This window comes from Longitalea arenae (assembly GCF_016924755.1).
In the GTDB taxonomy this organism is placed as follows: domain Bacteria; phylum Bacteroidota; class Bacteroidia; order Chitinophagales; family Chitinophagaceae; genus Niastella; species Niastella arenae.
In genome coordinates, this window is record NZ_JAFFJX010000003.1 from 461,371 (window position 1) to 519,041 (window position 57,671).

The 57,671-nt window shown below is 47.6% G+C and carries 48 protein-coding genes (2 of these 48 only partly in view); 19 read left to right on the plus strand and 29 right to left on the minus strand.

The features are described from left to right. On the minus strand, window positions 1–131 hold the beginning of the coding sequence (locus JT717_RS10520; protein WP_205510162.1) for an alpha/beta hydrolase family protein. The gene continues 2,308 nt to the left of window position 1, outside the view; the window shows 131 of its 2,439 coding nt (coding positions 1–131); it begins with the start codon at window positions 129–131; its stop codon lies beyond the left edge, outside the window. Between the two features lie 178 nt (window positions 132–309). Between JT717_RS10520 and JT717_RS10525 the strand changes: the two genes are divergently transcribed. The 6 genes from JT717_RS10525 (at window position 310) to JT717_RS10550 (ending at window position 7,320) form a co-directional block, all read left to right on the plus strand. Continuing rightward, entirely contained in the window at window positions 310–861 is a 552-nt protein-coding gene (locus JT717_RS10525; RefSeq protein WP_205510163.1) for an RNA polymerase sigma-70 factor, read from the plus strand. 85 nt (window positions 862–946) lie between these two features. After that, the gene (locus JT717_RS10530; protein WP_205510164.1) at window positions 947–1,369 is read left to right on the plus strand and encodes a lipocalin family protein; all 423 of its coding nucleotides are present in this window, start codon (window positions 947–949) and stop codon (window positions 1,367–1,369) included. Between the two features lie 69 nt (window positions 1,370–1,438). After that, entirely contained in the window at window positions 1,439–2,395 is a 957-nt protein-coding gene (locus JT717_RS10535; RefSeq protein ID WP_205510165.1) for a FecR family protein, read from the plus strand. A gap of 63 nt (window positions 2,396–2,458) precedes the next feature. Then, window positions 2,459–5,038 (plus strand): TonB-dependent receptor, encoded by a 2,580-nt coding sequence (locus tag JT717_RS10540; protein ID WP_205510166.1) that lies wholly within the window; start codon window positions 2,459–2,461, stop codon window positions 5,036–5,038. A 3-nt stretch (window positions 5,039–5,041) separates the two neighbouring features. Further along, a complete protein-coding gene (locus JT717_RS10545; protein WP_205510167.1) occupies window positions 5,042–5,932 on the plus strand; it encodes a DUF4249 family protein in 891 nt (296 codons plus the stop codon). Window positions 5,933–6,009: 77 nt separating this feature from the next. Continuing rightward, a complete protein-coding gene (locus JT717_RS10550; protein WP_205510168.1) occupies window positions 6,010–7,320 on the plus strand; it encodes a M23 family metallopeptidase in 1,311 nt (436 codons plus the stop codon). A gap of 1,022 nt (window positions 7,321–8,342) precedes the next feature. Here JT717_RS10550 and JT717_RS10555 read toward each other — a convergent pair. Then, window positions 8,343–10,094 (minus strand): alpha-amylase family protein, encoded by a 1,752-nt coding sequence (locus tag JT717_RS10555; RefSeq protein WP_205510169.1) that lies wholly within the window; start codon window positions 10,092–10,094, stop codon window positions 8,343–8,345. Between the two features lie 84 nt (window positions 10,095–10,178). Between JT717_RS10555 and JT717_RS10560 the strand changes: the two genes are divergently transcribed. Next, a complete protein-coding gene (locus JT717_RS10560) occupies window positions 10,179–10,784 on the plus strand; it encodes an alpha-ketoglutarate-dependent dioxygenase AlkB (protein ID WP_205510170.1) in 606 nt (201 codons plus the stop codon). 43 nt (window positions 10,785–10,827) lie between these two features. Continuing rightward, window positions 10,828–11,544 (plus strand): tellurite resistance TerB family protein, encoded by a 717-nt coding sequence (locus JT717_RS10565; RefSeq protein WP_205510171.1) that lies wholly within the window; start codon window positions 10,828–10,830, stop codon window positions 11,542–11,544. A 347-nt stretch (window positions 11,545–11,891) separates the two neighbouring features. On the opposite strand, the gene JT717_RS10570 is transcribed toward JT717_RS10565, so the two are convergent. Both JT717_RS10570 and JT717_RS10575 read right to left on the minus strand, forming a co-directional pair. Then, a complete protein-coding gene (locus tag JT717_RS10570) occupies window positions 11,892–12,629 on the minus strand; it encodes a hypothetical protein (protein ID WP_205510172.1) in 738 nt (245 codons plus the stop codon). A gap of 150 nt (window positions 12,630–12,779) precedes the next feature. Beyond that, complete coding sequence (locus tag JT717_RS10575; protein WP_205510173.1) at window positions 12,780–13,142, minus strand: winged helix-turn-helix transcriptional regulator; 363 nt, start codon at window positions 13,140–13,142, stop codon at window positions 12,780–12,782. Window positions 13,143–13,237: 95 nt separating this feature from the next. Here JT717_RS10575 and JT717_RS10580 point away from each other — a divergent pair, with 95 nt between their 5' ends. The 3 genes from JT717_RS10580 (at window position 13,238) to JT717_RS10590 (ending at window position 14,587) form a co-directional block, all read left to right on the plus strand. Further along, the gene (locus JT717_RS10580; RefSeq protein ID WP_205510174.1) at window positions 13,238–13,768 is read left to right on the plus strand and encodes an NAD(P)H-dependent oxidoreductase; all 531 of its coding nucleotides are present in this window, start codon (window positions 13,238–13,240) and stop codon (window positions 13,766–13,768) included. A gap of 244 nt (window positions 13,769–14,012) precedes the next feature. Continuing rightward, window positions 14,013–14,372 carry a hypothetical protein gene (locus JT717_RS10585; RefSeq protein ID WP_205510175.1) on the plus strand — a complete coding sequence of 120 codons (360 nt, stop codon included), beginning with the start codon at window positions 14,013–14,015 and terminating at the stop codon, window positions 14,370–14,372. Then, window positions 14,369–14,587, plus strand: coding sequence for a hypothetical protein (locus tag JT717_RS10590; RefSeq protein WP_205510176.1), 219 nt, complete (start codon window positions 14,369–14,371; stop codon window positions 14,585–14,587). The genes JT717_RS10585 and JT717_RS10590 overlap by 4 nt, the downstream gene beginning before the upstream one ends. Here the strand turns inward: JT717_RS10590 and JT717_RS10595 are convergent, their stop codons facing one another. The 4 genes from JT717_RS10595 to JT717_RS10610 form a co-directional block, all read right to left on the minus strand. Further along, window positions 14,588–16,987, minus strand: a complete 2,400-nt coding sequence (locus JT717_RS10595; protein WP_205510177.1) for a TonB-dependent receptor — start codon at window positions 16,985–16,987, stop codon at window positions 14,588–14,590. It lies immediately after the preceding gene. A 1-nt stretch (window position 16,988) separates the two neighbouring features. Next, the gene (locus tag JT717_RS10600) at window positions 16,989–18,374 is read right to left on the minus strand and encodes an HTTM domain-containing protein (RefSeq protein WP_205510178.1); all 1,386 of its coding nucleotides are present in this window, start codon (window positions 18,372–18,374) and stop codon (window positions 16,989–16,991) included. Beyond that, on the minus strand, window positions 18,319–19,443 hold the full coding sequence (locus JT717_RS10605; protein WP_205510179.1) for an imelysin family protein: 1,125 nt from the start codon (window positions 19,441–19,443) through the stop codon (window positions 18,319–18,321). Before JT717_RS10605 ends, JT717_RS10600 begins: the two co-directional genes overlap by 56 nt. Before the next feature lie 82 nt (window positions 19,444–19,525). Next, window positions 19,526–20,629 (minus strand): DUF4856 domain-containing protein, encoded by a 1,104-nt coding sequence (locus tag JT717_RS10610; protein WP_205510180.1) that lies wholly within the window; start codon window positions 20,627–20,629, stop codon window positions 19,526–19,528. Between the two features lie 244 nt (window positions 20,630–20,873). Between JT717_RS10610 and JT717_RS10615 the strand changes: the two genes are divergently transcribed. Next, complete coding sequence (locus tag JT717_RS10615; RefSeq protein WP_205510181.1) at window positions 20,874–21,860, plus strand: SDR family oxidoreductase; 987 nt, start codon at window positions 20,874–20,876, stop codon at window positions 21,858–21,860. A gap of 17 nt (window positions 21,861–21,877) precedes the next feature. On the opposite strand, the gene JT717_RS10620 is transcribed toward JT717_RS10615, so the two are convergent. From JT717_RS10620 to JT717_RS10670, 11 genes are all read right to left on the minus strand, one after another. Beyond that, window positions 21,878–22,138: a hypothetical protein gene (locus JT717_RS10620; protein WP_205510182.1), complete on the minus strand. Its 261-nt coding sequence runs from the start codon at window positions 22,136–22,138 to the stop codon at window positions 21,878–21,880. 95 nt (window positions 22,139–22,233) lie between these two features. After that, complete coding sequence (locus JT717_RS10625; protein ID WP_205510183.1) at window positions 22,234–23,742, minus strand: RagB/SusD family nutrient uptake outer membrane protein; 1,509 nt, start codon at window positions 23,740–23,742, stop codon at window positions 22,234–22,236. Window positions 23,743–23,765: 23 nt separating this feature from the next. After that, complete coding sequence (locus JT717_RS10630) at window positions 23,766–26,885, minus strand: SusC/RagA family TonB-linked outer membrane protein (protein ID WP_205510184.1); 3,120 nt, start codon at window positions 26,883–26,885, stop codon at window positions 23,766–23,768. A 489-nt stretch (window positions 26,886–27,374) separates the two neighbouring features. After that, a complete protein-coding gene (gene ytxJ / locus JT717_RS10635) occupies window positions 27,375–27,713 on the minus strand; it encodes a bacillithiol system redox-active protein YtxJ (protein ID WP_205510185.1) in 339 nt (112 codons plus the stop codon). A gap of 137 nt (window positions 27,714–27,850) precedes the next feature. Continuing rightward, the gene (locus tag JT717_RS10640; protein WP_205510186.1) at window positions 27,851–29,989 is read right to left on the minus strand and encodes a type IA DNA topoisomerase; all 2,139 of its coding nucleotides are present in this window, start codon (window positions 29,987–29,989) and stop codon (window positions 27,851–27,853) included. A gap of 70 nt (window positions 29,990–30,059) precedes the next feature. Beyond that, the gene (locus JT717_RS10645; RefSeq protein ID WP_205510187.1) at window positions 30,060–30,512 is read right to left on the minus strand and encodes a hypothetical protein; all 453 of its coding nucleotides are present in this window, start codon (window positions 30,510–30,512) and stop codon (window positions 30,060–30,062) included. 110 nt (window positions 30,513–30,622) lie between these two features. Next, window positions 30,623–30,832: a hypothetical protein gene (locus JT717_RS10650; RefSeq protein WP_205510188.1), complete on the minus strand. Its 210-nt coding sequence runs from the start codon at window positions 30,830–30,832 to the stop codon at window positions 30,623–30,625. 45 nt (window positions 30,833–30,877) lie between these two features. Then, window positions 30,878–32,539 carry a S8 family serine peptidase gene (locus tag JT717_RS10655; protein WP_205510189.1) on the minus strand — a complete coding sequence of 554 codons (1,662 nt, stop codon included), beginning with the start codon at window positions 32,537–32,539 and terminating at the stop codon, window positions 30,878–30,880. A 6-nt stretch (window positions 32,540–32,545) separates the two neighbouring features. Further along, window positions 32,546–33,034, minus strand: coding sequence for a hypothetical protein (locus JT717_RS10660; protein ID WP_205510190.1), 489 nt, complete (start codon window positions 33,032–33,034; stop codon window positions 32,546–32,548). 54 nt (window positions 33,035–33,088) lie between these two features. Beyond that, window positions 33,089–34,618, minus strand: coding sequence for a hypothetical protein (locus JT717_RS10665; RefSeq protein ID WP_205510191.1), 1,530 nt, complete (start codon window positions 34,616–34,618; stop codon window positions 33,089–33,091). A 179-nt stretch (window positions 34,619–34,797) separates the two neighbouring features. Next, on the minus strand, window positions 34,798–35,727 hold the full coding sequence (locus JT717_RS10670) for an ADP-ribosylglycohydrolase family protein (RefSeq protein ID WP_205510192.1): 930 nt from the start codon (window positions 35,725–35,727) through the stop codon (window positions 34,798–34,800). 139 nt (window positions 35,728–35,866) lie between these two features. On the opposite strand from JT717_RS10670, the gene JT717_RS10675 reads away from it, so the two are divergent. After that, complete coding sequence (locus tag JT717_RS10675; protein ID WP_240347971.1) at window positions 35,867–36,634, plus strand: hypothetical protein; 768 nt, start codon at window positions 35,867–35,869, stop codon at window positions 36,632–36,634. 89 nt (window positions 36,635–36,723) lie between these two features. Here JT717_RS10675 and JT717_RS10680 read toward each other — a convergent pair whose 3' ends face one another. The 5 genes from JT717_RS10680 to JT717_RS10700 form a co-directional block, all read right to left on the minus strand. Further along, window positions 36,724–38,112 (minus strand): Gfo/Idh/MocA family protein, encoded by a 1,389-nt coding sequence (locus JT717_RS10680; protein WP_205510193.1) that lies wholly within the window; start codon window positions 38,110–38,112, stop codon window positions 36,724–36,726. Between the two features lie 29 nt (window positions 38,113–38,141). After that, window positions 38,142–39,734, minus strand: a complete 1,593-nt coding sequence (locus JT717_RS10685; RefSeq protein WP_205510194.1) for a RagB/SusD family nutrient uptake outer membrane protein — start codon at window positions 39,732–39,734, stop codon at window positions 38,142–38,144. Between the two features lie 11 nt (window positions 39,735–39,745). Further along, on the minus strand, window positions 39,746–43,003 hold the full coding sequence (locus JT717_RS10690) for a TonB-dependent receptor (RefSeq protein WP_205510195.1): 3,258 nt from the start codon (window positions 43,001–43,003) through the stop codon (window positions 39,746–39,748). A 34-nt stretch (window positions 43,004–43,037) separates the two neighbouring features. Next, window positions 43,038–44,240: a FecR family protein gene (locus JT717_RS10695; protein WP_205510197.1), complete on the minus strand. Its 1,203-nt coding sequence runs from the start codon at window positions 44,238–44,240 to the stop codon at window positions 43,038–43,040. A 102-nt stretch (window positions 44,241–44,342) separates the two neighbouring features. After that, window positions 44,343–44,936, minus strand: coding sequence for an RNA polymerase sigma factor (locus JT717_RS10700; RefSeq protein ID WP_205510198.1), 594 nt, complete (start codon window positions 44,934–44,936; stop codon window positions 44,343–44,345). 243 nt (window positions 44,937–45,179) lie between these two features. On the opposite strand from JT717_RS10700, the gene JT717_RS10705 reads away from it, so the two are divergent. The 3 genes from JT717_RS10705 (at window position 45,180) to JT717_RS10715 (ending at window position 47,721) form a co-directional block, all read left to right on the plus strand. Further along, the gene (locus tag JT717_RS10705) at window positions 45,180–45,518 is read left to right on the plus strand and encodes a hypothetical protein (protein ID WP_240347973.1); all 339 of its coding nucleotides are present in this window, start codon (window positions 45,180–45,182) and stop codon (window positions 45,516–45,518) included. 251 nt (window positions 45,519–45,769) lie between these two features. Further along, complete coding sequence (locus tag JT717_RS10710; RefSeq protein ID WP_205510199.1) at window positions 45,770–46,567, plus strand: carboxypeptidase-like regulatory domain-containing protein; 798 nt, start codon at window positions 45,770–45,772, stop codon at window positions 46,565–46,567. Between the two features lie 77 nt (window positions 46,568–46,644). Continuing rightward, window positions 46,645–47,721 carry a putative phage abortive infection protein gene (locus tag JT717_RS10715; RefSeq protein ID WP_205510200.1) on the plus strand — a complete coding sequence of 359 codons (1,077 nt, stop codon included), beginning with the start codon at window positions 46,645–46,647 and terminating at the stop codon, window positions 47,719–47,721. A gap of 71 nt (window positions 47,722–47,792) precedes the next feature. On the opposite strand, the gene JT717_RS10720 is transcribed toward JT717_RS10715, so the two are convergent. Continuing rightward, window positions 47,793–49,283, minus strand: coding sequence for a calcineurin-like phosphoesterase C-terminal domain-containing protein (locus JT717_RS10720; RefSeq protein WP_205510201.1), 1,491 nt, complete (start codon window positions 49,281–49,283; stop codon window positions 47,793–47,795). Window positions 49,284–49,473: 190 nt separating this feature from the next. Here JT717_RS10720 and JT717_RS10725 point away from each other — a divergent pair, with 190 nt between their 5' ends. Beyond that, window positions 49,474–50,826, plus strand: coding sequence for a TolB-like translocation protein (locus tag JT717_RS10725; protein ID WP_205510202.1), 1,353 nt, complete (start codon window positions 49,474–49,476; stop codon window positions 50,824–50,826). A 27-nt stretch (window positions 50,827–50,853) separates the two neighbouring features. Here the strand turns inward: JT717_RS10725 and JT717_RS10730 are convergent, their stop codons facing one another. Both JT717_RS10730 and JT717_RS10735 read right to left on the minus strand, forming a co-directional pair. Continuing rightward, window positions 50,854–51,813, minus strand: a complete 960-nt coding sequence (locus tag JT717_RS10730; RefSeq protein ID WP_205510203.1) for a TIGR03885 family FMN-dependent LLM class oxidoreductase — start codon at window positions 51,811–51,813, stop codon at window positions 50,854–50,856. A 9-nt stretch (window positions 51,814–51,822) separates the two neighbouring features. Then, window positions 51,823–53,433 (minus strand): alpha-amylase family protein, encoded by a 1,611-nt coding sequence (locus JT717_RS10735; RefSeq protein ID WP_205510204.1) that lies wholly within the window; start codon window positions 53,431–53,433, stop codon window positions 51,823–51,825. A gap of 136 nt (window positions 53,434–53,569) precedes the next feature. Between JT717_RS10735 and JT717_RS10740 the strand changes: the two genes are divergently transcribed. Further along, a complete protein-coding gene (locus JT717_RS10740; protein ID WP_205510206.1) occupies window positions 53,570–54,502 on the plus strand; it encodes an alpha/beta fold hydrolase in 933 nt (310 codons plus the stop codon). Here JT717_RS10740 and JT717_RS10745 read toward each other — a convergent pair. Next, window positions 54,480–54,722 (minus strand): hypothetical protein, encoded by a 243-nt coding sequence (locus JT717_RS10745; protein WP_205510207.1) that lies wholly within the window; start codon window positions 54,720–54,722, stop codon window positions 54,480–54,482. The two genes, JT717_RS10740 and JT717_RS10745, sit on opposite strands and share 23 nt — an antisense overlap. A 155-nt stretch (window positions 54,723–54,877) precedes the next feature. Here JT717_RS10745 and JT717_RS10750 point away from each other — a divergent pair, with 155 nt between their 5' ends. Continuing rightward, window positions 54,878–55,099, plus strand: a complete 222-nt coding sequence (locus tag JT717_RS10750; protein ID WP_205510209.1) for a hypothetical protein — start codon at window positions 54,878–54,880, stop codon at window positions 55,097–55,099. Between the two features lie 20 nt (window positions 55,100–55,119). Here the strand turns inward: JT717_RS10750 and ppsA are convergent, their stop codons facing one another. Further along, on the minus strand, window positions 55,120–57,671 hold the 3' portion of the coding sequence (gene ppsA, locus JT717_RS10755; RefSeq protein WP_240347974.1) for a phosphoenolpyruvate synthase. The gene runs 79 nt beyond the window's last position; 2,552 of the gene's 2,631 nt are visible here — the last part of the coding sequence; the start codon falls outside the window, past its right edge; it ends in the stop codon at window positions 55,120–55,122.

Genomic DNA, 57,671 nt, shown 5'->3' on the forward strand with positions numbered 1-57,671 from the left:
TCTACACTTACTGCAGGGGTGGGTTTGGCCAGCAGCAATTCGGCCATTTCCTTAGGTGGTTTTTTATACCCTTCCTGCGCAAAACAAAAATTTACTACAAAGTAGCTAACCAGTAGCAGCAATTTTCTCATGTATGAACTTTTTAAAATAAAATATATGAATCTGACGGCAAAACGCCGGCAATCATGCACGACCCAACCGCAAAATGTAAAGTAAAGAAAAAAGGGTGAGCCCTGCCGAAAGGTTGGACGCTGCAATAGGAAAAAGACCGTATTTTAGTTCAAATAATCTACCTGCGAATCTGCCTTGATGTATATTGACCATCCTTCATATGAAAGATTTGAACAGCTTTTCAGGGCGCATTATAATGCATTGGCCAACTATGCGTATTCTTTCCTAAAGAATAAAGAAGACGCAGAAGATGTGGCGCAGGAAGTTTTTATTAAACTATGGAAGAAGAAACCGGCGGTCATGTTTACCGACCAGGTTAAATTCTATTTGCTCACAGCTACCAAAAACGGCTGTATTTCCTTATTGCGCAAACAGGCGGGCAAATATATGGTTGAACCGGAAGGGGCGCAGCTGGCGGCCACTCCTGACCCGCAAGCCACCACGGAGGCCGACATCAACAAGATCATCAGCAAGGCCCTGGCGCTCCTGCCGCCACAATGCCTGGTCATCTTCAAGCTCAGCCGCTTTGGGCAGCTCAGCTACCAGCAGATCGCCGATGAACTGGGACTTTCCGTAAAAACCGTCGAAAACCAGATGGGCAAGGCATTGCGTATTTTACGGGATTATGCCAAACAAAATAACGTACCCTATATCGTGCTCTTTTATCTGGTGAGCCATTATTTAAAATAAAGTCGGGTGCCGGATAGGGGTTTTAAAAAAACGCTGCGTTTCTCCCCAAACAACAGTAGTTATTTAATAACCCAAAGGTACAGTTATGAAAAAGATCTGTGTTATTGCATTATGTATTTCAATACTTATTACAGGGGGTTGCAACCGGAACGATGACCTGCAGCAATTTGCAGCCACCAGGGCCATGTTGCTGGGCAAATGGCAGCTCGATAAAAGCATAGAGGAATATTACAAACCGGTACCTGTTCTACAGGAACGCGAAGAAACAAGCGGCACCACCGGCGACACAGTGATCTTTAAAAACGACAATCTGGTGTATGCCTACAGAACCCTGTCAACAGGTGTTGAAGAAGAAATATTCGAATATACGCTGGTAAACGACAGCACGGTGATCATCGACGACGAAGCATGGCGCATAAGGCAACTGACCGCACATGAGCTGACCCTATACCAGGAAGAAACCGAAAACGATGAAAGGGACATAAGAGTCGGTTATTTTATAAGATAACCGTCCGGTTATCTTTGCAGGGACCTTCGTCTTCAAGGTGTTTGTTTACCGGCCATTAAATATACAGGTATGAGTGAAGACATCTACAATCTGCTGGCCAAACATTTTACCGGCCAAACCAGCGAAGCGGAAGCAGCTGATATCCGGCAATGGTTAAACGCCAGCGCGCAGAACGAGGCTGATTACCGCTTGCTGGAAAAGTTATGGCATCAGTCAGCCGAACAGGAGCCCATCGACTTTGATACCGAACTGGCATTACAAACAGTTTCTGCACAACTGCAGCCCGCAAAAACCGGCTGGATCATTACCCTCGGCAGGGCCGCCGCCATAGCGGCCGCTCTTCTGATAGGCTTGCTGATCTGGGAGCTGTTTAATGCAAACAGGATGCGCATCGTTGCAGCCGATACCGCCGTAAAAGAAGTGAAACTCGAAGATGGCAGCCGGGTTTACCTGCGCCAGGGGGCTGCCTTGCATTACCCCGCTCATTTTACGAACAGCAAACGCGCGGTGGCATTGACGGGCGAAGCATTTTTCAGTGTAGTGCGTAATACCGCTTCGCCTTTTATCGTGAACGCCGGCCCCGCGCATGTAACGGTACTGGGCACCAGCTTTTCGGTCATCAATGCAAACGACTCTGTGCAGCTGATCGTAAAAACGGGGCTGGTAAAATTCAATGCAGCGCATGATACGGCCAGCAAGCTGCTCGTATCAGCCGGGGAAAAAGCGGTATATGGGCAGAACCGATTGCAGAAGGCCATGAATACCGACGTGAACTTCAACGCCTGGCAGTCGAAGCAGCTGGTGTTTAAGAATACCCCATTGCAGCAGGTAATGGCTACCCTCAGCAATTATTACCAGGTAAATATGATACTCAACAGGCAGGATTCAGCTCAACTGGCAGGCACTACCATAACGGTTACCTTTAATGACCAGCCATTGACGAAAGTGCTGCAGGAACTATCCCTTATTACTTCATTCAACATCAAAGAGGAAAGCAACCGGCAGTACATCATCAGCGCCCGCTAAACCGCAGTTTGTAGATCCGGCGGCATAGGGCACTACCTGTTCCCAATCTTAAAAAAGGAAATCATGCGGCTATTCATCGCGTTCCTATTGCTCTGCGCTACCTGCCAGGGCCAGATGCTGAAAAGGCCGGTCAGTTTGCCACGCCTTACCGGCACTACCGGCGAGTTGCTGGAGCTATTGAACCAGCAACCGGGTGTTCTTATCAATTACAGTTCATCCGTTGTAAAACTGGCCAAACCCATTCGTTTGAGCGGACAGGAAAAAACAGTGGAAGATGTATTGATCGTCATTTGCAGAAAACAGCCTGTACGATTTGTTGAACAAACAGATAAGATCATTTTGGTGGCCGACACCAGTTCGCAAAAAAAATATACCATCAGCGGTTATGTTTCCGCGAAAAAAACCGGGGAAAGGCTGACCGGCGCCTCCGTTATTATTCCAACACTGAATTCCGGCACTACAAGTAATACCTACGGCTTTTTCTCCATTACCCTGCCCGCCGGCACGATCCCCATGCAGGTATCTTATGCCGGTTATATTACGGAAGAACAGCACGTACCATTAACATCAGATGTTTCGTTGAATATACAGCTCGACATTCGCGACCAACCGAATGAAACCGTGATCGTACAGGCCGCCGGTAAAAAAACTGCCCCCGAAGGATTTGTTTCAGGCAAAATGAATCTCACATCGGCCTTTGTAAAATCAGTGCCGGCCTTATTGGGTGAATCAGACCTTTTAAAGACCATGCAGTTATTGCCCGGGATCCAGGGCGGTTATGAAGGCACCAGCGGCCTGCATGTGCGAGGCGGCAGTGCCGATCAAAACCTCATTCTGCTCGATGGGGTGCCGGTGTACAATACAACCCATGCCTTTGGCCTCTTCAGCATTTTCAATGCAGATGCCGTTCAAAACGCAGCTATCGTGAAAGGAGGTATACCTGCCAGTTATGGCGGCCGCCTCTCTTCGGTAGTAGATGTACAGCTGAAAGAAGGCGATAAATACCAGTTGCATGGCGAGGGCGGTGTTGGACTCATCTTCTCGAAGCTCACCCTGGAAGGACCCATACAAAAAGGAAGATCCTCATTCCTGGTCTCCGGCCGCAGAACCTACGTAGACCTCTTCCTGCGCCCTATTCAGGCTATTAACAAGAGTGATATAAGGATGAATCCATTCTTTACCGATCTGAACGCAAAAGCGAATTTCGAAGCCGGCAAAAAAGATCATATTTATGTGAGCTGTTACCTGGGGCAGGATAAATTGCTTGCGAAAGAGGAAGCGGAAGGAACGAACTACCAGGGCCGTTATGATTCCTATAAAGGCCGCGACGGATTTTCCTGGGGCAATATGACCGGTATGCTGCGCTGGAACCATGTGCTGAACAAAAAGACATTTTCGAACGTAACAGCCACGTACAGCCGGTACAGGTTCAAAACGATCAGTTCCTACGAAGAAAAACTCACTGATCCCGATCACTTTTACCAGGAAAAGAATGTTTACCACTCATCTATCCGTGACTGGGGCATCCGGGCCGACCTGGATCATCTGCCATCCCCCAACCATTTTATTAAGACCGGCCTCTCGGCCACTTTTCACAGGTACCAGCCCGGCAGCAGTTATTTTTACCAGGAAGCCAATGTGGTACTGAACGATACCCGCGTCAACTATGCGGCATCCACTTCCGGGGAATATGATGTATATGCTGAAGACGATATCCGTTTGTTACCGGGCATGAAAGCCAATATCGGTATCCGCCTGAGTCTGTTCCATGCACAAAAAAATGGGTTCACTTCTTTGCAACCCCGGTTCAGTTGGTTATACCAGCTGAAAAAACGCTGGACCCTTTCCGCCTCTTACCATGAAATGAACCAGTTCATTCACCAGTTATCGAACAGCAATATCGGCTTGCCTACCGATCTATGGCTGCCCGTGACCAGCCGGGTTCCACCCCAAAAAGCCCGGCAGGCATCGGCGGGTGTCAGTTATCATCATAAACAGGTATATAGCTTTGGTATGGACCTGTATTATAAAACCATGAAAAATGTCATTGACTATATCGACCAGTCTGTTTTCTTCAACGCCTATGATAACTGGGAAGATAAAGTGACCACGGGCAAGGGCCGGTCATACGGCATTGAATGGTCGCTGCAAAAAACGAAAGGGAAGTTACAAGGCCTGGCTGCTTATACAATAAGCAAAAGCACGAGGCAGTTTGACGATATCAATGAGGGCCGGTCATTTCCCTTTTTATTCGACCGGCGGCACGAAATAAAACTGGCCGCTGTCTGGAAAAGGTCGGCCCGCTTTGAAGCAGGCGCCAACTGGCTGTATACTTCCGGCCGCCCCGTCACCCTGCCGGATGAAAGCTATTATGACCCTTATACCTGGGAACTGATCGATGTATACAGCAGCCGCAACAATGTGCGGCTGCCCGCCTATCACCGGTTAGATCTGTCGCTCAAATTCATTAAACCGAAAAAACATTATACCCGCACCTGGCTGGTGAGTATTTACAATGCGTATAACCGGTTCAATATCTTTTACCTGGATGAGATCAGAAGAAATGATCAAAACACCTTTCATGTAAAAGCAAAAGCTGTTTTCCCGATCGTTCCTTCGATCAGCTACCAGTTTAAATTTTAGTCTATGTTACGAACACCCCTTATATTGATCTTATTGTTTTCGTGCTCCCGCACGATCGACATCGCATTGCCCCATACGCAAAAACTGGTGATCCATGGTTATATAGCCGTAGGCGACCGGTTCATGGTTAGCATCGACCGCACGGTAAACACCCAGATGCCCGATACGCAGCGTTATATTAAGAACGCCTGGGTGGCGCTGTATGCAAATGATGTTTTTATCGACAGCCTGCTCTTTTATCCACAAGAGAAAAAATACATCAGCCGGCAAGCCAGCGCCGAACCCGGGAAGACCTATACTATAAAAGCAGGCGCCCCCGGTTATCCAACTGCGGAAGCCACTGCCGCAGCAACGGCCCCGGTGCCTACCCTGTCGGTGTCGCATATTAAAAATGCCCGGCTCGATGATGTTGGCCAATTCCTGGATGATGTACAATTCAGTTTCCAGGACCCTGCAGGAGTTAGCAATTATTATCTTACCTCATTACATGCCAGCACACATGCCGGCATTAATTTGCTGTGTGTATATGCTGCAGATCCGGCCATCGACCGCAAACAGGCAGATCTCTTACCTACTGGTGAAGGTAAATGTATCGAACCCAAGCTCATCCTCTTCAACGATCGATCATTCGATGGAACGACAAAAACGATAACCCTCAGCGCCTGGCCAAGAGCCCTGGAAACAATTCGCGACGATTCAGGTGTTGTGCACAAGCCTTATTTAAAAAGATACGCTATTAGTGAAGTTTGCTATAAATATCTCAAAAATATAAGCAGCCAGGACTATGAACTGGGTTTTCCTTCTTTGAAGGTACCAGCTACGGGCATCGGGAATGTCAACAATGGTTATGGTCTGTTCACCATCTTTTCAGTAATAACCGATTCATTGCCCTGAATAAGCTGGCGGTATGTGATTTGCAGACCAGTAACAATACCATCAATTATGTATTGCAGGCTTTAATTAACAGGAACATGCGTGCAGTTGCTTTTTACTGTATAGTGTTTATAGCGGCGCTGGCATCCTGCCACCCATCACAGCCAGGTTTATTCGGGAAAAGAACGCCCCATGAAACCTACCGCAACAGTCTTGAAAAGGCCGGACTGGAAAAAACCCGGCTGGGAAAATTATGGATCGCTGCAGCTGATAAAAGTTTGGAAAGCCCTTTGCCTGTTAGCATTCCTTATAAAGAAACCGGCTATTTTGAAATGAATATGCCAGCAGCCACCAGTTATCTCTTTTCAGCGAAACGCGGAGATCAGGTGACTGTACACGTTAATACCAATCCCGTCTCGGGCATTTTGTTATTTACCGAATTATGGCAACCGGTAACAAATGGCCAGCCGAAGTTGCTGGCGGCAGCCGATACTGCTACCGGAAGCATCTCTTATGAGATCACGAAAGAAGGGTCGTATATCGTTCGGCTGCAGCCTGAGCTCTTGCAGGGACTGGCCTATACGGTCACCATAAACACTGCGCCATCCCTGGCCTTTCCCGTACATAAAAGCGGTAATCCCCGCATTATAAGTATCTGGGGGGCCGACCGCGATGCGGGGGCCAGGCGCCATGAAGGCATCGACATCCAGGCGCCCCGTTTAACGCCAACATTGGCCGCTGTCAATGGAATGGTGACCAATGTGAGCGAAAACAAACTGGGTGGTAAAGTGGTGTTCCTGCGGGCCGCTGGCAAAGGTTACACCTTGTATTATGCGCATCTTGACCAGCAGCTGGTACAGGCGGGCCAGTCGGTACAGGTGGGTGATACCATCGGCCTGATCGGCAATACCGGTAATGCCAAACATACCGTGCCCCACCTGCACTTTGGCATTTATACCATGGATGGGCCTGTGGACCCATTACCGTTCGTTAATCCACGGCGGGAGCAAGCGAAGGAAATACGCACAGATACCACAAATCTTCGAAAATACGCCCGCACAACAACGAATACGGCATTTTATACTGAAGCCTCCGGCATCAGGAACCGGCAGACAAACCTGCCCAAAGGAAGCATCATTAAACTACAGGCGGCTACCGATCAATTCTATAAAGTGCAATTGCCCGATAGTACCATTGGACTTGTAGCGGGTTCCGCCATAAGCGTTTCGCCTTTGCAACAGCGACGTTTGTCTCAGGTACTGCCCTTATTAAACGCGCCCGACAGCAATGCTGCCGTAAAAATGCCCCTGGAAAGCGGCAGTACGGTGAGTTTATTAGGCGCCTATAAAGACTATTTTTTCGTCGAATGGCAGGATAAACAGGGATGGATCCGGAAGCAAATCAACTGAAACTGGCCCGGCTTAATGCCCTGAATGCGTTCAACCTTCCTCATAACTATGTGTGATTATGAGTCACTTGCACCTAAAATCATTGAACGATCCATACCAGTTTATTGAACAATCAATAACAGTTTATTGAACGATCCATACCAGTTTGTTGAACAACCTGGTATGGTTTATTGAATACTAGCACCCAATTCATTGAACAATCAGGTATCGATCATTGAAAAATCAGCGGAGTTTATTGAACAAACTGAACCTGTTTGTTGAACAAACCGAACCTGTTTGTTGAATACTCAGAACAATTTTTTGAACGATCTGACCCCATTTCTTCAACGATCAACCCCTGTTTATTGAACGATGTAACCATATATTTGAAATCCAGGCGCTGTTTATTGCATTCCTGGAACAGATCCTTCAACGATCTGTGCTGTTTTTTCAACACCTCACAGGAAGTGGATACAGTTAAAGTGGCAGGTTTGGTGGATAATTGTAAAGCTCCTTTCATCGCGGCTTTGGGGTCGAAGCCCGTTTAGGGTTTGCACTAATTCAAAAGCCTCTTTAAGGGTTGGGTGATTCAGGGTTTGCGGTTCGCGGGTTTGGGGATCCGGCATTTGGGGGGATTCGCGGGGTTGCGGGTATTTCTAAGCCCCTTCAGAGGGTCTGGGGGTCGGGGTTTTGGGGCTGGGAGTTCTGGGGTTTGGCGGTAAAGAAAAAAGGTCCTCTGTAGAAACAGCCGACCTCTAACGATTGCTTGCCATATGAAAAAAAACCTAAGTCTGTTTTGTGTGAAGCTTTTGCTTCGTGGTAGCTCCTTCTTTTCTGCTCCTCTTACCGTGCTACCGTTGTTGATGATGTAAAAGTACATTGCCGCAGAGCACCTTCAAAAGCATGTTTTTACTGGTTTTATGATCCCAAAGCTGCTAAATAAATGGCAAAACCCTGATCCCGCAAAGGTTTCATTGAATTTCAGCATTGGTCTCCAGCCGGAAAAAAAGCTTATTGTTTTTATCATAATTGCTGCCGCTGGCCTATTTAACAAGCTCAAACCAGCCATATCCATAGCCATCTATATGCAGCTTCCATTCTGTTTTACCGGTTTCGATCAGTGCGCCCCTGTTAATAACTGGTTTTGCAACAGCATCCTTCAATACACTGTCGCCGGCGCGAAAGGCCTGTGCTGCTCTTGAAAAATTAATTACACTCAACAGGCTTTTTCCCTGCCAGCTATATACGATACCAAAAATATATGGATTGTCAGTTTCCAGTATTTTCCAGCTGCCCGCGCCTATTTCGGGGTGCTGCCGTCGCAATTGTACCATGTAACGCGTCCAGTTCAACAGGGAGCTGCTATCGCCGTTTTGCAAGGCTACATTCCGTTTGTGAAAAGAATATTCCCCGCTGTCAATCACCGGTCTTACCGGCCTGGCAGCCATAGAAAATCCGCTGTTGCGTTCGGCTGACCATTGCATTGGCGTTCTTACAGATTCCCGCTCTTTCAGCTCCTGATCATCGCCCATGGCAATTTCATCACCATAACGCAGCACGGGTGTACTGGGCAAACTAAACAGCACCGCATAGGCCAGTTCCAGTTTTTTGCGGTTATCGTTCAACATGGGCGCCAGCCTTCTTCTGACGCCGCGGTCATACAATTGCATGCTTTGCTGCGGACCCATGGAATCGTACACGGTCTGTCTTTCTTTTTCGCTCAGGCGCCCCAGGTCAACCTCATCATGATTGCGCAGGAACTGTCCCCACTGGGCAACAGCCGGAATATCTGCCGTTTCTTTCATGGCCCTGATCATGGGCGTTGGGTTCTCATTGGCAAGCGACAAAAACAAATGCTGGTTCACAAAGAAGTTGAACATCATGTGCATGCCATCCCCTTTTTTACCAAAGTAGTCCTCCTGCTCTTCAGGCAGCACATTGGCTTCCCCTAAGATGACCGCATCTTTGCGCAGCGATTGCACATAATGCCGCAGGTTAGTAAGCATCTCGAAACGATGTTCGAATTTATCGCCTTTCGTTTTCGGAATTTCTATATAAAACGGAACACCGTCGAGCCGGAAACCCGCTATGCCCATGTCCATCCAGTGTTTAATTATTTTTTTGATCTCCTGCTCCACCCCGGGGTGCTGGGTGTTTAGATCGGGCTGAAATTCATAGAACCGGTGATAATAATATTGCTTCACAGCCGGCGCATAGGTCCAGGTGCTCTTTTGAACGCCGGGAAATACCATACCAGTATGTATATTGTCGGGCTTCGTAGCCGACCAGATATACCAGTCATGATAGGGAGAGCGCAGGTCCTTGCTGGCCGCTTTGAACCAGGGATGCTGATCAGAAGTATGATTGATCACCAGGTCCATGATCACCCGCATATTGCGCTCTTTTGCGGCCGCCATGAATTCCCTGAAATCGGTAAGGGTGCCCAGTCTTTCGTCCACCGTATAATAATCGCTTACATCATAACCGTCATCCCGGTTGGGCGTGGGTTGAAATGGGGCCAGCCAGACAGCGTCTGCGCCCAGGGAATCAATATAACCCAGCCTGCTGGTCAAACCATCAAAGTCACCCACCCCATTATTATCGGAATCTTTAAACACCTCTACATCGAGGGTGTAGATGACACTGTTCTTATACCACAATAAACCCACAGCATCTGCCTGTCGTGTGGAACCCGTTTGCTGCAACTTATTTTTATCATGGCCTGGTTTTCTTATCAACCAGAATATCAATCCGGTGACAACCAGGATGATAACAATCAATATTCCTTTTTTCATATGATAAAATCCGGCTTGCGGTGCCGTATGTGTACAATTACGATACCACGCTGCTGGCGCATTTTTAGCATATAAAAATTGGTAATGCCAAAGCATACTATAAAGCTTAGCGCGATGAATAGCCTGTTAACATTATTTGATCAACCGCCCCTGCTCCCGGAAGGATTTCATTACACCCCGGAATTTATTACGGTAGAACAGGAATCGGAATTACTGGCAGTTATTGAGCAGCTGGAACTGCATGCCATGGTATTCCAGGGATATACCGCAAAAAGAAAAGTCGCCAGCTTTGGTTACGATTATAATTTCACAACACGGCAATTGACCAAAGGCCAGCCGATACCCGGCCAGTTCGACTGGCTGATCGATAAGGTAGCGGCTCAGTTAATGATCAGCCGCGAACAAATTGCAGAATTGCTGGTCACAGAATATCCCATGGGCGCCGTGATCAACTGGCACCGCGATGCGCCGCCTTTTGACCGGATCGCAGGCATCTCACTGGCAGGGGATTGCATATTTAAATTAAGGCCGTACGACAGATCATTACGAACAAGAAAGTCCAGCATCTCTTTCCCCGTGAGGCAAAGATCTCTATACATCATGCAGGGGCCGGCGAGGAGCGACTGGGAACACAGCACAGCGCCGGTAACAGCAACGCGTTACTCAATCACTCTTCGAACACTTGCCTGATGCGCTGGCATGAATTTTAAAGCTCATTACTCAAAATTCATATATGGAAACCTCAACCGTTTTAGAAGGTTATAGCGACCAGGAGAAAGGCGCTTACCTGGGCGCCATTGCCTCCATTGCTACTGCAGACCGGCATGCTTCGGAGGAAGAGCTGCAATCTCTTGAAGCCCTCTGCGATGCGGCCGATATTTCTGAGCAACAGAAACAAGCGGTGATCCAGGCAGCGAGCGAGTTAAGCGGCGAAGAGCTCAGGAAATGCCTGGATATCTTAAAGAACAGCGACCTCAAATATTCCCTGGTAGCAGATCTTATCGCATTTGCAAAATCCGATAACAATTACGGCCAGGAAGAGCAGCAACGGGTACAGGAAATTTCGCAATACCTGGGGGTTGACCAAAAGCAATTTTCATTACTCAATGAATTTACCGATAAAGCAACTGCTGCTAAGGATGTACCGCCCGAAGAAAAGGCAAAGCCATCCTTTTTATCATCGCTTGGTTTAACGGAAAAGCTGAAAGGCGCGGGCATTAATTCAGGCAATCTTATGAAAGGGTTATTGGGCATCGCAGGACCTTTGATCCTTGGCGGAATCGTCTCCAATGCGCTGCGCCGTCGAGGCCGCGGAACTGGTATGCTGGGCGGTATGGGCGGCATGATGGCCGGTGGTGGATTGGGTTCGCTGATCGGCATGTTAAGCGGCGGAAGAGGATTCAGGAATAGCGGCGGTTTATTGGGAAGGATCTTTGGCAACCGCTTCTAACGAATGAAGGTAGGGCTAAAAAGAAAAAAGGTCCTCTGTAGAAACAGCCGACCTCTAACGATTGCTTGCCATATGAAAAAAATCGTAAAATCTACTTTTATTTGAAACCAGATAACCAATTTATCCCTTTCACTTTTCTTATCCTGTTATCTCTTTGTTTCTGATGTAAAATTACATCGCGGCCTCCCTTCCTCAAAAGCATGTTTTGGACTGTTTTATGATCCCAAACAGCACAATTGGCCTGTAAAACGCTGGCCGGGCAAGGGTTTTATCAAATTCCGGCATTGGTCTCCACCGCTTTAAACCATCAGAAAACAGGCGTTATTTTATCTCATCAGCCGGAAAATCTACTGGTAAGTATAGGTTTTCACGATTGTTCTGCCATCACTGCCGGCTGCTGTTTCCTGGTGAAGCCTTTTGCGCTCATCGTACAGGTAGCTGTGTTCAATTTGAATGGTTCGTCCATGGCGGGTAGCATAGGTATGGGTAGGCAGCTTCGCCACAAACGGAAAATAGAATGGCTCCAGCTGCACGGTATTTTCATGCACGGAATCGTACCGGTAGGTAGTCTCCGCAAAACTCTCCGAGACCTTCGTAAGTGTTCCTTTCAGATCGTAAACGTAATTGGTGGTGTTAACCAATACCGGCTTCGAAATAAGGTAAGAATGTATGTATTCCTTCTTTTTTATGAGCCTGTTCTCTTCGTCATAAAAATACCTGAACGAAAGGGTGTCGTTAAGCTTATATTGATAGGCGCTGTCAACCAGCGAATGGCTGTTCAGATAATAGGTGCTGTGTTCCGTTACTTTATTGCCTTCAATCTTTTCAAATGTAAATTCATCATCATGCTCGTAGGTATATTCCTGGCGGTAACCGGGTCTTGTTACGGATACCAGGCTGCTTAGCCGGCCCGCGGCATCGTAATTAACACTATACGTTTCTACCGTACGGCCTCCGACAGCGGTAATATCTTCGGTATAGGTCTTTAACTGTTGGGAACCCGTGCTGCTATTACCTGTTGATTCCTTTTTACAGGAAGCATTTACTACAAAAAAAGCTACCAGGGAAAAAGTGATCGTTTTCATGTTGTCAGGCTTAAGGACTTCAATTAACCGCCGCGAAACTATAAAAAATTATGAATCAGGGCCGGTGAAACTAATAAGCGTGTTGTTTTGGGCTTTTTTCGTGCAGTTTTCGCCCAAAAACGCACCATAGTATAACGGCCGCACAGGCTTTTAATTATTCCCGCTTTTGAGATGTTTTATCCCCCACTCTTCGAGCAGCTTTAAAACAGGTTGCAGTCCTTTACCGCTTTCAGTAAGCTCATATTCTACCCGCAGGGGCACTTCTGCAAAAACAGTTCGTTTTATGAGCCTGTTCTTTTCCATTTTTTTCAACTGAAGCGCCAGCATACGCTCGGTGATCCAGGGTAAACGCTTTTTTAATTCACCAAAACGCAGTTTGCCATTGATCAAATGGCAGCAAATGGCCAGGGTCCATTGACCGCCAATGATATTTGCGGCATAGATCTCCATACACTCAGCCGCAAGCGCTTTCTTATTCTCATTCTGTGAAGATGATTCTTTTACTCTGGTCATACTTACAAAAGTTATAGTACCCTACAATCGGATGCTGCCTTACAGGCAATTCCGTTTACTGCTAAATTTGTCTGCAGCTCAAAAAAGATAACAGCATGCAAACCTTAATAGTTGTGATCCATCCCAATTTAAACAAATCGGTTGTTAATAAACGGTGGATGAACGAATTGAAAAAACACCCGCAAAAATATACCATCCATGACCTGCATAGCGAATACCCCGACGAAAAAATTGATATTATAAAAGAACAAAAACTGATCGAGCGCTTCGACAAAATTGTTTTTCAGTTTCCTTTTTACTGGTTTAATTGTCCACCCTTTTTTAAAAAATGGCTCGATGATGTATTGACCTATGGCTGGGCTTATGGAAGTAAAAGCGGTTATAAGCTGCAGGGTAAAAAAATTGCGCTGGCGATATCAGCGGGCATCGATGAAGAAGAATACAGGGCGGACGGCAAATACAGGTACACCATGAAAGAGCTCACCGCCCCTTTTGAGATCACCTTTGAATATGTAAAAGCAGCCTACCAACCACCATTTGTATTTTATGGCATGGAACATAATGCCCGGGCAGACAGAATTGAAAAAAGTGTTGGCGACTACCTGTCGTTCCTGGAATCTTTCTAACATGGGAACGGTTGCTGCCAAAGAAAAGCCCCGGTGTGGAAACATCGGGGCTTCAGTTAAAGTACTGATCAGTGTACTATTAAAACAATTGAACTGCCCGAATTGACTAAAGCCTTTTTCATATTTCCGACAAAAACGTCAGCGGCGGCCCGGCAGGCCTTGCGCATTTTCCTACAGCAGCCTGATTGATAAGCAGTTATTTTTAACAATATGCCGGGGTTCGGTTTTTGCATTTATAGTAAAAATGGCGACGGCGACAGAAAATATTGAATTATACGAACAACAGACAAAAAGCGGTACTACCGATCCATTTCCTTACGACCGGCTGATGATCCATTACCGCAAACAGAAAGAATATAAAAAGGAATTGCAGCTGATCAATCAGGCGCTAAAGGTCTTTAGCGAGCGATTGAAAAAACAGACTAACCAGATCTTTGAAGGGGCAAAGTCGCGCACCGCCAGTAAAAAACTCATGGAAAAATTCGGCAGGTCCGTGGGATTGATGGATAAAAAAGGAAACCTCAAAATGCTGCCTGAACCGCTTGCCCGCTGGACCAAGAGAAAACAAACGGTTCAGCAAAAGATCAAAAAAGTAAAAACATGAGCCAGGCATTTGTAAAAGAAAATGATGAGCAGTGGCTGCATGAAATTCCACCCACGCTCACCGCGCTGATCAACTATCTTACGCGTGAAAATAATGGCGTACGGGTTTATGAAACCAAAACCAGCACCGACACCGCAGGAAAAAGCCTGCATCATATGAGCAATGGTTTGATCTATTTTGTAAATGATCAATCGCAGTGGGAAATAAAGTGGTAGCTACAAACTGAGCTGAACAGTAAAATACCCATTCCGCTTGTCTGCCGGTATGATCCCAGGTCCGGGATAACCATCGGCCCGCCGCGTAAAATATTTTTCATCGGCAAGGTTGTTGATACCGGTAAAAAAGGCCAGGCTTCTCCATTTATAACTTATACTAAGATCTAAAACGCTGAAGGCAGGAATAGCGCCATCAACGGCCGTTGGCGTGATCTCGGTGTTAGTAGCATCTGAATACTGTTTGCCCTGGTACGCATACTGCAAAGAAATATTGAAATGCGGATCGGCAAAGCTGATGCCGCTCCTGAATACAATGGGCGGAACATTCTCTACCAGTTTGTCTGCAATAGCGCTGTTCTTGGTGTTGATATACCGCGCATCGATCAATGAAAAGCTGGTATACAGGTTCAGTCTGTATTTTGATTTCATTCCAAATGCTTTCAGGAGATCTCCATCGAGCAATACCTCGGTTCCTATATTGCGGCTATCGCTTACATTGGTACGCAGGCGGTAGGTCATAAAACTGGTATCCCGGGTAAATACCGAGCCGATACGGTTATTGTACTTCAACAGGAAGACACTGAGATCGGCATAGAGCCAGCCTTTATAATTGCCCCTGAAGCCCGCATCGATATTATAACCGTCTTCATCTTTCAGCTCAGGATCTACTTTGGCATTGGCATTAACAACCCTTATGTCGTTAAAATTGATGGAGCGGTAGTTCTGCGAAATATTCGCATAGAGCTCGGTGCCATTTGGAAACTTCCACGAGCTGCCGAAACCCAGCAGAACAAATGAACGCGGGTTCGACTTATCTTCCAGGATCTTTTCATCGGCTATGAAAATATTCCGCTTGTAATAGTAACCATTGGCCTTTGTATTGATATGTTCGAAACGGATGCCGGGCGTAATACTCCAGCGGGGTGTTAACCGGAATACATTCTCTGCAAAAAAGGCCAGGTTATTGCCGGGAAAACGGAAAGCTGAAGCATCCGGCTCTTCCCCCTCAAAATCGAAATCGGCGCCGCTGCCATCATTGCCCCTGCCCTGCCGGCGGTCGGTCAGTCCCTTATACCATCTGCCGCCGATAAGCAATGTGCTTTGTTTATGTAACAAAGCGTAATCATGAATAAAACGCAGTTCCGAAGCGTAATTGTTATAATCGTCAGCCAACAGATCCCGGTTGCCGCCATTATCAGGGCGGTTGATATAAGTGAGCACGCCCAATGCATCGCGGCTGCCCTGTAAGGTATAATTCCGCCAGTTCAAACGCGTATGTTCATTGAACTGGTAATCGAAGAGGAGGCTCACCAGGTTCCAGTTAACGGTAAACCAGTTACGGGCCCTTACTGATAAGGAAGCATCTTCCTTAAACTGTTCATCGGTTAAACCACCCGGCTGCTGGGCCAGGTATTTCATCAGGGTATATTCGCCTGTCACCTTAAAGCGAGGCGTAAGATTATAGGCCAGATGCACATACGCATTGTGCTGATCATAATGGCTGTTGGGCCGCCAGCTATCGCCTTTTTTATACTGGTAAAAGGTATAATAATTCAATTTGTTATTAGCAATGGTGCCCCCCAGGCTGTTGAATGAATTAAAGAATCCAAAGGAGCCGATGGTCTGCCTGGTGGTAAACCGCCATTTCTCCTGTTTCGGTCCTTCCTTCATTACAAAGTTCACGAGCCCGCCAAACTGCGGACCGTACTGTAAGCTCGCTGCGCCGCGTACGATCTCGATGCGGTCAAGCGCTTCGGTAGAAGGCGTATAATAACTTTCCGGGTAACCCAGCGCATCGGCGCTTATGTCGTATCCGTTCTGGCGAATATTGAAATTAGACGACCGGTTGGGACTAAGTCCGCGTCCGCCGATACCTAACTGCAATCCGCCATGATCGTATTCCCAGATATTCAGGCCGGGTATACGGGCATAGATCTGCCTGGTATTATTGGTAGCCAGGTTGGCATTGATATTTTTCAGGTTGATCAGCTCCGTTTTCTTGCCGGCATAGATCGCCGTGCCTGAAACATCCTGCAGTTTGCCGGAGGCCGACTCGCCTTTTCTCCCCGCGACAATTACATTTTCCAGGCTGGAAACTTCTGCAGGCTGAAGCGTAATGTGCAGGCTTTCATTGGAAGTGGTAATATGTACAGGTATAATCTGGGTAGCATAGCCTACATGGGAGATCTTCAATGCATAACTTCCTGTATCCAATTTGGAAAATCGGAAGAAGCCATTTTCATTGGTCATTCTTTGTATACCGGATGGCAACAAAACTACCGTGGCCTGTTCAGCCGCTTCCTGCTGAAAACGCACGGTTCCGCTTATCGTAAAGGAACCCTGCGCCATAGTAGTTAACATACAAATCATACCAGTAACGATACCAAACAATTTTTTCATCTCAGTTAGCTGCTTTATACGGTAAAATCCATGGGTAATGTTTCCAGCTGAAGCGTTCTGCCGCCAGGTTCACACTGGAATCAATGAACAGGCGCGAACCAGCGCCGTTGAGGGTCACATATACTTCCCCGTATACCCGGGGTTGCGCTATACCTCTTTGGGCATACGTATCTGCCAGGAAATGGGCATAGCGCAGGATCATATCAGGCTGCGTGCTCATCATTTTTTCCTGCAAAGGCGTAAGGAATTCGGCATTGTTCACGGTATAAAACTGTTTTCCGGTTTTATCCTTTACCGTGAAATAGGCCGCCCCTGCTTTTTCCATCAACATAACGCGCCAGGAAAAGCGGTATCCTTCTTCGGTCCAGAACAAATGATCAGGATAGAGCAGGAAACGTACAGGAACCAGACATTGCAGCCCAACATACACCAGCATTATTCTATACAGCCATTTCTTATAGGTAAACGTATAGGCGGTTACAATGTGACCAGACGCTTTATAGCCGGGGAGAAAAGATAATAACCGCTCATGAAAAGAGCTGGAAAAAAAGATCAGGCTGCTAACGATCATCACATAGGGGAACAAACCAATGCCCGGAAAGAAGATGGCGGTGGAAATGTGAAAGATCAAAACAAAAGCATATGCCGATAACCTTGTGCTGCGGTTCAGTAAAAAAAATACAATGCACAGATCATACAGGGCGCCAAACCATGAGAAAAGGTAAGCCACCCAGTCTTTATACATCAGGGCGCCAACGATGGGAAGATGGCTTTTGGCCGGTAACCAGGTCTTCATGGGTTGCGCATCGAGCAGCCAATCGGGATTCAACTTGGCCAGGCCGGCGAAGAAATAAACCACTCCCAGCTGAAAGCGGATGATGCCGATCGTCCATGCGGGCACCAGTAAGCGCCTTTTAGCGGGTTTTATTAAGACATCTATAGCATACAGGCGGTTGGCGGGTAACCATATCATTAAAAAAGCTACCAGGCTTATAAAATAGTAGTGATTCAGATAGGTGGTTACATCGATCAGCTCTACATAGGTGAAGCAAATAAAGAAGAGCACTGTTGCCAGGCGGTACAAGAGACCCACTGCGATCATCAATGCCGTACAGGCGATTATTGAATACAAGAGATACATGCCCGGCCTGCCGAATGGCTGCACCCATTCGAAACCCCAGTATGTAAAATGAAAGGAGGGCGAAACATACACCGCATCTACCCAGCCGCGCCACCAGAAACGAAGCGTACTGACAAACATGAGTAGTCCGAACGCTATCCGGAAGGTGATGAGCGGTGTTATGGAAACGGGTTTCTCCCAGCTTTGCCTGTTAATCGCCATCATTGTCCATAAATGTGATCTGAACGCCTGTAGCCGATGCCACATCTGTTTTTATTAAAGTCAAAAGCTTCTGGATCTCCTTATATGCTTCTTCGACTTTGGCAGGTTGCGCCGTAATTGTAGTAGACAGCGGGTCAGGTAACATGTCAAGCTTTGATATAAGAAGATCAAACTGTGCTGTTACCTGGCTGGCAAGCTCCGCTTTGTCAAGCGATATGAGATAATCTGACAATCCTTTACCACTGCCATTGGCGGTAAAGACCTTTTTCAGGTTCCGCATACTTTCCTGGGCCAGCGCGGCCGAATTACCGGCGAAATACGCTTCTACTTTGGTGGGAAAGGCAATTCCATTCGATTGTTTGCCAAAGGGCCATCCGATGCGGGGTCCCTTTAGTACATCCAGCTCATAGGCCATGGCGTTGATCATATTACCAATAGGACTTCCCACATTGGTCCTGGTATTGCTGATGAATTCAGTACGGTAGGCCGTCCAGTCCGTATTAATCCTGTCGACCAGCGATTTCATGCGGTGGATCACATCCTTTGCATATTTAACCCGGTTCGCAGTATTGGTATTGAATTTCGCAATGGCGTTCGGCCCGAAAAAGAGGTAATTGAGCGCGGCAAATCCCTGCGCATAAAATGAGTTGCGTACATAAAGGGAAAGATCGTAACTGCCGGAACTGATATTGTTCTCGATCGTAGTGCTGTCGATAGAAAAACCAACCAGCTCGCCATTGCTGGCAAAATTATAATCGAGGCCACCGTTATAATTCAAATATACTTCCAGGGAGGCAACCACGGCCGGACCCAGGTTATATGCTTCTACCCGGGTATATTGCAGGTGCAACTGTTTGTAGGCTTCCAGCAATGCCTGTTGATTGGCCGTGCTCCTGGTATCGAGGAAGCTGTTGGCAAGCGCCTGGAAACCGTTCACCTTCTCCTGCAAGGATTGATAGGCAGGAATGATCAGCTGATCGGCATAGTTAGTGAGCATGGCGGTCTTGTCGAATCCATTGTCATTACCGTTGTCATCACCATTGCCTGATTTGCTGCAAAAAACACCGGCAGTTATCACCGTAGCAGCCAGGAATCCCATGAATGCTTTTTTCATTATACAGCTATATTAAATGTATACAATGCGTAAAACTCCCGGTACAAACCGGGAGTTTTTAATTTATCTGTTGCTCAATTTATTAAGGTTGCAGTTGTCCATACGCTGCCGTCAGTATCTGTTGCGCCTGCTTTAATTTGGTAAAGCTGGCATCGTTGATAAGTGTATACAGGTTTGGATTGGCCCCAAGGATACCGATAAGGCTTTGATAAGCCGAAGCGCTCAATTTGCTGTTGGCCGGGCGGTAGTTTAATGCAATAACAAAGCCGCAACCTTCAGACAGTTCATGTAACTGGTCAGACTTATTGGTTTTTGCCTGCGGACTTGTTACATAATGATAACAGGCGGCAGCGATGGTCTTTTCCAAAAACTCTTTGATGGTGGCGGCGGCTGCATCCCGGCCCTGGTAATCTTTGGCGGCAATTGCAGCCCGGCCTTTGCGGAAGGCTTCGAAGACAATACCGCCTGCTTTAATATATTTACCTCTTTCGGCAAAATAGCCGCCTATAGCAAGCGGTCTCTTGGGATCGGTGCTCGCATACGCTTTTGACGTATCGTAGTCGGTAGCGATGCCCACATAGCCGAATGCCATATCCCATTCATGCTGCATGGCAGTCCCTTTTCCAGGCGTTACTGTATTGTTATCGGCATTGGCAGCAGCATCGAGGTGCTGGATCACTTTTGACAATACCATAGCCCCCATCATGCCTTTAGCAACAAGCTGGTTGAACTCGATACCGGCATGATTGAATATACGGTTGCCTTGTTTCCCGGCTTTACCTTCTGAACCAGCTGTATTATAGAACTGGCTTATTTTAACCATTGAGTCGGCCAAAGCCTTTATGATAGCAGCATCAGCTGTTCTCGATGCCAGATTGAATCCGGAAGCATTCAACTGCTGAGGCGTATTAGGCAGGTTTGAAATGAATTCTGCAGTAAAGGCGTTATTGGTATTATTCCATAAATAATTCACGGTATCCTGGCTAAGCTGCCGGGTAGCGCCCCTGCCCAGGTAGAACTGAAAGCCCTGCCACATGTTCACAGAAGCAGTCGCTTCCGCAAATTCCGCATTGTCGAAATTGTAGGTGCCGGGTACTGTATAAGAAGGAGCATCGTCGTCTTTGTCGCAGGAAGTAATAAAAACGGCGCATGCCAAAGCAGTTAGTGTCAGTATCCTTTTTTTCATGTTGATGGGAAATTTTATGCAAAGGAACAGGATGGCCGCTTCCTGCCTTTACGAGAAAAGGAAATCGGTTTACTGGATCGGGAAATATATTATCAATTAATACTAATTGAAAAAAAGGAGATGTGATACGCAGGATGGCCGTTTGAGGTTGCCTGGCAGCATTTAATATGTCAGAAAGTAAATTTCGCCCCTTCCAGCCCATTTTTGGCTGGCGTATTTCTTGTATAAATTAAGATAAAAGTCTATGAATACCAGTCTACAAGCAATGAGTACCAAAACAGTTGTGATCACCGGCGCCAGCAGCGGCGTGGGCAAGGCCATGGCCCTGGAACTGGCCCGGGAGGGAGCAAAACTGGTGTTGGCGGGCCGCAGAAAGGATGCCCTGGATGAACTGGTGGCAGAATGTAATCAATTGGGCGGACTGGCCCTGGCAGTACCTGCCGATATGCGTTCACTAGACGCTATTCACCAGCTCGCCTCACAGGCTTTTCAGTTCGGGGGCTCTATCGATGTGTGGATCAATAATGCCGGGGTACTGGCAGCAGGGAATTTAGAGGAGATACCTGCGGAAGTAAATGAAAGTGTTATAAGGACGAATCTGTTGGGATATATCCATGGTGCGCATACGGTGCTGCCCTACTTTAAGGAACAGGGTTATGGTATTTTGATCAATAACATCTCTGTGGGTGGCTGGTTTCCGACACCCTATGGAGCTGCCTATACTGCCAGCAAATTCGGCCTGCGTGGTTTTTCCGAATCATTGAAAGGTGAATTGCAGGATTATCCTGACATTCATATCTGTGATCTGTATCCGGGTTTCCTGGATACACCGGGTATACAGCATGCGGCCAATTATACCGGAAAAATGTTGAAGCCAGCTCCGCCGGTATACGATCCCCGGAAAGTAGCAAGGGCGGTGGTGGCGCTGATCAATAATCCCCGGCCACAAAAAACAGTTGGCGCATCCGCTGTCTTCCTGCGCATGGCCTATATGTTATTCCCTGCTTTAACCCGCACTATTACCTCTTCGGTCATACGCACTTATCTTAAACAGGCAGCGCCGATGGAGCATCAAAGCGGTAATATTTTGCACACGGTTCCTTATGGCACCAGCGTAGATGGCGGCTGGCGTAAACCAATGATCCGGTCGATGAACACAAAAGCGGGTTTGGTGGCTGCAGGTGTGGCCGGTGTGCTTATCGGGGCTTTCCTGTTGGGGCGGAAAAGCTGAACGATGAAGTCAGGCACTTATTTCTTTTCCCAATTGTTTTGCATGGCCTTGTAAGATCTTTTCGAAACGGTCGATTTGTTCTTCGGCCTTGAAGTACCTTTTTTCTTGCGCGCATTGATATTATTGACCAGCGAATTTTTTACACCCAGTGTATTCTTTTTGGCGGCTGATTTTTTAGCCGCTTTCTTTTTGCCGGCGCTCTTTTTAACAGTCGCTTTTTTTGCTGTCTTTTTTGCCGGACGCGCTTTTTTCCTGGCTGCTTTTTTTGCTTGTGCCATAATTACTTTATTATAAATGAATGCAATTGACATTCCATAAAGTAAAATGGGCGTCCCTTATCAGCGACGCCCATTTCCATCATCACCGTTCTGGTTTAATTGAACAGGTTCGGATTGTTCTGCTCTTCGGATTGGGGTATAGCGAATATGTAATTCGGACTATTGGCAATAAAGGGAGCGCCACCGGCAAAACTGCGCTCGGTATGGTATCTTGCCGGCACCTGTTTGGTAGTGCCATCGGGTGTGGTGATAGTTACCTGTATCGCATTTCCGCCGGCGTCTACATAAGGCTTGCGCACAACCGGCAACTGATTTCGGATGATGTCGGCCAGGGCAAAACCTTCGCCCCACAGTTCTTTGCGCCTTTCGATGAGGATCGCTTCTATCAGTTGTTCTTTCGTAGCGCCTGCAGGGTCGAATGTACTGGCGCCACGGGCGCTGCGCAGGGTATTGAGTGCAGCGGCCCCCTCCGTGATATTATTGTCACGAGCATACCCTTCGGCTTTGATCAGATAAGCTTCCGCACTTCGCATCAATACCAGGTCGCCGGTTTGATCGGAACGGAATTTGAACTTCTTATATTGAAGATGACCTTCGCGGCCCGGATTCCCATCCCAGGAAAAAAGGGTTTTGCGGATATCGCCATGCTCGAAAAGATCTCCGAAGAAAGGATCGGCCATGAAGCTGTAATAATAAGCCGAAGGCGATGATACATCCAGGAAGTGAAAGCTGTAACTGCCATCGCTCTGGCTGGGAATTTCCGGATGCCCCCAGATCCACTCGGAATTGTTTACGTCATTAAATCCTTTGGTATAATCGGCCGGCGGCATAAGCGGATAATTCTTCAATGCCTCATTGGCAGCTTCTGCTGCCGCCGCCCATCTTCCCGTATTCAGGTAAGCGCGTGCCAGCAGTCCATTCACTACATTCGTATTGATCTTGTATTTCGCCGTACGCTGGTAGCCTTCCAGCAATCCTCTGGCTTCGAGCAGATCGGAAAAGATGAGGGTATAGATGTCTTTCAGCGTTGCTTTCGGATTACCCCGGGTAGTGTCAGAGGTAGGCGTTGTATAGATCGGCGCTGTCTTCGCCAATGAATCTTTCAGGTAGGAGAACTGATAGAAGGAAGCAATGGTAAGATAGGTATGCGCCCGCAAGGCGAGTGCCTGTCCTTTCAATACCTTCTTCGCGGTGGCATCACCGCTTACATTGTCTACATTGGCAATAATGATATTGTTGCTGTTAATGATCTTATACAGCTGGTTCCAGATGGCGTTCAACCGGCTTTGCGTTTTATCGCTCATTTGCGTAAACCGGTAAACAGGCGCAAAACTGTATTTGGTAGTGATCAGCGCCACATCGTTGCCCATGGCCTCGCTCACCAGTGTAATGGTCTTGAAACCAGGATTTCCGAAGGTACCGCCGTAAAAATCGTCCATCATCGATGCCCAGGTGCCTTCCGAGAGGGCCGTTAAATTGGCAACGGTCTTCAAAACGATCTCTTCAGAAACTGCATTTGAGGGGGATGTATTTAATTGTTTGTTGCAGGCAGACAAACCGATGGCCACTGCAACAATGAGTATATATGATTTGATTGATTTCATACAAATGATATTTATTGTGAACATTACAAACCTACCTGCAAGCCTATTGACACCGTTTTCATTTGCGGGTACTGGTAATAGGTGGTGCCATCAATGGACTGCTCGGGATCCATTCCCTTATGACCATAAAAAGTCAACAGGTTCTCTGCCAGTCCATAAACCTTAGCCGATCTGAGGCCAATTCTTCCCAGGAGATCTGCAGGAATATTGTACCCGAGGGATACCTGTTTCAACCGCGCATAGGTAGCATCATACAGGAAACGGGTTGACGTGGAGGTCCAGGCCAGATCGTCGGTGGTGAACCGGGGAACATTGGTATAGGGGTTATCGGGTGTCCAGCGGTTGAGCAATTCCGTTGACCAGTTACGGCCGAGTGAGGCTACGCCGGTGAGCAGTGAAATATAATCGGCATCCAGCACTTTACCACCAATACTATAGGCAAGCACAAATGATAATTCCACCTGCTTATAACTAATCGAATTGGTGATACCGCCGGTTACATCGGGCAGTGCAGAGCCTGCATAGTACTGCGTACCCTGTGCATAGCTGGTGGTCGTTTCCTTTTTGCCATCCGCGGTAGTTCTGTACCACAATGGATTTCCTGTTGCAGGGTCTACGCCGGCCCACTCGCGTAGAAAGAAGTCATATACAGAAGTGCCCACCATCAGTTTCTTGGTGCCGCTGATGATCTCTTTTTGCGGCAATGAAGTGATCTCATTCTTGTTGTGTGCAAGGTTTAGGTCTACCGTCCATTTCCAGTCCCGGGTACTTATGGGAACAACGTTTAACTCCAGTTCAACCCCGGTGTTGCGCAGTTCACCGATATTGGCGCTGATGGACGTAAAGCCGGTAGAACCTGCCAGCGGCCTCGAGTATAAAAGATCTTTACTGGTTCTTCGGTAATAGTTGATGGTACCGTAAATGCGATTCTTCAGGATACCAAAGTCGATACCGGTATTAAAGTTCAGGTTTGTTTCCCATTTGAGCTTCGGTGTAGGCAGGCGGGAAGTGACCACGCCCCCATTGCCCAGGTTGTTCCTGATGCTGTAGAGTGCGAGGTACGAATAATAGCCCAGGTTGGCGCTTGTTGATACGCCGGTACCAGAGAGATTATCATTGCCCGAAGCACCATAGCTTGCCTTTACCGTCAATGCGCTGAGCCAGTTCACCGGTTTCAGGAATTCTTCTTCACTGATGCGCCAGGAAGCGCCGGTTGACCAGAAAGTACCCCAACGCGAGTCGGGTGAAAAGCGCGAAGAACCATCGCGGCGAACGGAGGCGGTAAGAAAATATTTACCCAGGTAATTGTATTGTGCCTGACCAAAAAAGCTCAGTTTGGCATAGTTGTCTGCAAAACCGGAAAAATCATTGAGCTGTGAAGCAGCCACTGGTTCATACAGATCGGCAAGCGCAAACTTTTGCCGGCTTCCATTCAGCCCACTTCCGTTCAGGTAATAGTATTCTTGTCCGGCCAGCAGGTTCAGATGATGTGCTGATGCGAAGTCGAGATCGTAGGTAGCTATATTGTTCCAGGTATAAGCTACAAAACGGGTGCTGAGTTTGCTTACCGTACCACCAATGGCCGCATCTTCGCCTACAAGCGGGTTGGTATAATACAGTTGGTTGATATTGATATAATCGAGGTTGAAGCTTGTTTTCAGTTTCAAAGCTTTGGTAAGCGCTGCTTCCAGGAAAGTGCGGGCAGAAACGTTCTCATTCGTATTCCTGGATCTGTTCAACGGTAAGGAACCTATGAGATTGTAGCGGGGTAAGGCACCATTGGGCCGGTAAGCGCCATAGTCGTATTGTTTCTCGCCGTTGTTGTCGAGCTTGTAGCTGCCATCCGGATTGCGTTGATAGATCGGATAGAAGCTGGGAATGCTGCGGCCAAACAGTACGACATTGGTTTGCCGGGAATCAGACGATGTCGGATAATCCTGCGAAGTGCTGGCTCCGTTGAGATTGAGGCCCACCTTCAGCCATGATTTTGCCTGCAGTGTAAGATTACTTCTGAAATTATATCGTTTGAAACCCGAAGCAAGATAGGCGCCCTGGTTGTTCGTATAACCGGCACCTATATAATAGGTTGACTTTTCACCACCACCTGAAAAACTGAGTTGGGCCTGGGTGTATCTGGCATCCTGCAACATCGCTTCTTCCCAATCATCATTCCATAAGGGAGTTGCGCCTGGAACGATCTTTCCATCTAACCCAACCGGCTCCGGAAAAGCAGGGCCGTATGGATTAATATTGAGGTTGGGCACTACCTGCCTGCTGGCGGCAGCAGCTGCCTGCGCCGGGCTTTGCCCGCTGGAAAGGCCTTTATTGCGCAGGGCCTCCCAGTATAGTTCAAAATATTGATCGGTATTGAGCTTTTCATAATCCTTCACTGCACGGCTGCTCCAGCCATGGTTGATCGTGCCATTAATGGCCACATCAGCCCCTTTTTTACCTTGTTTGGTAGTAATGATGATAACGCCATTGGCCGCACGCGAGCCGTAGAGGTTCGCTGCCGTGGCATCTTTCAAAATATTGATGGAGGCGATATCAGCCGGATCAAGCGCATTGATATCTCCTTCATAAGGGGCGCCGTCTACCACAAACAGCGGTGCACTGGAGGCGTTAATACTGCCAACGCCGCGAATGCGGATGGTAGAGCTGTTACCAGGCTGCCCATTTGCAGACGTTGTTTGAATGCCTGGCGCCAGGCCCTGCAGCGCATTGGAGATATTCGGCGTGAGCCGGTTATTCACCTTGTCGGCAGAGATGGTAGTCACTGCGCCGGGATAACCAGACCGCTTTACGGTTGTATAGGCGACGGCTACTACTTCCTCCAGGGTATTGTTAGCAGTTTTCAACAGAATAGTAATGTCTGATTGACCAGCTTTCACTTCTATTTGAGCGGTCTCCCGGCCTACAAATGAGATCGTCAGTAAAGCTTTATCATTGGGCAACTGTAACTCAAACTGCCCCTGTGCATTGGTGATAGCAGGCTGGTTAAAGCCGTTGATGGTTACCGTTGCGCCTTCGAGCGGCTGTTTATTTTCCGCGGCCAGCACTACACCGCGTATTTGTTTTGGTTGAGCGAACAGCCCGGTGCTGAAAAGGAGTATCAGCACGAGCAAGCCATGTTTCTGTAGCATACATTATAGATTGAAAATTGGAATACTTATCTGCATCCATCAGTACATAATGGATGGGCAAAGCAAGCCGTTACAGTCACGCCGCGGCGGACCGTTCAGTAATAACTATTAAGTGTTGATAACAAAGGATCCTTACCCGGTACAGCAGCAACAACAAGTGTACGGTACATACAAGTTAAACAGATATAACAGGGGTCGCGGTGAATTATTCATTGTCATATTGTGACTCGTTGGGGACGATGCAAATATATGGACAATCATAAAACCCACCAAAATGGTAGACTTAATTATCTATAATGTATGTGTAAGTGGTGGCTCGGATGGATGGATGACGGGAACTGGATAAGAAGGCGGAACGCGGAACGTTAAACGCCGGGGGCAGGATGGGAAAAGCAAAACGCGGAACGCAAAACACTGACTTGCCAAACGCGTATCGTTGACGTCAGGTATTTTGCATTCAGACCAGGCGTTCAAACCTGGCTTTCAGCCTTACGACAAATGCCGCGCGATCACAGCCGGATCGATGGCATTATGTGATGAGGTATAGATCACCTGTTTGTCTTTCACCAATATGATCTGGGGCGACTGATGTGTGACTTTCAACTCCTGCGCAATGAGATTGGAAATAGGACGGAAAGTAAGCAGATCCAGGTAATGAAAATCGGCTTTGTCTGCGATCTGCTCAAAGCCGTTTTGCAGCTTGTATTTTGCATGGGCGCTGATACCGCAGGTGGTGCTGTCCTTAAAGATGATCTGCGGCTTGGCCGACGAGTTCTCTAAAATGGTATAGAATTGCTCTTTTTCTGTGACGCTGTTCCAACTTTTCATAGTGCAAAAATACACAATTGTCAAGATATTTTCACATGGCCCATTAGCTGATTAACAATGCTTTATGAGGCAATGACCTGACAAAGATTTTACATTATTATTTGAACAATGTTAACCCGGGTTTGTTACCTCGAGCGCTACTCGATCTCCAGTTCAAAACCTGCGTTCAAGGTCAGTTTTCCTTCGCTTTCCCCATCAGTACCTGCCAGCTTCCAGCCTTTCATCTTACCCGTCTTCCCTTTCGTGACCAGTTCAGCGATCTGTTTGTCGGACAGTTTCTTGCCAAATACTTCAAAGGGCACCTTGAAACCACAGGCCCTGAAATTGGCGCAGCCATAGGCCGTATTGCCTTTCTTCAACAAATGCGATTTACATTTGGGACATTGCTGTTCCTCGATAACGATCGCTTTTTTGGGTTCTCTGGGCTTCGTTTCTTTTTTGGGTTTTTCTTCCTGTGCTTTTTCTTTTTTCCCCGGCTCATTAGGCGCAATGGTGATCACTTTGTAAGTAGCCGTTTTCACTTCTGCGGTAAGATCGATCACCATCTGGATCAGCTCCTGCTTGAACGTATCAATAGCATATTCGCCTTTTTCGATCAGGCGCAATTTGCGTTCCCAGATGCCTGTGAGCTCAGGACTTTTCAATAACTCGGTTTGAATGGTGTCAATGAGGTCGATACCGGTTTGCGTGGCGTAAATGTTCTTCTTACGTTTCTCTATATATTTCCGGCGGAACAGGGTCTCAATTATATTGGCGCGGGTAGAAGGACGGCCAATGCCGTTATCTTTCAGCAGTTCCCGCAGATCTTCATCTTCCACCTGTTTACCGGCGGTTTCCATAGCCCGCAGCAAAGTGGCTTCGGTAAACGCTTTGGGCGGGGTTGTTTTTCCTTTATGGATCCTTGGCGTATGTGAACCGCTTTCTCCCACTGCAAATACAGGCAGGATCTTTTCTTCTTCCTCTTCCTTCTCGTCTTTTTTTGTTTGCACGTCGTTCGCATACACTTCCTTCCAGCCCGGTTCCAGGATTTGTTTACCGGTCACTTTAAAAGGCACCTGCCCTACCTTGCCCAGCACGGTGGTGTTGGCGATCTTACACTCCGGGTAGAAGGCTGCTATAAAACGCCGGGCTACCAGGTCATAGATGCGTTTTTCTTCGGTGGGCAGATTGGAAGGATAAACACCCGTGGGAATGATGGCATGGTGGTCGGTCACTTTTTTGTCGTCAAAGACCGTTTTTAATTTGGGAATGGGATTGGCCAGGATGGGGGCCGTCAACGCCGCATAAGGCGTCATATCCTGCAGGATGCCTGCAATTTTCGGATACATATCTTCGGGGAGGTAAGTCGTATCTACCCGTGGATAGGTGACCATTTTTTTCTCATACAGGTTCTGAATGTATTTCAGGGTATCATCTGCCGAATAAGCGTATTTTTTATTGGCTTCCACCTGCAGGGCAGTCAGGTCGAAGAGGCGGGGATTACCTTCTTTGCCTTCTTTTCGCTCAAAGGATGTGATCTCGAAAGGATGTTCCTTCAAATAGGCCAGGCCTTTTTCAGCCCTTTCCAATACCTTAATGCGGTCGATAGTAGCGGTGAATTCCGTTTCGCGGTAAATGGTCTTTAATTCCCAATATTCTTCTGCTTTAAATGCATTGATCTCTTTCTGCCGCGCCACGATCATGGCCAGGGTGGGTGTTTGCACGCGGCCGATAGACAACACCGTTTTGTCCTGGGCGAATTTTTTGGTGAACAGGCGGGTTGCATTCATCCCCAGCAGCCAGTCGCCAATGGCGCGGGCGCTGCCGGCGGCATACAGGTTATCGTATTGACTGCTTTCTTTTAGTTTTTGAAAGCCCTCGCGGATAGCTTCTTCGGTAAGGGAAGAGATCCATAATCTTTTTACGGGGGCGGTGCATTGCGCTTTCAGCAGTACCCAGCGCTGAATAAGCTCTCCTTCCTGGCCGGCGTCACCACAGTTGATCACTTCTTCACACTGGCTTACCAGTTGCTCAATGATCCTGAATTGTTTTTGAACCCCTTCGTTGTTGATGAGTTTGATGCCAAAACTGCGCGGGATCATGGGAAGGTCTTCGAGCCGCCAGTATTTCCATTGTTCGGTATAATCGTGCGGTTCTTTGAGGGTACAGAAATGCCCGAAGGTCCAGGTAACCTGGTAGCCGTTGCCTTCCAGGTATCCCTCCTTCCGTTCTTTGGCGCCGATAACAGCTGCAATGTCTCTGGCCACGCTGGGCTTTTCCGCAATGCAAACCTTCATAGTTGTTGAAAGAGCGCAAATGTCGGGAATTTTTGCAAGATAGGAGGATCATCTGCAATCCGGAGGCACCTTACATGGCCCTGCCTGTTTGCGTCAGCCGCCGGGTGACCAAACCTGTTACTATTCCGCCAATGGTATAGAGAGCGATGGTAAGCATTCTCCTGTTCGATGTTGCGGCTGTGGTTGCTGCGTTCAATCCCAGTCGGCCAGGAAGTTTCACGGCGCCAGCCCCTGCTGTTGCTCCGAGCACGGTACCGGTAAGCAAAGCACTGCCGGGTTTGAATGCAACGGTGCTGTAGTATAAGGTATTGGAAATAAGATCTGCTGCCAGGGATGCCGGGTATTGCTTTTCAGCAGGCACATGGCGGCCGGTTACTGCAGCAACCGTTTTGTCCAATGCTTCTTCGCCTAGTTTGTCGAGCCGCGGTGCATCTGAAAAATTGCGGCGCAGTAACTCATGTAATACTGTTACGGTGATGGCTCCGGCCAAACCGCCGATCAATCCTGCAAGTGGTTTATTCATGCAAGATGTAGTAATAATATTGTGCCAGGGGTGTAGCCGGAAAATATGTATAAGATAATTACAAAGATTGACTTTAAACTAATGGCAACACGCTGGTATAAGATCAGTTTTTAAATACCGCGATTATTCATTTCCCGCTCCACCATTTTAACGCCTTTGATCTTGACCTGATCAAGCCGTTTGCCATTTAAACTACCAATGATAATACCGCCTAACCTCAGCACATTGTCAATACGAAACCCTAAACGCTTCAGGTCGTCGGCAATCTCCTGAACTTGATATTTGTCTTCAACTGTTGCTATAAACCGTTCTTCCTTCATCGATGATAAATAAAGTCAGATCAATATTAGCCAAATTTACCGAATTCAGGTGTAATATACCAGCCCTACCCCTACGTCGGCCGAGCTATGTGGCAATCTCCTTGCTGTTTGCATTAATTTCACCCATATGTCGGCGGCAGTTGCCTGCGGATTTGCTTCCCAATAGAGGGCAGCAACACCAGCTACAAATGGTGCAGCAAGCGAGGTACCGGTATCAACTGCATAGTATTGTTGTGGTAACCAGCTGCTTATTATGCCAACTCCCGGTCCGGAAATGTCTATTTGACCACCACCCGGCTCTATGCCTGCACATCCGCCATTATAAATTTCCATTTGCGCATCCACAGCAGCGACAGCCATAATGGATGGACAATTGGCTGGATGTAAAACCGGGGCTTTCAGGCCAAACTGGCGATCACTTTCATTGCCTGCAGCAGCGATCAGCAAAACACCTTCCCGGAAAGCGGCGGAGGCCGTACTCTCATAGGCTGGTGAATACTTTTCTTTTGCATTTGTAACGCCGCCTACAGACATCGAAATGATTTTACAACCTTGCTCCACCGCCCATTGAATGGCGGCCAGCAGGTCGCCATCACGGCCATTACCCTGGCTATCCAGCACCCTGCCTACATATAGGTCAGAACCGTGTGCCACGCCGTACTTGTAGCCGTAACCGCTATGGGTACTGCCACAAGCGATACCAGCACACATGGTGCCATGGCCGTATTCGTCGTCTGCAGCTGGATTGTCGTGCAGGAATGACCTGCTCACAATTTTCCGGCCCTTGAAAGCAGGATGTGAAGCTGTAGACCCAGAATCCAAAACGGCGATCTTCACGCCTTTACCGGAATGCGGTGCCCCGCCTACGTTAGTAGCATGTATACCCCACGTTGCATTGGCATCATCGGCAATTTTAGTAGTAGCCCCGGATAAAGAATAAATGAAGCGTTCCGGTTCGGTAGACAGAAACTTATTCGCTCCATCAGTGGTAGCCATCAATTTGCCAAGCTTGTCCTGGCTCTGGCCGCCCACAATGGCCACATTGAGTTTATCATATATGAGGCCATCTGCCTGATCGAGTGCAGCCTCCAGGTTAAAATTCTTATCAGTCGTAAAATCGCGGATATTGGCCATACGTATAGAAGAACGGCTCGCCGTTTTTGTTTGCGATCTCGTGCTCGATTCAGGGTTAAGGACCACCAATTTATGGCCGGTAAATCGTGGCAGGCCAGATAATTTTCGTTCACCTTGAACGCCTCCAAGCCATTGTGGTATTGCTTCTGACGATAGTGCAGCTACTTTGGTTTTGGTGTATTGATTGTCCTTAATAAAAGTCAACAGTTTCTCCTGCAGTTCCTTGTTTGCTCCCAGCCCTGAAAGTGGTTCATCAATGGATATACCAATATCCGGCGATATATTCAGTGCCTGGGTCATCCTGTTTGTTACAACCGTAACATTCATCGCTTTTTTCTCAACAACTACATTTGTGCCGGTTTTGAGGTCTTTATTAAGAACTACCTCAACCGCCTCTTCTTTATGTACATTCGCTTTCTTGATCTTACCGGCTTTAGCGCCTGCTTTCTTGCCCTCTGCGCCACCCTGAATGTCACCTTTAGTGGCGGTACTTCGCTTGCTGGCCTCATTTACCTTCTTGGGGCTGGCTTTTTTAGAGGATGGCTTACTTCGGTTTAATTTCTTATTTGGCATAAGTAGTTATGTATTTTGAGGTGATGTTGGTACTGGAGGTGTAGGTGGTACCGGATTTGACGGAACCGGATCGCCGGAAGGAGGATAGGTCACCAGCGGGACGACCAGCGTATAAATAGGCACAAGTATGGCTCCGATAAATTGCGGAGAATAAAGCCCTTGCGGTAAATAATACAAGGGACCGCCTAATGACAGCACCCATATAAGAAAGGAGACCATGCTTACCATTATTTGTTTACCATCTTTTATACCCGCTGCTCTTTTCAGATAAAACGGCATAATGATCAAAACCAACGCCAATACGATCCATTGCATCGGTGCATCATCTCCAGGTTTGGGCGCCTGATTCTTAATAAGCGTAAATACGCCTAAGTATACCGCAATGACGTCAGCAGGCACCAGTTTGATCACCTTTGCCAAATAAGGATCTTCATTGTTTGCAGCCTGCGGACGGATTACGCCTGGTGCTGATTTTCTTTGGATTTGCCGTGACATATGCTTTGATTTTTATTTTTAAAAACAATTCGTGTTCTATTTAAAACAGGCGGATCAATCTTCACTGGGCGCGGAGCTAAAGTTGAATGAGACCGATAAAAAGCCACCCAGACGAAGTACTTTTTTCGTCAATTCAGTGGATTCTATTTCTTCAAACCGCTTATAACTTGGCCAGTCTTTATATTCTGGTTTGATGCGTTCTGCATAACCGATCGAAACACCTCCGCTTACCACCAACCGCCGCGTTAATTCAATGCTGGAAGGAAAGCCAAGACCAGCACCGATGAATAAACGTGACTTGGCTAGTGTTGAAAAATCGGGAGAAAGCCCAATGGTAAACATCGTTTGTATGGCATGACAGGTGGTCCTGTACCAGTGCACATTTATAACCGGTGAGAATTGATAAAGGTTATTCTTCTTATTTGTGTACAATTCAACCAGTGCAGTATCCGGACCATCGGTAGCATCTTTAGGATTTTTACGGAACTGGTATTCGGCATCATTGCCCCCAATGTTAACAGCCAGGCCAACACTGGCATTCACCCGGGCACCGCCATATGTTTTGATCCGCTGCGGCTCAATGGTAGTGATCACAGCTCCACGTTGATCCTTGAGTTCATCAGAGAACTCAATATAATCGCCACTGGCGTTACCGATCTTACGGGGCCGTAAACTAAATGGCACCGAAAGCATGTTCTGTGCATTCGCCTGCATGACAGCCGCATTGGCAAGGAGCGTTGGATCCAGATAAATGGCCGTGATCTCACTGTTCTTTTTACGCAGGTCGTTGATCAGCTTTTGTGTGGCTTCCCTTTCGGCCGTGGAAACTACAGAAGAGAACAAATCAAGTACGTTCTGAAGGCCAAGGATCTCTTCTTCCACTTTTTGTGTTTTCTCCAGTATGCCGTCAACTTTCGTTTTAACTATGCTGGTGATCTCTTCTACACTATTTACTCCATATACTTTGACCGGGGCGAGGAAGGCCGCCTGCATCTGCTGTGGAGTATATAGTGCCGCATTGGCTGCTGCCTGCTTCATCAATGTATCTATCGTCATGATGCCCTTGAGGTCAATCGCTTCTCTTTTTAGCTGCAGCCAGCCACGTTCTATATTGATAAGAAATCCAGCTTTTAACTTTGTAAATCTTCTAGCGTCCTTATTTTTATTATCTTTTGCATCACCCGTTAAAGCCGCTGTACTATCAGTTTTATCGCCGGCGCCTTTAGCACCTGCCACCGCAGCCAAACCAGTCTGCAGCGCTGCGATGCCGTTGTTATAATTGGCATTAACAGCTGTAAATACAGGACTGGAACTAACCGCCCAGGGATTAACATTAAGGTATTTAATGATAACGGCCGACCCTTCCTTAATACAGCTCGGAATGGAAACAAACTCGGAATTTTGAACATCATAGGCAATAAATTCCTGTTTTGTTGCAATACCATCTTTGACATGCCTTTTTCTGTTGGCCGGATCTTTCGCTTTTTGAGCAGGCAATGTGTCCTCTCTTGTTAGCTCCGGTTGCCCATAAACGTAGATCGTTGCTGTAAGCAACATTGCCGAAATAAAACAATGTAGTCGCATAATGAATGGGGTTTAATTGTAATTGGGGATATAAGCTGTTATAGCCTTCCCAAGATTACAAATAACCCCCTTCTTACAAGCAGGTGTTTTTCACGTATTTGGTCTGATAAATACCGTTAAAATACTGTTTTTTTACCCGTTCGATGTTCTGAACACCTAAGTAAGTGCAGGACTATTGTTTATTCAGCATACTTGATATGACCTTTCGTTCTATCAATGACCGACCTCACCCAGTCATATCCATCAACGGTCGACAATTTCAATAACAGCTCCTTGGGTAAATGGCTGATGCCAAGAAGTGCACCGGCTATTTGTCCGGCCAGTGATGCATTCGTATCGGTGTCGCCGCCGCACCCGATAACACTTTTATACATCTCATACATTCCGATCCTACCGGCCTGGGTAGCCGCAAAAATGGCAAAGGGCACCGAGTTTACGACGTATCCATTGTTGCCCAGTGCGGCAATGGTCTTTATATCTGACTTGCATTGAATGGCATTGATCTCCATTAATCTGTCCCGTACGCGGGTATCGGGCAGTGCCGGTATAATAAGCTCAAACAAATTATTTTTACCCGTCCACTCACCTGCTACAATTGCTTTCAGGGAAAGAAATATGGCCAGGGCGCCTACGTATGCTTCATCATTCCGGTGTGTGATCCAGCAGGCGCTTCTGATATTTTCTCTTGACATATTTCCAAAGAACGCAAATGGCGCTATCCGCATGGCCGCGCCATTACCGGCAGCGAACTCGCCTGTGCGGCCAACCTGGCTCCAATGAGCACCAGCTTCCAGTTCTACAATGGCTTTTAAAGTGCTTGCACCCAGTCCCGATAATCTTTTCTCTTTATAATAACGCACGAATACATCCGCCAGCAGATCGGGCCGAAAATCAGCGGAAGCGCAAAGCGCTTCACAGGTGGCCATTGTCAATTGCGTATCATCAGTAAATGCCCATAGGGGATTCGTTTCTTTAGGTTTACTCAGGTAGAATGCAGTGGTACTGTCCGGAATTTTCAGATTTTCAAACGCACTGCCCCAGGCATCGCCTATGGCCCCGCCTAACATACAGGCTTCGAAGCGCTCGCGGAGTATGGCTGCTTTTTTCATTGTAGATCTGATCACATTTGTACTGCCGGATCACAAAATTAAATTAATAACGAATATGATAACTGCAGGCATTTGCCGGAACCTACACATTGATTATCTGCGAATGAACAAATTGCAAGTTTTTGTATATTCGTAAGATATGAAGCAAAATATGAAAGCACCTTTATTACTTGTTCTCACGTTATTTACGATCTCGGTCTATTCGCAAAACACGCTCAACAATTACAAATATGTACTTATACCCGAAAGGTTTGGTTTCTCCAGATCAGATGATCAATATGGCCTGAACACCCTGACGAAATTGCTGCTGGAAGATAAAGGGTTTACTGCTTTTGTAGGCAACGCCAATTTGCCGCCGGAAGTAGTGGCCAACAAATGCAATGCGCTGAACGCGGAAGTAGTGGAGAAAAAAGGCATCTTCGTTACCAACCTCACTTTGCAGTTGAAAGATTGCCAGGGCAATGTGATCTTCAAAAGCAAGGAAGGCAAAAGCCGCGAAAAAGAGTATCATACCGCATACAATCTCGCTTTAAGGGATGCTTTTACTTCCCTCAACGATGTGGCTTATAAATACGACGGCACAACCATTACACAAGCGCAACAACCAACAGCAGCGCCGGCAGCTGCTCCTGCTTCACAGGCCAGCCGGCCAGCGGCAGCTCCCGCAGCTGCGGCCATTACCGACGCTACCGGCACTTTATACGCACAACCGACCGCGAATGGCTACCAGTTAATTGATACAACCCCCAAAAAGGTATTGACCTTGCTGAAGACTTCCCTGCCCGACTATTACATCGCGGAAGGCGGCCCTTCGGCGGGTATTGTTTTCAAAAAGAATGAAGAGTGGGTCCTCGAGTACTATAAAAACAATCAACTTGTGTCCCAGAAATTACAGATCAAGTTCTGATCTGCCGGCATGATCTGATATAACAATGCCAGGCGAGCCGGTTTTTTAAAACGGCAGCCTGGCATTGTGCTTTACAGGCCACTTGGGGTCTATATTTTTATATCCATGATCTTATTCTTCTTCCTGCTTTCTTCCGCCATAAAACCCATAATATGGCTTTCGATGGACTCTTCAATGGTAGAGGTCAACAACTTGGGATTTTGCTGCGACACGGCCTGTACAAAGTCATGCGCCAGCAACCAGTCGCCGCCACCATGACCATTATTTTTATAGCCTTCTACATCTTCGGCAATGGGCACCAGCTTCGTTTGTTTACCGGTCCTGAAATCAGTGACCACCAGCTCCGTCATATCGCCTACCATATCGCCCATTGAACCCATTACCCGGGTACGCCGCCGCTCGTAGGAAGTAAAGGCTTCCATCGAAAAACTGGCGGTGACATTATCCCCAAATTTGATATTCGAGATATAGTGATCGGGCTGGTCATTTTCCATACGGTACACACAACGGCCGTAATTGGTCGTGCGCAGTTTTTCCATGATGTGCTCGGCATGTTTCGCCTTGTCTTCCGGCATATCAAATACTCCTACCCTTTCCCTTTTATCGTGGTAGGTTTTGATGGCTGAATATGGACAACTGCGCTCAACCGCGCAGCCATCGGTACAGCGGGCCGTGCTTCCGGCCGGAGCGTTCTCTTTTCTAAACCATTTCAGATCGCCCATGGCCACGATCTGTTTGGCCGGTTTATTAATGATCCATTTTATGATATCGAGGTCATGGCAGGATTTAGCAAGTATGATGGGCGTGGTTTGTTTTGAATTATGCCAGTTGCCTCTTACATAAGAATGGGCCATATGCCGGTGCTCGATAGGTTCCAGGTGCTGCACACTCATCACTTCACCAATGGCTCCCTGCGCTATAAGCTCCCGCATTTTTACAAAGTAAGGTGCGTAACGCAATACATGACACACGGCCACAATACGGCCTGTTTTTCTGGCCAGCGCGAGAATGTTCCGGCATTCTTTTTCGGTTGGCGCTATCGGTTTCTCGAGCAGTACATCATAGCCCATTTCCAATGCTTTCATACAGGGTGCATAATGCAGGTTATCGGGCGTGGTGATAATGATGGCATCGGCAAACTTTGGCCGTTCGAATACGCGTTCCCAGGTATCGAAGCGGTTGGCATCGGCAATCCCGTGCTTTTTGGTATAGCGCTCATTACGGATAGCGTTCGGTTCGGCCACGCCAACGATCTTGAGCATCTCCGGAAATTTGGCGGCATAGTTGCCATACACATTGCCACGGCCGCCGGCGCCCAGTGTAATGGCCGTAACGGGTTTGTCGAGCCGCTTGTGCAAAGGATTTTTTGGAACTTCATATACAACGGTGCCATCTGCCAAACGGGCCATTGCTTCTGACCCTATCACCGTAGCGCCGATACTTAGCCCAAGCTGCTTAATGAGATTTCTTCTGTTCATTGAATATATTTTGTTTGTTATTGTTTCAACTAGTAGTGATCATTCTGTTCCATCGCGGGATTGGCCAGCATCTCCCGTTGCGGAATGGGCCAGCGAAAATCACGGGCTTCATTGCAGGAGCGCACTTCCACTTTAACCGGTTCGTTGGTAGCAGGATCAACAGCCCCATATACCTGTCCATTCATCACCATGCCCAGGATGCCCCAGCGGCGGATATCATAAAAACGCCCGCCTTCAAATGCCAGCTCCGATTGCCTTTCGCGGCGCACCAGCTCCCGCAGTTTTTCCTGCGTATTATATCTTGTAACATCTACCGGCGGCATGGAGGCGCGCTCCCGCACCTCATTTAAATACTTCACCACATCAGGATGATCCCATTGCTTCAGTTCCACCAGCGCTTCCACATAGTTGAGTAATATTTCTGCATACCGGATGATCATATAATCCAGCGTGCGGGTGCCGGTGCGGTCTTTGGGATCCAGATACTTTTTCACCCAATAACCGGTAGCTGTCGCATTTTGCGCACCCAGGCGATCGAGATTGGTTTGTGCAGCATCAAATGGCTTCAGGACATAAGACGAAAATGTTTGTCCGGGTAACAACACAGAAGCAATGAGCCGCGGATCGCGGTTGTTTTTGTAATTGGGATCTTTCTGATAAATGGCCGCTGAATCGGCGCCGAGCTCCCAGATCGTTTTTCCCTGTTTGGTTTCATAATTATTCACTACAGCGGCTGTAGGCGACAGCACCGTCTTTCCACCTACGCCCAGCGGCGCAAAGGTGTTCCATTGTTGTCCACCACTCGTGTTTTCCCTGAAGAAAATTCTTTCTTTATTCAATTCACCGGTATAGAGAAAAAGATCGGCATAACTGTTCCTGGGATTGGCAGCGGTTTTATACAATTCGTATACACCCAGGTCGATCACCTTTTTGGCAGCGTCCCTGGCCGTTTCATATTCTTTGTAAAACAAGGCCAGCCGGCTGATCAGCGACCAGCAGGTGCCGGCGGAGATTCTTTTCAGATCGGCATTATTATAAACTGCAGGCAGGTGATGGGCGCAGTCGGTCAATTCACTCACAATAAAATCGTACACATCTGCCTCCTTATTTCTTTCCAGGTAACTTTCTGCAGGGGTTACCGAAGTTCGTACAATAGGTATATCGCCAAAGAACATCAGCAGCTCCATATGATAATAAGCCCTCAATGCCCTGGCTTCATACTTATAACGGATCTTCAGGGAATCATCCATAAAACAACGGTCAACATTCTCTAAAAAGCGGCAGGCACGGCGGATATCTTTAAAATCATCTTCCCAGATGCCGGCCCCCACATTCCAGGTTGGGTTATGCAATCCTTTTACATAAGACTCATAATCGCCGCGGGTACTCTGGCGTGCAACCGCTTCATCACTCAATGCCGACAAGAACATCAATTGCCTGCCGGAAGAACCGTCGGGAATACCTGCATACACCGAGTTCAGGGCATTGGTTGCATCGGCAGAAGTGTTCCACCATTCCGCATCGGAGATACTGGTGGGATGATCATGTTCCAAATATTTTTTACAGCCGGGAAAGAGTATAACACCGGCAAGCATCGATATAAATAAAATAAATTGTTTCATGTTGTGGCAAATTAGAATTGAATGTTACATCCGAACGTGTAGGTTTTCATAATACCATAGGTCCATTGATTGCCGCGGCTTTCCGGATCGGTCAATTTCAGGCTGGTAAAGGTGAGCGGGTTCTGCGCATTGAAATATAAGCGCATGGAGTTGATGCCCGTTCGCTTTATGAAAGGAGATGTGAGATCATAACCGAGCTGAATGAATTTTACCCGCAGATAGGCGCCATTCTGAAACCAGAAATCAGATGATAACTTATTATTGGCAGGTGCGGTTGACAAGCGGGGGAAACGGGCACCGGTCCTTTCCGGCGTCCAGTAATTGGCTGCATAATATTTTGTAGGCACGCCGCCATCTTTGCTGAGGTCTAATGGCAGGGCGAACATATCCAATAATACAGCATCACTGTTACCGGTACCCTGGATCAGGAATTCCAGGTCCAGCTTTTTATAGGCGATCCTGAAATTAGAGAAGTAGTTCAATTGTGGCACCGGGTTACCGGTCAGCGTTTGATCTTTTGCGTTGATCTCACCATCATCACTCAGGTCGAGGTATTTGATGTCGCCGGGCGCTGCATTGGGCAACACCGGCACCAGCGCTTTGCCGGAATGATCAAAATCCGCTGCCTGCAGCAGGCCATCTGTTTTATAACCATACAAACTGCCAATAGGGCTGCCTACCTGGTCGATGTTAGTACCGGTCTCATTGATGTAGGGACCAGCCACCAGGCTCAGGATGGTGTTCTTATTGTATGAAAGTCCGGGGCGGATAGAAATGCTGAGGTCCTTTCCTGCCTTCGCATTATAATTCATCGACAATTCCCAGCCTTTGTTCTGTACCTTACCGGCATTCACCGGTACTTCGCCTTCAAAGCCTCCTACCAGCGGTAAGGATGGGTTCAGGATGATGTCGTTGGTTATTTTATCATAGTAGTCGAATGTCATTTCCATTTTACCATCGAACAAACCGATATCGGCGCCAAGATCCGTCATATGTACGGTTTCCCAGGTGATATTTGGATTGCCATAGGTTGTTTCCACCCCGCTGGATGAGTTCACCAGGGTCTGGTATTTATACAAACCAATATTCTCGTTCCCCAGGTAACCATAGGAAGCTCTGAGTTTGAGGTTATTGATAAAGCTCACATTTTTAAGAAAATGTTCATTATGTACATTCCAGCCAAGGGCGACGGAAGGAAAATAGCCGAACCTGTTATTCGGACTGAACCGCGAAGAGCCATCCGTACGGATCGTTCCTTCCAGCAGGTATTTATTCTGATAAGAGTAATTCAGTTTCGCATACCCCGAGATCAGGGAAGAAACATCCCAATCACCGGAATTGGTCTCTTCCTGTGAATAACCGGCCATGGCAAACAACATATGGTCACCCAGGGTAACTGTGTAGTCGGCATTCGCGCCCAGGTAATAATAAGTAGACCGCGTAGTGGTCACGGCCCTTTGCATGGTCCAGGTTTGCAGCAACTGGCCCGTATAATAATCGAAGTGGTTGAAGGTATTACGGGTATCACGGTTAACGTCGCTGTTCAAGCGGAAACTGAACTGACCGCGTACATTCAAACCGGGCAATACCCGCCATTTAGGCTGCAGGTTGATACTGGTTTGTCCGCTTTCATATTTGCGCTGGCCGCCTCGCTCCGCATAGGCGACCGGGTTAACAATATCTACATACCTGCCGTAAATGGTGCGCCCATCTAGCTCCGGATATTTGGGCAAAATGGTAGGCGGTACCCGGTAAATATCTTCCAGCATGCGGTTACCGGTATTACCCGTTGCAGTTGCCCGGTTAGGGGTAAGCGTATTTCTCTTGATGGCCAGCATGTCGAGGTTGATCACAAAATTCTTGCTGAGGGTTACAGAAGTATTGGCCCTGATATTGAACCGGCTGGTATTGTTTACCGGCAGCATGCCCTTTTGATATAAATAGTTACCCGATAAAGCAAAACGCGCCACGTTATTACCACCGCTCACAGCCAGGGTATGACTTGTAATGGGCGCCCGCTGGTCGATCACTTCATCGATCCAGTTGGTATTGGGGAATCTTACCGGATCGGTACCGGCGATCGTATTTTCAATATCACTGTCTGAATAGGTGGCTTGTTTACCGGCATTGAGCTGCGCTTCATTATACATGCGCATATATTCCGGGGCGTCTACCACCTGGGGCAAACTGGAAGGCGCCTGTATGCCCACATAACCATCATAGGTAACGGCCACCTTGCCGGGCATACCTCTTTTGGTGGTAACGACAATTACGCCATTGGCGGCCCTGGCCCCATAGATGGCCGCAGCGGCCGCATCTTTAAGCACTGTAACGCTTTGCACGGTTACGGGATCGATATGATTCATATCCATCGGAATGCCATCTACCAATACCAGGGGATTGGAATTGCCCAGGGTACTGATGCCCCTGATCTTGATGGTAGCAGCATCCCCACCCGGTAACCCGGAATTCTGGGTAACCTGTAAACCGGTAACACCGCCCTGCAAACTTTGTGATAAGGTGGTGATGGGTTTGCCTGTGATATTCGAAGCCACATTCAGGGTGGCCACTGAGCTTGCAATATGTTTCTTTTTCTGTTCTGAAAGCCCTACCACCACAATCTGCTCCAGGTCGTTCACCTCTTCTTTCATGGAAATGTTAAGGGCGTTATCGCTTTTCGTAACGGTGTACTCAACCGGTTTGAAACTAACCCGGGAAAAAACAAGCACATCGTATTTGTGGGCCTTGATGGTGAAATAACCATCCGCATCAGTAATGGTGCTTACAGCAGCGCCTTTAATGGTCACCGTAACCCCCGATAATGCAAGCGGCGGTTCATGGGTATCGTATACCCGGCCGCGCACTGGCAACAATGTATCGCGCTGCCTGGTGGCAACAGCTTCTTCTTTGGCGGTGATAACAATTTGCCGGCCGCTGATGGCATAGGTTAAACCAGTGTCATCGAGTGCGCGTTTAAGCACATCCGCAACAGGCACATTCTTTTCCTCAAAATGAACCGTCTTTTTCATTTCCCGCTTTAGCAGTTTATCGCGGTAAAAAATAAGATAGCCGGTTTGCTTTTGGATCTCCTCAAATAATTCCGGCAATGTGGCCTGCTTCAGGTTGAGGTTAACCCGCGTGTTTTGAGAATAGGTCTTTGCCGAAACACTCAGCATACCAATGAACAATAAAAAAACGGTGAACTTGATCTTTAAAAATAGCAGGTGGGCTTGTCCCTGGCCGGGACATTTACAGCCATTCATTTTCATACGTGCGCAGTTAGTTAAAAATTGGTTATCTCATTTATTTTCTTAAAGCCAGTTTTTGCTCTTTTGGTAAATAGTAATACGGCGTTCCGAGGCATACCAGGTTCATGATCGCTTCGATATTATGCTGCAGATCGAGCCTGCCCGAAAATGTTTCATCACTATGCAGCAGCACGTCGGTATTAATGCGTACATCATAATACCTCGACATCCGTTTGGCGATCTGGGCGAGCGGCGTTTGTCTGAATATCAGGTAGCCCTTTCTCCAGGAGATGTATTCTTCAATATCAACGGAACTGGTGGCGATCCGTTCTGCACCGCTGCGAAAGCTGGCCATATTACCGGGCAGCAGCCGTTTTGTAAGGTTTCCCGAAAGGCTTTGCCCATGTACCGCAACACTGCCTTGCACCAGTACGACGTTCGTTCCTTCATCGTCATCGTATGCGCTTACATTGAAGCCGGTGCCCAGGACCTGTACCCCAAGATCTTTTGTATGTACAGTGAAGGGCCTGGCAGCATCATGTTTTACATCAAAATAAGCCTCACCATTCAGCTCAACGGCTCTTTGGTTTCCGGCAAAAGAAGTGGGATATTTTAAAGAGGATGCGGTATTCAGCCATACCATGGAGCCGTCTGCCAGCATCACCTGCATCCTCCTGGTACCACGGGGAACGGTTAAGGTATGATAGGTGACAGCAGCGTCCTTGTGCGAAGCGGTATCGTATGCGATCCGGCTGTCCGCCAGTTTTAACACATGGATGCTATCCTTACCGGCCAAAGGTCCTTGATCAGCATTCCCTAATTCAATGATCTCCCCATTGGCCAGTGTGATGTAGGCGCCTGCTTTTTTTGTGACCCTCATTTTTGCCGGTGGCGCCTCTTTATGCCTGGCGACTTCCTGTACCGGCGCTGTTTTCAGGAACAAAAACCAGGCGGCGCCCAGTGAAAGTATAAATACTGCAGCTACAGCTACCCGGAAATAAAAGCGCTGATATAAGGGCGTAACGGGCGCTTGCACCTGCTGCAACAAACGATTGCGTAACCTGTCGCTGATGGCGGCCGGCAGTTCAGCCTTCCCTTCCATGGCTTTATCAAATGCAACCTGTAACTGCTGTAAGAGGGCGCGGTTGGCGGTATCGTGCTGAAGCAATTGCATCAGTTCTTCCACCTGTTTCGGTGTGCAAGTGCTATTTATATAATGGGTTAGAAGCTGCGAAAGGTATTCATTGGTTTCCGGCATAAACAGAATTTGGCTGCGTTGTATATATAGTATCCCCGAACGCGAAATAAGGGTGGGTGGTGGAGAAAAAAAATTGTAATTATTTTTTTCGGGGGCATGATCTCAGCTGAGCGTGCAGCCAAAAGCGGAGCAATCTGTCATTAAAAATAACATAAACATAAAATGCATGGGCGTATCGCCATATTCATCCAAATGTTCCCTGATCAGTTTCATAGCCAGTACCATATGCTCTTTCACTGTGTTGCGGGAAATGCCAAGCTCATTGGCCACCTCGTCATAGCTTTTACCTTCTTCACGGCAGCGCCTGAACACTTTTTGCCGCTGCGGAGGCAATCGATTGATAGCAGCCTGTAAAATTTCTTCGTATTGCTGCCATAACAATTTCAGATCAGCGTCCGCAACCGATTGCGTAAACTGCTGCATAACCTGCATCCGCAGGTTCTCATCCACGGCGATCTTCTTCAAGCGTTTGAAAACACTGTTTCGGCAGATCCGGTAGAGGTAGGCTTTAAAGGAAAGCGAAGGATCGATGCGGCTTCTGATCTCCCAGATCTTGAGGAATACATCCTGCAGCAGATCTTCGGTAATGGCTGGTGATTTAACAAAGCGAAGCACATAGTGATAAAGGGCCGGGTGATAATGATTGTACAATTCCAGGAATGCATCGCTATCGCCCTTTTGCAAGCGTTGGATCACACTTTCTTCGTTATATGTAGCAGGAATTGCAGGCACTTGCTTAAAGCGCCTAAAATAAGTAATGTTGATCGAAATTCAAGGGCCTGGCCAGTGAAACTATCATTCATATTGTCAAATTGACCGGGGCATCCTTTTCCCTTTTTGCCGGGTGGCATTGGACAATAGATTCCACGAATTGTTGCCCTTCCCCCAAGGTAAAGGGCTGGCATAATTCCTGTGCTTTTGCTCGTAAAATATATAGTTATGTCAGGACGTGGAGATAATAACAAACAAGGAAGTTCAGGCAGAGGGGCCAACCGCCAAAGCCTGCAAGCATTCCCCGACGATGCAGTACGTGAAAGGAAGCCTTCTAACCGTAAAACATACGATCTGCTGGTTGACGATGTTCCTTATTCAGTGATCACAGAACCGTTTACCTTTAATGGTGAGCAACGGTATTACATAAGTGTAAACGGCGGCCCCGAGCATGTCTTTACCTGGGATTCGGAGATAAAGCGGCTGACCGCCATAGACGATGAAGGCTCCATATTGCCCGATGCACTGGAACAGGAGATCAGCCGAAGGCTCGAGGCGGATCTATAACAAAATGAATGGCGAGAGCAGTTTGATATTTCTTAATTGGTTCCATTGTATAAGCTGTCTTCAGGTGGGGAACTTACCTGCCTGGAGATAGCTTTTTATCTTCAAGGTTCCGCACAGGCGGCTATTATTTCCTATCTGCAAAATGTCGCTTTTGTCCTATTCTGCACATTAATTCCCAAAATTTTTTATTTTTATCTGCACACAGAAGAATAACCGGCCGGGCTATTAATGCTTTTTAAATCGGGCAAAGCATGAAGTGCGTTATCATTTTTCGTACAACCATTTTATTGCTGCTATTCGTGCAGACAAACCAGGCAGCTTTTTGCCAGGTACTTATCAAAGGCACTGTATATGATAAACAGGCCCGTTTCGGCGTGCCGCATGTGAGCGTGTTGAGCAGCTCTGGTACGGGCACGATAACCGATTCCCTGGGCCGCTACAGCCTGAAAGTGCCCGCCGACGACTCCGTTTACTTTTCCTACCTGGGCAAAATGACCTCCAAATTCCCGGTTAAACATTTACCGCCCGATCAACCACTCGATATCAGTCTGCCCGTAGCCGTTGATAGCCTGGCTTCCGTAACCGTTCGCCAACCCAGTTACCGGATGGACTCACTGGCCAACCGCGCCGAATATAAAAAAGTCTTTGACTATGACCCTGTATTGGCGTCTGCTCCGGGTAGCGGCTTTGGGCTCGGCATCAGCTTCGACCTCCTTTTTAACACCAGAAAGATCAGGAGCATGGAAAAACTGAAAGCCCGGCTGGAAAGGGAAGAACGGGAAAAATATGTCGATCACCGTTTCACCAAAGCGCTGGTAAAACGCATTACCGGCCTTCGATCGCCGGCATTGGATACATTTATGATCCAGTACCGCCCCAGCTATGAACAGTTGAAAAACTTTGAAACGGAATACGAGTACTATCAATACATCAAAACCTTCAGTAAATATTTTATCCACAACTGGAAAATAGACCACCCACATCTAGCTGACAGCAGCTTTGTAATTCCCCCCGGATCTTCAGATATTGATCACCATCAAGCGCAATAAACATGGGCGGTGCACTAACTGCGACCGGAAAACTATACATTTGATATCATGTATTTTCTGACAATAAATAGTTCCTTATGCAAGACAGGAAAAAGGACTATCAAACAAACCTCACCCCGCTCATTATAACTTTACTAACGCTGGCGGCAATACTGTTTCTGTTCGCTCCCTTCTCACCGCTTTTATTTACGAATACCGCTGCCGGTTTCTCCAGCACCGGTCAAATCGGTGATACCATCGGCGGACTGATGAGCCCTTTTATTAATCTCTCTGCCGTCATCGTTACCGGGCTGGCTTTTTATATGCAGTACCGGGCCAATAAATTACAGGTTCAGCTTTTCACCGACCAGATAAAACAAACGGAAAGGCAGTATAAAAAAGAGAAGCTATACCAGGAAACCCAAAACAAGATCCAGCAATTCGAAAGCCAGTTCTTTGAAATGCTTCGGCTGCATAAAGAGAACGTGGATGAACTTTGTATAACCAGTGTTGTACATGGAAAACAGGTATCAAAGCGGCAGGCATTTGTTACGATGGCCGATGAATTTAAATCCTTCCTGGGTTATATCAATTACGATCACCTGCCCTTTATCCAGGAATACAAACACGCTTACGATATTTTTTTCTGGGGTTGGAATAGCGATTATATAGATATAGATTCATTATCGCATTCCTGGTTCAGGATAATCGAGGGACCGAATGAATCGGATCCTTCCTACCCGATTGACTTTAGAGAATATAAAGGCTACTCGAGCTCCTTAGGCCACTATTTCAGGCATTTGTTCCTGATAGTCAAATTTGTTGCTTACAGCGATGCATTAACAGATTATGAAAGCAAGATGAAATACCTGAAAATACTCAGGGCGCAGCTCAGCAATCATGAACAGATCCTGCTTTTCTACAACTGGTTAAGCACAGACTATGGCGGCGCCTGGGAAAACGAAGAACACCGGTTTTTTACCGACTACAAAATAATACATAACCTTTGGGTGGGAGAGCTCTATCAACACCCATATATCATTGATGCAGTAAACAGTCTTATCGATAAGTACAATCGCAATCCGAAAGAAACACCTCTGTTTGAATTCCAGGGAAATGATTTTTATCTCAAAATGAAAAGCACTGAACACCGATCGCTCTCAGATCTTTTATAGCGCTTGCATAGGAAAGCTTACTATGAAAAAAGACCGCCATTGCCGGCGGTCTTTTCATTTTGTTCAATATGTCAGAGTGATATTTTTTCCTCGAAAATATTTCCAAACCGGTCGGTAGCTTTTACCAGTACTTCTTTGGCTGCCGCTGATGGTTTGGCAAAGAAGATATGATCGGCCGTTGTAGGCTCAACGAATTTGTGCTTCTGCGGCAATTCCGGACCGGCATATAATTCAATGGCCCAGGGATCCAGCGAAACCCTTTTTTCCATGGCGCCTTTGGCAACACCGTCTTCAAACCATTCCACTTTCCATTTACTATCCCAATTCCAGACATTGGCGCATATTTCATCCGGAGCGCTTTTCAATCTTCCTTTCGCATACACCCTTAACTGGTGCTCCTTGTGCTTGCCGGTGCTTTTATAATACCATTTGATCTCACTGCCCTCTACTTCATATACACCATAACCCGAAGGAGTGCCATCGCCACAGATCGGGCCCGTCCACCAGGCGCCGCAGACCGTGCCATGATTGTGCTCCATCATATTGCCCCTCTCCCAGGTATCATTAAAGTGCGTATGTCCACTCATGATATGCACCTTGAAAGGAGCCAGTAATTTATACAGCTGTTCGCGATTGGCGACCACGCCGCCCAGTTCTTCGGCTTTATTATCTCTTTTCGCCTGCCGAGTAAAAGTAGGTATATGCACACTAACTACTACGGTGCTGCCGGGTTTTACCGTTGCCAGGTCCTGCTCCAGCCACCGCAACTGGTTCTCGGTAATATAGCCAATGTATTTTTTAGCGGCGCCCAGGAAGAAAACATCATCCAGCACCACGTAATGGATCTCGCCTCGGTTAAAGGAATAATAAGTAGGGCCGAACTGCTGTTTGAAAGTTTTGGCTGAACCGTCATCAGCCCGGGCGTCGTTGTTCATATCATGATTACCGATCACATTAAAGAACGGAATACCGCAGGAGCCCACCGCCTGCTTATAATCTTCAAACAATTCGAACTTATCCCATACCAGGTCACCACAGCCAATACCATGGAACAGGGTATTCTTTGGATACGAAGCTACAAGCGCCTGCAGATCGGGAACCGACTGGCTTTTTAACAGCTCTACATCTTTTTTTGAGATCATCTGCGTATCGGCCCACACCACGAAATTATGTTTGCGGTCATCCACTTCCAGTTTCTCCAGCGGGAAATCATTTTTGACAGTATCATTTCCTTTAGGCAATGGCGCATAAAATGCGGCTATCCCTTTATCGGCCGGGAACGCATAACCAGCAGGTACGCTTATGTAAACGAATTCGGCGCCGGCATTGGTGATCAATTCATAGCGCCCGTTTTTATCAGTAAGCGTAACATGTATACCATCGGTGACGGCAACATTCGCTATTCCTTTTCCTTTGCTGTGCACTATTCCCTTCAGGGTACGAAGGGCCGGGTCGTTCGGCGCCCGTTTTGTAACCGGTTTAGCGTTCAGGAATACGGAGGGCATCGCAAACAGCGATCCGGTAAAACCTATATTCTTTAAAAATGCTCTTCTGTTGGTCATGAGGTAACTGTATATCTGTTGATTAAATATGGGAACCGATTATTTGCAGGCGCAAAAATCAAGAATAGAGTAATATGCGAATATTATTTAAATGTTAAGGGATGGTCAATCCTGCCTGCCGCATACAACAGGACAGTTACTAAAATTCTCCCTGATATATTTGAATGGAAAAAGAACATTGCATTGCTATATGAAATTGAAAACTTTTCTGCCTGTATCTTCTTTATGCCTTTTTCTGCTGACGGGTTTTTCGTTATATGCGCAAATTGGCAAACGGTTTCCATCAGAACGGAAAATAATAAAAGACCCGGTCACCGGTGTTCAACTAATATTTCTAACCAGCACACCGCATGGAGATGCAAAGATCTATCCCACCCATAATCAATGGACGGCTGACGGCCAATGGCTTATTTTTCGCAGCGGCCGGGTAAAGGGAGAAGTGCTGGCCGTGCATGAAAGAACCGGCGACCAGGTGCAGATCACCGAAGGTGGTTATACGGGGATGCTTTGTGCGGCCAGAAGATCGATGAAGCTGTACTATATGCGCAGCATGGACAGCAGCCGGCGAAACGGCCCTTTACAGGTGATAGAGACCGACCTCGCAAAACTATTTGCGCATAGCAGGTCAGGCAATATGCAGCCTGCTTCCGTTTATCAACGGGTATGCGGTATTATTCCCGATTCTTTGAACGGCGGTGGCGACATGGCGCTCGATGCGGACGAAAAGGAGATATACTTTCGCGTTAGCCGTTCAGCAGCAGCCAAACAGCTGCCACCCGGCACCAAACTGGAAGGCAATTTTGGTCCGCGCAATATGGGTGCCGGTCCGGCAGGCCTTGCCCGCATGAACCTGAGCACCGGTGAAATAAAATATATCATTTCAGTGCCCTTTCAGATCGGCCATATTCAAACCAATCCCTGGGTGCCCGGTGAAATTGTATTCTGCTGGGAAACCGGCGGCAAATCGCCCCAGCGTACCTGGACGGTAATGGCGGATGGTTCGGGTTTACGGCCATTGTACCCCGAATCGGAATACGAGTGGGTTACGCATGAAGCAGTGATCGGCAAAGACGAAGTAGCGATGGCGATCATGGGCCACCGAAAAATTGCCGGCGCCGCCACAAGAGACACAACAGGCACGGCCTGGCATGGCGCCAATCCCGGCCAGGAAACTGCCTGGGGACCATCAGGCACGCGGGAGAAACCAACGGGACTGGCCATTGTGAATCTGCGAACCAGGGAAATGGTGATTGCCGGACAAACAAAAGCTGGCAGCGGATTATGGCATGTGCATGGTTCGGCCGATGGACGTTTTGCTGTAGGCGACGATTTCTCGCGCAGCATTTATTTGATCGACCGGCGTACGGGCGAAATGATCCTGCTCTCAACGGGGCATAAGACCAGCGCTGCAGATCATCCGCATCCAACGATGAGCCCCGACGGAACAAAGATCGAAATTCAATCAGCCATGTTATCGGCAGATAACCGATCCATGAATATTTGTATTATTCCTGTTCCTGCGTTATGGTTAAAAAGAAAGTAGGTATAACTATGAGATGGCGGTGAACAGCTATTTCAATTTGGGCAGTACCTGCTCGCCGAAATCTTTGATGAATAATTCCTGTTGCCGGTTTACGTTGTGTAAAACGATGTGGTCAAAACCAAGCTCGATGTATTGTTTGATCCAGGCCACATGTTTCGCCGGATCTTCAGACACCAGCACCATCTTTTCTATGTCCTTTGCCGTTATATCGCGGGCGGCCGCATCAAAATGTTGCGGCAAATACATTTCCTGCAACTTTTCAGAGGGCAGCACATTTGTTCGCCACTGATCCAATGCACCGGATAATGCTTCTTCATAGGTCCTTGCATACGATAACTGCATTTTCAAATAGAGCGGTTTGCCTTTGCCACCCCCTCTGTGAAAAGCATCGATCGTGGCTTTCATTTTATCGAGGGGTTTATGGATAGTGATCAGTCCTTCGGCCCATGAACCCAGCCATTCTGCTGTTTGCTCGGTTACAGCCGCAGCAATGATCGGTGGCGCCGATCGCGGTCTTGTATAGAGTTTCGCATCTTTAATGGTAACAGCGCCTTCATGCGTTATGGTCTCTCCGTTCAGCAGCCGCTTGATGATCTGCGCAGATTCATACAGGATCTTATTCCGGGTATCTTTATCGGGCCAGGGCTCACCGGTAATATGTTCATTCAATGCTTCTCCACTGCCCAGCTCGAGCCAGAACCTGTCTGGAAACATCTGGGCCAGCGTAGCTGCCGCCTGTGCGATCACCGCAGGATGATATCGGCCGCCAGGGGCGCAGATCATTCCAAAAGGCAATTGGGTGGCCTGCATCGCAGCGCCCAGCCAGGCAAAAGAAAATCCGCTTTGTCCCTGCCTTTCTCCCCAGGGATAAAAATGATCGGAGCTATGAACCGCATCAAAACCGGCTGCTTCCACGAGCTTCATCCAGCCAAGCAATTCGGCCGGACTGAATTGTTCATGTGAAGCATGATAACAGGTGATCGCCATACAGGTTTGTTATTTGTTGATTGATCGCCACCAGTGAAATCCATAACCATCTATTTGCAGGGCCCTATCCTCTCCAGCATCCCTGCTACCGAAGATATGTACCCACTTCTTTGATTTACCTACCAGTTCTTCTCTACTGAATGTTACCGGGTCCCCGCTGAAATTATGCGCGAACCACAGATCGCCATGTTCTGACCGGAAGTGGTGCACAAATAAACATTCATTGTCCTGCTCGATGATCTCAAATTCGCCGCTGCCTATTTCTGGACATTGCTTGCGGATGCTGAACAGCCGCTCGATCCAGTTCAGGATCGAATCGCCCTGGCTTTGTAATGACAGCACATTTATTTTCGGGAAGCCAAACTTTCCTTTTTCAATCACCTTCCTGCCTTTTGCCCTGGTAGAAAAACCGGCATTCGGTTCGCTGGTCCATTGCATGGGCGTTCTTACGCTTTCACGGCCCTCCAGCGAGAGGTCGTCGCCCATACCAATTTCATCGCCATACCTGATAAGGGGAACGCCGGGCAGGCTTAATAAGATGCTATAGGAAAGTTTAAGCAAGGCATCATTGCCATCGAGCATGGGCGCCAGCCTTCTGCGGATGCCTCTGCCATAGATCTGCATAGATTCATCCGGCGCAAACTGTTTAAACACCTGCTGCCTTTCCTTATCGGTGAGCAGATTGAGATTGAGCTCATCATGTTGCCGCAGAAAATTCAACCATTGCCCCGCAGGTTGTATACCCGGTAACTTCCGCAATGTTTTAATCAGGGGCTGTACCTTTCCCTGCGCCAATGACAGGAACAGGTACTGGTTCAGAAAAAAATTAAAGATCATATGCATGCGCGACTCGCCTTTGATATAGGTGGCCACTTCTTCGGGCTTTACATTGGCTTCAGCCAGCAGGATGGCATCTGTTTTTTTGGCGGCGAGAAAATGCCGCATTTCCTCAAAGAATTTTTCCAGCTCCTCCTGTTCGGCGCCTTTGATGCCGTGTGGTTCAATGATGATCGCCGCTGCATCGATGCGGAAACCACTTACCCCCATACTCAGCCAGAAGCCCATGATCTTAAGGATCTCATCGCGCACATCCGCATTCATGATGTTCAGATCGGGCTGCTCCTTATAAAAACGGTGCAGGTAATACTGGCCGGCCTGTTCGTCGAAGGTCCACATCGTATTTTCTTCACCCTGAAAACTCAGTTCGACCGATTCAAACTCCACCGGCTCGTCGCTCCAGACGTAATAGTCGCGGTATTTGCTATTCCTGTCTTTTCTTGCTTCCCTGAACCAGGGATGTTCTATGGAAGTATGGTTCACCACCAGGTCTATGATGATCTTGATGCCATACACCTGGGCTTTATCTATCAGTTGGGCAAAATCGCCCAGGTTGCCCAGGCGTTCATCTATATTGTAATAGTCTTTTACATCGTAGCCATTATCTCTGTTCGGGGATGGGAAGAACGGCAGCAGCCAGATACAGGTAATGCCCAGGGCAGCCAGGTAATCGAGCTTGTCGATCAGCCCCTGAAAATCTCCAATGCCGTCGCCATTGGAATCAAAAAAAGTTTCTACATCGAGTGAGTAAAAGATGGAATTCTGATACCAGTGATACTTCATAATCTGTTTTATTCAGGTGCAGGATAGGCGATTTCAAAGACTGAAACAGTAAAAATTATACCATCTGCCAATGAGCGGAGATCTTCGATATAACATGGTATCATTTTTTTACTGATACTTCCAGTACAGCGGCAATATGCAACACCCATTTATTCATAAGAGAAGGTGGACATTGTTGAAATGGCTGGCAGGCGTGCCGGTGTTTTCCCTGCTTGCCTGTTTTTTGCTGGATAAGCTGGTTCAACACCGGAAGAGTGATGCAGCGCTGAAGCGCCTCTTCAGGAAAAAACAAATTGATGCAAGGATCCGGTATTTCAATGCAGATGGGCGGATGTTACGCTATGTGGCTGTAGGTAATGATAACTTACCAACATTACTATTCTTACACGGCTCACCTGGTTCATTAAGTTTTTATGCACCCTTGCTTACTGACCCGCGGTTGTTACAAAAGTTTAAAATGCTTGCTATTGACCGGCCCGGCTATGGCTATTCAGGTTTCGGTGTTCCGGAGCCATCGATAGAACAACAGGCAAACAGGATAGAAAAACTGATAGAGGGGTTTGGCTCCATCCGACGCCCGCTTATAATTATTGGCTATTCCTATGGCGCGGCCATAGCCTGCCGGATCTTAATGAACAAACCGGGCATTGCAGACGGGTTATTATTACTGGCTCCACCCATTCAACCCGGTAAAGAAAAATATTTTTCGGTTACCCCTGTGCTTGAAACACCGTTTATCCGCAGCTTCATGCCGCGCCTGCTGCGGTCGATCAATACCGAGAAATTTCATCATTATGATGAACTGACCCAAATGCTTCCTTACTGGAACCGCATCCAGGTACCTGTGTTGTATGTGCAGGGTGAAAAAGACAGCTGGGCCTATCCGGCGAATGCCGCTTTTGCCAGGGGACAACTCACCAACGTTCCCTGGCTGCGCATTCACTTCCTGAAAAACCGCGGGCATTTTTTTACATACACAGCACAGGAGATCATTCAACAAAAAATACTTGAATTATACCATTCAATAACCAACCGGCCGGCAGATCCTATTCATCCCGGTTTTGCCTGATGCCTTCTTTAGCTTTGTTTTTAGCACGTTCCGCTTCCTCACCTGTCATCCGGTCACCATCCTTAACATTCTGGGCTTCCTGGTCCTGGATCGGATTATCCTGCTCTTCGGCCGGTTTGGGATCACCGTACCTGTCAGGATTCGTTCCTGCAAAATCGGCTTGTTTATCACCTGTAATGTTCTTTTTGTTTTGCTCCTTTTGATTGTCCCTGGTATTCATAAAATTCAATTTAGTGTTCAAGTATTAAATGAATTCCAGAAAATTCAATGCCACCGGTGGGGTTGAATATCCACAAAGGGCAGCACCAGAAATTATCCTAAGTGGGAACGAATTTTTTATATGCTACAGAAAGGTTTTGCCTTAAATCTAAACATATGAAATGTATCTTTTCATGCATGCTGGGCGGTATGATGCTGTGTTTGGCGTATTGCAAAAATCCCATGCCTATCACCGCCAATCCGGATGATCACACCAATGCCAGCGGCACGGCCGGTTCGGCAAAAATGACAAACCAGTTGCCGGGGAAAAACAATAATGTGCCCCTCAAACTGGATACCATAAAACTTCCCAATGACACGTTGCGGGGAAGACAGTGATCGATGCGGATGTTGCCAGTTTACAGGAGCTCAATATACCCTTCGGTTCCGTGTACCCGGATGCGTTGTCCATCCTGTATCAGTTTGGTAGCGTTCTCGACGCCAACTACGGCCGGCAAGCCATATTCCCGCGCAATAACGGCGCCATGCGTCATCAATCCACCCACTTCGGTGACCAGGCCTTTAATACCAACAAACAAGGGTGTCCAGCTCGGGTCAGTAAAAGCAGTCACCAGGATATCCCCCGCTTCCAGGTCGGCATCTTCTATCTTCAGAACGACACGCGCCCTTCCTTCAATACATCCGGAAGAAACAGGCAGTCCCACAATAGCCCCCGCCGGAAGATTGCCGCGCTTATACTGCCCGGTGATGATCTCGCCGTCTGAAGTGATCACCCGTGGCGGTGTTAATTTCTCAAAATATCTTTGTTCCGCTTTGCGTTGGTTGATGAGCTGGTGATCCAGTTTGCTGGTGCGGATGACTTCACCCAGTTCTTCCACTGTGAGATAATAGATCTCTTCGTTTTCATGAATAAGCCCGGCCTGTACCAGTTTTTCAGCTTCTTTCAGCAAGGCCTTTTTATATACAAAATAACGGGAAACTATAGCGTATTTGGGATACTCGCGGTAACCGATGAAATTGCGCACCAGGTCGATCATGCGTTTCGTTTCCCGGGCTTTTTGCGCACCATCCGGTAATTGCTGTAACCGGTCTAATATTTCCTGTTCCTTTCTCAGTGCCTGCTGCCGTCCCTGTTCAAATTTGCGATGACTGGCGCCTGGCTGCAGGTTCTTAATATTATTCAGAATTACAGGAACCAGGGCGAGCGGTTTTTCGCGCCAGCGGGGTCTTGTGATATCGATCTCACCTGCACATCGCATCCCGTATTTGTCGAGAAAGGCATCCAGCGCTTGCCTGGTTTCGCGCCCACCCCTGTATTGCAGCAAGCCATCCAAAAAATTATCTTCTTTCACCTGCTGTAAATACGCTATCACTTCCGGGTAAGGGCGGATCACATCTGCCACATCCAATAGCGCCAGTCCCATTTCTGAGGTAATATTATGGGGGACAGACAGCGTAAGTGTATCCGCAACGTTTTTTTCGCCTAACCATTCAAATATCTTTTCATTGATCCAGGCGGAGGCATTCATCGCTGTCATGACCACCCCAAAGCCCTGCATGTCGGCCCGCCGCTTGCCCATGGCCTGTTTTTCTTCCAGGATGAAATCGATCAGCTCAGCGCCGGATTTCGCTTGGATACTTTCTTCTAATTCCCTGATCGATGCTTCGCTGCGTTCGATCAATTCAGTGACAATGGCAGGGTCATAATCCTGTAATGTTTGATAGTTTATTGGCGGCGGGCCTTGATTGCCATTACCTGCAGGCTGCTGCTCATCATCAGGTCCTGATTGTATGAGATCGCCCCGCGCGATAATGTTCATGAACGCGTCGCGCATCAGGGGGTCAGATTTTCCCAGCACATTTACCAGCACTTCTCTTTTAGCAGGGGAAGCCAGCTCTTCACTGATATCGACGAATAATCTTCCACCGGCTGTATACATGGGGCGGGCGGCCGTCAGCTGCCATACAGACAAGCCTAATGGTTTTATGGCATCGGTCATCATTTGCTGATGACCCACGGATACATACACGTGCATTCGGGCATCATCTGCTTGCGGAATGGGAAATAAAGTAGTGATCGGCCGGCTCTGAACAATATAAAAGGTGTTATCCACCAAACACCATTCTATGTCCTGCGGCTGGCCAAAATGTTTTTCTATCTTTCTGCCGATGCCTTCAAGCGTGATGATCTGTTCGTCTGTGAGTGTTTGGCGCTGCTGCTTGTCCGCTTCAATGGCCCGGGTTACCGTACCCCCTTCTTTCAACGCCTCTACCGCCAGCTTCTTTACAGCTATTTGCTTATCGATCAATTTACCTTCACGTACTTTATAAACATCCGCATTTACCAGTCCGCCCACCAGCGCCTCTCCGAGACCGAAGCTGGCATCAATAGACACTACTTTCCTGTTGCCAGTGACGGGATCGGCCGTAAACAAAATACCTGATGCCTGCGGAAAGACCATTTTTTGAATGACTACCGCCAGCTGCACTTTACGGTGATCGAAGCCGTTCTGCATGCGGTAGCTTACTGCCCGCGCTGTAAACAGCGATGCCCAGCACCTGCTGATCTGTTGCAGAATGGCCTCCACGCCGATCACATTCAAATAGGTATCCTGCTGTCCGGCAAAAGAGGCCGTGGGCAGGTCTTCCGCTGTGGCGCTTGACCGCACGGCATAGGCGTCATTGTCGCCCAACTTACTGAGATAACCTGCTATTTCTTCGGCAAGATCATGGGGAACCGGGATCTTTTCGATGGCGGTACGAACAGCTGCGCTGAGCTGGTTCATCCGCTCCCGTTCATCTGCTTTACAATTATTTAATTCATCCAGAAAACTGTCAAACACCGGGTTATATTCCAGCATTCGTTTGTACGCTTCAGTGGTAACACAAAATCCGGGCGGCACCAAGATGCCGCCGATCCTGGATAATTCGCCGAGTTTAGCCCCCTTGC

Excerpts from the sequence above, each read along its gene's own strand:
- JT717_RS10535 (WP_205510165.1), top strand. The coding sequence starts at position 1,439 with ATGAGTGAAGACATCTACAATCTGCTGGCCAAACATTTTACCGGCCAA.
- JT717_RS10715 (WP_205510200.1), top strand. The coding sequence starts at position 46,645 with ATGCAAGACAGGAAAAAGGACTATCAAACAAACCTCACCCCGCTCATT.
- JT717_RS10710 (WP_205510199.1), top strand. The coding sequence starts at position 45,770 with ATGAAGTGCGTTATCATTTTTCGTACAACCATTTTATTGCTGCTATTC.
- JT717_RS10605 (WP_205510179.1), bottom strand. The coding sequence starts at position 19,443 with ATGAAAAAAGCATTCATGGGATTCCTGGCTGCTACGGTGATAACTGCC.
- JT717_RS10675 (WP_240347971.1), top strand. The coding sequence starts at position 35,867 with ATGAAGCAAAATATGAAAGCACCTTTATTACTTGTTCTCACGTTATTT.
- JT717_RS10740 (WP_205510206.1), top strand. The coding sequence starts at position 53,570 with ATGCAACACCCATTTATTCATAAGAGAAGGTGGACATTGTTGAAATGG.
- JT717_RS10735 (WP_205510204.1), bottom strand. The coding sequence starts at position 53,433 with ATGAAGTATCACTGGTATCAGAATTCCATCTTTTACTCACTCGATGTA.
- JT717_RS10625 (WP_205510183.1), bottom strand. The coding sequence starts at position 23,742 with ATGAAATCAATCAAATCATATATACTCATTGTTGCAGTGGCCATCGGT.
- JT717_RS10720 (WP_205510201.1), bottom strand. The coding sequence starts at position 49,283 with ATGACCAACAGAAGAGCATTTTTAAAGAATATAGGTTTTACCGGATCG.
- JT717_RS10665 (WP_205510191.1), bottom strand. The coding sequence starts at position 34,618 with ATGCGACTACATTGTTTTATTTCGGCAATGTTGCTTACAGCAACGATC.
- JT717_RS10690 (WP_205510195.1), bottom strand. The coding sequence starts at position 43,003 with ATGAAAATGAATGGCTGTAAATGTCCCGGCCAGGGACAAGCCCACCTG.
- JT717_RS10685 (WP_205510194.1), bottom strand. The coding sequence starts at position 39,734 with ATGAAACAATTTATTTTATTTATATCGATGCTTGCCGGTGTTATACTC.
- JT717_RS10525 (WP_205510163.1), top strand. The coding sequence starts at position 310 with ATGTATATTGACCATCCTTCATATGAAAGATTTGAACAGCTTTTCAGG.
- JT717_RS10620 (WP_205510182.1), bottom strand. The coding sequence starts at position 22,138 with ATGGCACAAGCAAAAAAAGCAGCCAGGAAAAAAGCGCGTCCGGCAAAA.
- JT717_RS10580 (WP_205510174.1), top strand. The coding sequence starts at position 13,238 with ATGCAAACCTTAATAGTTGTGATCCATCCCAATTTAAACAAATCGGTT.
- JT717_RS10650 (WP_205510188.1), bottom strand. The coding sequence starts at position 30,832 with ATGAAGGAAGAACGGTTTATAGCAACAGTTGAAGACAAATATCAAGTT.
- JT717_RS10640 (WP_205510186.1), bottom strand. The coding sequence starts at position 29,989 with ATGAAGGTTTGCATTGCGGAAAAGCCCAGCGTGGCCAGAGACATTGCA.
- JT717_RS10590 (WP_205510176.1), top strand. The coding sequence starts at position 14,369 with ATGAGCCAGGCATTTGTAAAAGAAAATGATGAGCAGTGGCTGCATGAA.
- JT717_RS10555 (WP_205510169.1), bottom strand. The coding sequence starts at position 10,094 with ATGAAAAAAGGAATATTGATTGTTATCATCCTGGTTGTCACCGGATTG.
- JT717_RS10630 (WP_205510184.1), bottom strand. The coding sequence starts at position 26,885 with ATGCTACAGAAACATGGCTTGCTCGTGCTGATACTCCTTTTCAGCACC.
- JT717_RS10680 (WP_205510193.1), bottom strand. The coding sequence starts at position 38,112 with ATGAACAGAAGAAATCTCATTAAGCAGCTTGGGCTAAGTATCGGCGCT.
- JT717_RS10730 (WP_205510203.1), bottom strand. The coding sequence starts at position 51,813 with ATGGCGATCACCTGTTATCATGCTTCACATGAACAATTCAGTCCGGCC.
- JT717_RS10745 (WP_205510207.1), bottom strand. The coding sequence starts at position 54,722 with ATGAATACCAGGGACAATCAAAAGGAGCAAAACAAAAAGAACATTACA.
- JT717_RS10530 (WP_205510164.1), top strand. The coding sequence starts at position 947 with ATGAAAAAGATCTGTGTTATTGCATTATGTATTTCAATACTTATTACA.
- JT717_RS10575 (WP_205510173.1), bottom strand. The coding sequence starts at position 13,142 with ATGACCAGAGTAAAAGAATCATCTTCACAGAATGAGAATAAGAAAGCG.
- JT717_RS10705 (WP_240347973.1), top strand. The coding sequence starts at position 45,180 with ATGTCAGGACGTGGAGATAATAACAAACAAGGAAGTTCAGGCAGAGGG.
- JT717_RS10600 (WP_205510178.1), bottom strand. The coding sequence starts at position 18,374 with ATGTGGCATCGGCTACAGGCGTTCAGATCACATTTATGGACAATGATG.
- JT717_RS10645 (WP_205510187.1), bottom strand. The coding sequence starts at position 30,512 with ATGAATAAACCACTTGCAGGATTGATCGGCGGTTTGGCCGGAGCCATC.
- JT717_RS10750 (WP_205510209.1), top strand. The coding sequence starts at position 54,878 with ATGAAATGTATCTTTTCATGCATGCTGGGCGGTATGATGCTGTGTTTG.
- JT717_RS10585 (WP_205510175.1), top strand. The coding sequence starts at position 14,013 with ATGGCGACGGCGACAGAAAATATTGAATTATACGAACAACAGACAAAA.
- JT717_RS10540 (WP_205510166.1), top strand. The coding sequence starts at position 2,459 with ATGCGGCTATTCATCGCGTTCCTATTGCTCTGCGCTACCTGCCAGGGC.
- JT717_RS10570 (WP_205510172.1), bottom strand. The coding sequence starts at position 12,629 with ATGAAAACGATCACTTTTTCCCTGGTAGCTTTTTTTGTAGTAAATGCT.
- JT717_RS10565 (WP_205510171.1), top strand. The coding sequence starts at position 10,828 with ATGGAAACCTCAACCGTTTTAGAAGGTTATAGCGACCAGGAGAAAGGC.
- ytxJ (WP_205510185.1), bottom strand. The coding sequence starts at position 27,713 with ATGAAAAGTTGGAACAGCGTCACAGAAAAAGAGCAATTCTATACCATT.
- JT717_RS10595 (WP_205510177.1), bottom strand. The coding sequence starts at position 16,987 with ATGAAAAAATTGTTTGGTATCGTTACTGGTATGATTTGTATGTTAACT.
- JT717_RS10545 (WP_205510167.1), top strand. The coding sequence starts at position 5,042 with ATGTTACGAACACCCCTTATATTGATCTTATTGTTTTCGTGCTCCCGC.
- JT717_RS10615 (WP_205510181.1), top strand. The coding sequence starts at position 20,874 with ATGAATACCAGTCTACAAGCAATGAGTACCAAAACAGTTGTGATCACC.
- JT717_RS10725 (WP_205510202.1), top strand. The coding sequence starts at position 49,474 with ATGAAATTGAAAACTTTTCTGCCTGTATCTTCTTTATGCCTTTTTCTG.
- JT717_RS10660 (WP_205510190.1), bottom strand. The coding sequence starts at position 33,034 with ATGTCACGGCAAATCCAAAGAAAATCAGCACCAGGCGTAATCCGTCCG.
- JT717_RS10610 (WP_205510180.1), bottom strand. The coding sequence starts at position 20,629 with ATGAAAAAAAGGATACTGACACTAACTGCTTTGGCATGCGCCGTTTTT.
- JT717_RS10670 (WP_205510192.1), bottom strand. The coding sequence starts at position 35,727 with ATGAAAAAAGCAGCCATACTCCGCGAGCGCTTCGAAGCCTGTATGTTA.
- JT717_RS10695 (WP_205510197.1), bottom strand. The coding sequence starts at position 44,240 with ATGCCGGAAACCAATGAATACCTTTCGCAGCTTCTAACCCATTATATA.
- JT717_RS10655 (WP_205510189.1), bottom strand. The coding sequence starts at position 32,539 with ATGCCAAATAAGAAATTAAACCGAAGTAAGCCATCCTCTAAAAAAGCC.
- JT717_RS10550 (WP_205510168.1), top strand. The coding sequence starts at position 6,010 with ATGCGTGCAGTTGCTTTTTACTGTATAGTGTTTATAGCGGCGCTGGCA.
- JT717_RS10560 (WP_205510170.1), top strand. The coding sequence starts at position 10,179 with ATGCCAAAGCATACTATAAAGCTTAGCGCGATGAATAGCCTGTTAACA.